The sequence below is a fragment of the uncultured Pelagibacterium sp. genome (assembly GCF_963972885.1).
Classification (GTDB): Bacteria; Pseudomonadota; Alphaproteobacteria; order Rhizobiales; family Devosiaceae; genus Pelagibacterium; species Pelagibacterium nitratireducens.
In genome coordinates this window covers 1-50,704 of the sequence record NZ_CAXAXY010000010.1, presented here as the reverse complement: position 1 = coordinate 50,704, position 50,704 = coordinate 1, and the positions used below count along the sequence as shown (strand labels likewise).

General features: G+C 62.4%; 44 protein-coding genes and 1 riboswitch. Of the genes, 21 read left to right on the top strand and 23 right to left on the bottom strand.

Annotated elements, in window-relative coordinates:
* Positions 1-335: 335 nt before the first annotated feature.
* From phoB to AACZ55_RS03510, 7 genes are all read right to left on the bottom strand, one after another.
* Entirely contained in the window at positions 336-1,034 is a 699-nt protein-coding gene (gene phoB / locus AACZ55_RS03540) for a phosphate regulon transcriptional regulator PhoB (RefSeq protein WP_338607725.1), read from the bottom strand.
* Positions 1,035-1,037: 3 nt separating this feature from the next.
* Complete coding sequence (phoU, locus tag AACZ55_RS03535) at positions 1,038-1,745, bottom strand: phosphate signaling complex protein PhoU (protein WP_339643121.1); 708 nt, start codon at positions 1,743-1,745, stop codon at positions 1,038-1,040.
* A gap of 12 nt (positions 1,746-1,757) precedes the next feature.
* The gene (gene pstB / locus AACZ55_RS03530) at positions 1,758-2,627 is read right to left on the bottom strand and encodes a phosphate ABC transporter ATP-binding protein PstB (protein WP_338607727.1); all 870 of its coding nucleotides are present in this window, start codon (positions 2,625-2,627) and stop codon (positions 1,758-1,760) included.
* Positions 2,624-3,985 carry a phosphate ABC transporter permease PstA gene (pstA, locus tag AACZ55_RS03525; protein ID WP_339643118.1) on the bottom strand — a complete coding sequence of 454 codons (1,362 nt, stop codon included), beginning with the start codon at positions 3,983-3,985 and terminating at the stop codon, positions 2,624-2,626. The genes pstB and pstA overlap by 4 nt, the downstream gene beginning before the upstream one ends.
* A gap of 2 nt (positions 3,986-3,987) precedes the next feature.
* Positions 3,988-5,364 carry a phosphate ABC transporter permease subunit PstC gene (gene pstC, locus AACZ55_RS03520; protein ID WP_339643115.1) on the bottom strand — a complete coding sequence of 459 codons (1,377 nt, stop codon included), beginning with the start codon at positions 5,362-5,364 and terminating at the stop codon, positions 3,988-3,990.
* 107 nt (positions 5,365-5,471) lie between these two features.
* Positions 5,472-6,506, bottom strand: coding sequence for a substrate-binding domain-containing protein (locus AACZ55_RS03515; protein ID WP_339643112.1), 1,035 nt, complete (start codon positions 6,504-6,506; stop codon positions 5,472-5,474).
* Positions 6,507-6,748: 242 nt separating this feature from the next.
* Positions 6,749-8,014: an ATP-binding protein gene (locus AACZ55_RS03510; RefSeq protein ID WP_339643109.1), complete on the bottom strand. Its 1,266-nt coding sequence runs from the start codon at positions 8,012-8,014 to the stop codon at positions 6,749-6,751.
* A 79-nt stretch (positions 8,015-8,093) separates the two neighbouring features.
* On the opposite strand from AACZ55_RS03510, the gene ppk2 reads away from it, so the two are divergent.
* A complete protein-coding gene (ppk2, locus tag AACZ55_RS03505) occupies positions 8,094-8,975 on the top strand; it encodes a polyphosphate kinase 2 (protein WP_339643106.1) in 882 nt (293 codons plus the stop codon).
* A gap of 33 nt (positions 8,976-9,008) precedes the next feature.
* Positions 9,009-9,926, top strand: a complete 918-nt coding sequence (locus tag AACZ55_RS03500) for a sugar kinase (RefSeq protein ID WP_339643103.1) — start codon at positions 9,009-9,011, stop codon at positions 9,924-9,926.
* On the opposite strand, the gene AACZ55_RS03495 is transcribed toward AACZ55_RS03500, so the two are convergent.
* On the bottom strand, positions 9,923-11,194 hold the full coding sequence (locus AACZ55_RS03495; RefSeq protein WP_339643100.1) for a DUF3422 domain-containing protein: 1,272 nt from the start codon (positions 11,192-11,194) through the stop codon (positions 9,923-9,925). The two genes, AACZ55_RS03500 and AACZ55_RS03495, sit on opposite strands and share 4 nt — an antisense overlap.
* Before the next feature lie 90 nt (positions 11,195-11,284).
* Positions 11,285-11,827, bottom strand: a complete 543-nt coding sequence (locus AACZ55_RS03490) for a DUF924 family protein (protein ID WP_339643097.1) — start codon at positions 11,825-11,827, stop codon at positions 11,285-11,287.
* Positions 11,828-11,937: 110 nt separating this feature from the next.
* Between AACZ55_RS03490 and AACZ55_RS03485 the strand changes: the two genes are divergently transcribed.
* Positions 11,938-13,035 (top strand): AAA family ATPase, encoded by a 1,098-nt coding sequence (locus tag AACZ55_RS03485; RefSeq protein WP_339643095.1) that lies wholly within the window; start codon positions 11,938-11,940, stop codon positions 13,033-13,035.
* 73 nt (positions 13,036-13,108) lie between these two features.
* On the opposite strand, the gene AACZ55_RS03480 is transcribed toward AACZ55_RS03485, so the two are convergent.
* Positions 13,109-14,953: a monovalent cation:proton antiporter-2 (CPA2) family protein gene (locus tag AACZ55_RS03480; protein ID WP_339643092.1), complete on the bottom strand. Its 1,845-nt coding sequence runs from the start codon at positions 14,951-14,953 to the stop codon at positions 13,109-13,111.
* Positions 14,954-15,071: 118 nt separating this feature from the next.
* On the opposite strand from AACZ55_RS03480, the gene AACZ55_RS03475 reads away from it, so the two are divergent.
* From AACZ55_RS03475 to AACZ55_RS03465, 3 genes are read left to right on the top strand one after another with little or no spacing between them, the layout of a single operon-like run.
* A complete protein-coding gene (locus tag AACZ55_RS03475; RefSeq protein ID WP_338607738.1) occupies positions 15,072-15,428 on the top strand; it encodes a GntR family transcriptional regulator in 357 nt (118 codons plus the stop codon).
* Positions 15,425-16,309 carry an ABC transporter ATP-binding protein gene (locus AACZ55_RS03470; RefSeq protein ID WP_338607739.1) on the top strand — a complete coding sequence of 295 codons (885 nt, stop codon included), beginning with the start codon at positions 15,425-15,427 and terminating at the stop codon, positions 16,307-16,309. The genes AACZ55_RS03475 and AACZ55_RS03470 overlap by 4 nt, the downstream gene beginning before the upstream one ends.
* A complete protein-coding gene (locus AACZ55_RS03465; RefSeq protein ID WP_338607740.1) occupies positions 16,309-17,190 on the top strand; it encodes a hypothetical protein in 882 nt (293 codons plus the stop codon). Before AACZ55_RS03470 ends, AACZ55_RS03465 begins: the two co-directional genes overlap by 1 nt.
* A gap of 92 nt (positions 17,191-17,282) precedes the next feature.
* On the opposite strand, the gene AACZ55_RS03460 is transcribed toward AACZ55_RS03465, so the two are convergent.
* Positions 17,283-18,779, bottom strand: coding sequence for a CoA-acylating methylmalonate-semialdehyde dehydrogenase (locus tag AACZ55_RS03460; RefSeq protein WP_339643087.1), 1,497 nt, complete (start codon positions 18,777-18,779; stop codon positions 17,283-17,285).
* Between the two features lie 98 nt (positions 18,780-18,877).
* On the opposite strand from AACZ55_RS03460, the gene AACZ55_RS03455 reads away from it, so the two are divergent.
* Positions 18,878-19,774 (top strand): LysR family transcriptional regulator, encoded by an 897-nt coding sequence (locus AACZ55_RS03455; RefSeq protein WP_339643084.1) that lies wholly within the window; start codon positions 18,878-18,880, stop codon positions 19,772-19,774.
* A gap of 429 nt (positions 19,775-20,203) precedes the next feature.
* A riboswitch (FMN riboswitch) is annotated at positions 20,204-20,352 on the top strand.
* Positions 20,353-20,451: 99 nt separating this feature from the next.
* Positions 20,452-21,417, top strand: coding sequence for a DMT family transporter (locus AACZ55_RS03450; RefSeq protein WP_338607743.1), 966 nt, complete (start codon positions 20,452-20,454; stop codon positions 21,415-21,417).
* A gap of 82 nt (positions 21,418-21,499) precedes the next feature.
* Here the strand turns inward: AACZ55_RS03450 and AACZ55_RS03445 are convergent, their stop codons facing one another.
* The 4 genes from AACZ55_RS03445 to AACZ55_RS03430 form a co-directional block, all read right to left on the bottom strand.
* Positions 21,500-22,612 (bottom strand): Gfo/Idh/MocA family oxidoreductase, encoded by a 1,113-nt coding sequence (locus tag AACZ55_RS03445; protein ID WP_339643080.1) that lies wholly within the window; start codon positions 22,610-22,612, stop codon positions 21,500-21,502.
* A 203-nt stretch (positions 22,613-22,815) separates the two neighbouring features.
* Entirely contained in the window at positions 22,816-23,718 is a 903-nt protein-coding gene (locus AACZ55_RS03440) for a sugar ABC transporter substrate-binding protein (RefSeq protein WP_339643077.1), read from the bottom strand.
* 79 nt (positions 23,719-23,797) lie between these two features.
* A complete protein-coding gene (locus AACZ55_RS03435) occupies positions 23,798-24,781 on the bottom strand; it encodes an ABC transporter permease (RefSeq protein ID WP_339643074.1) in 984 nt (327 codons plus the stop codon).
* Between the two features lie 15 nt (positions 24,782-24,796).
* On the bottom strand, positions 24,797-25,582 hold the full coding sequence (locus AACZ55_RS03430; protein ID WP_338607747.1) for an ATP-binding cassette domain-containing protein: 786 nt from the start codon (positions 25,580-25,582) through the stop codon (positions 24,797-24,799).
* A gap of 262 nt (positions 25,583-25,844) precedes the next feature.
* Here AACZ55_RS03430 and AACZ55_RS03425 point away from each other — a divergent pair, with 262 nt between their 5' ends.
* The gene (locus AACZ55_RS03425; RefSeq protein WP_339643070.1) at positions 25,845-26,708 is read left to right on the top strand and encodes a MurR/RpiR family transcriptional regulator; all 864 of its coding nucleotides are present in this window, start codon (positions 25,845-25,847) and stop codon (positions 26,706-26,708) included.
* Between the two features lie 96 nt (positions 26,709-26,804).
* On the opposite strand, the gene AACZ55_RS03420 is transcribed toward AACZ55_RS03425, so the two are convergent.
* On the bottom strand, positions 26,805-27,236 hold the full coding sequence (locus AACZ55_RS03420) for an Rrf2 family transcriptional regulator (protein WP_339643067.1): 432 nt from the start codon (positions 27,234-27,236) through the stop codon (positions 26,805-26,807).
* A 112-nt stretch (positions 27,237-27,348) separates the two neighbouring features.
* Here AACZ55_RS03420 and AACZ55_RS03415 point away from each other — a divergent pair, with 112 nt between their 5' ends.
* Both AACZ55_RS03415 and AACZ55_RS03410 read left to right on the top strand, forming a co-directional pair.
* Entirely contained in the window at positions 27,349-27,762 is a 414-nt protein-coding gene (locus AACZ55_RS03415; RefSeq protein ID WP_339643064.1) for a class I SAM-dependent methyltransferase, read from the top strand.
* A 195-nt stretch (positions 27,763-27,957) separates the two neighbouring features.
* Positions 27,958-28,620, top strand: a complete 663-nt coding sequence (locus tag AACZ55_RS03410) for a DUF1236 domain-containing protein (RefSeq protein ID WP_339643061.1) — start codon at positions 27,958-27,960, stop codon at positions 28,618-28,620.
* Between the two features lie 110 nt (positions 28,621-28,730).
* Here AACZ55_RS03410 and iolG read toward each other — a convergent pair whose 3' ends face one another.
* Positions 28,731-29,744 (bottom strand): inositol 2-dehydrogenase, encoded by a 1,014-nt coding sequence (iolG, locus tag AACZ55_RS03405; protein WP_339643058.1) that lies wholly within the window; start codon positions 29,742-29,744, stop codon positions 28,731-28,733.
* A gap of 245 nt (positions 29,745-29,989) precedes the next feature.
* Between iolG and iolC the strand changes: the two genes are divergently transcribed.
* From iolC to AACZ55_RS03375, 6 genes are all read left to right on the top strand, one after another.
* Positions 29,990-31,903, top strand: coding sequence for a 5-dehydro-2-deoxygluconokinase (iolC, locus tag AACZ55_RS03400; protein ID WP_339643056.1), 1,914 nt, complete (start codon positions 29,990-29,992; stop codon positions 31,901-31,903).
* Entirely contained in the window at positions 31,900-33,744 is a 1,845-nt protein-coding gene (gene iolD / locus AACZ55_RS03395; protein ID WP_339643053.1) for a 3D-(3,5/4)-trihydroxycyclohexane-1,2-dione acylhydrolase (decyclizing), read from the top strand. Before iolC ends, iolD begins: the two co-directional genes overlap by 4 nt.
* A gap of 190 nt (positions 33,745-33,934) precedes the next feature.
* Positions 33,935-34,234, top strand: coding sequence for a GIY-YIG nuclease family protein (locus tag AACZ55_RS03390; RefSeq protein WP_339643050.1), 300 nt, complete (start codon positions 33,935-33,937; stop codon positions 34,232-34,234).
* 333 nt (positions 34,235-34,567) lie between these two features.
* Positions 34,568-35,461 (top strand): myo-inosose-2 dehydratase, encoded by an 894-nt coding sequence (iolE, locus tag AACZ55_RS03385; protein WP_339643047.1) that lies wholly within the window; start codon positions 34,568-34,570, stop codon positions 35,459-35,461.
* Between the two features lie 221 nt (positions 35,462-35,682).
* Complete coding sequence (iolB, locus tag AACZ55_RS03380) at positions 35,683-36,480, top strand: 5-deoxy-glucuronate isomerase (protein WP_339643044.1); 798 nt, start codon at positions 35,683-35,685, stop codon at positions 36,478-36,480.
* A gap of 342 nt (positions 36,481-36,822) precedes the next feature.
* A complete protein-coding gene (locus AACZ55_RS03375) occupies positions 36,823-39,459 on the top strand; it encodes an EAL domain-containing protein (protein WP_339643123.1) in 2,637 nt (878 codons plus the stop codon).
* Positions 39,460-39,600: 141 nt separating this feature from the next.
* Here AACZ55_RS03375 and hrpB read toward each other — a convergent pair whose 3' ends face one another.
* The 4 genes from hrpB to AACZ55_RS03355 form a co-directional block, all read right to left on the bottom strand.
* Positions 39,601-42,051, bottom strand: a complete 2,451-nt coding sequence (gene hrpB, locus AACZ55_RS03370; RefSeq protein WP_339643042.1) for an ATP-dependent helicase HrpB — start codon at positions 42,049-42,051, stop codon at positions 39,601-39,603.
* Positions 42,052-42,099: 48 nt separating this feature from the next.
* A complete protein-coding gene (locus AACZ55_RS03365) occupies positions 42,100-42,819 on the bottom strand; it encodes a copper homeostasis protein CutC (RefSeq protein ID WP_339643039.1) in 720 nt (239 codons plus the stop codon).
* Complete coding sequence (locus AACZ55_RS03360) at positions 42,812-43,726, bottom strand: ROK family protein (protein ID WP_338607761.1); 915 nt, start codon at positions 43,724-43,726, stop codon at positions 42,812-42,814. Before AACZ55_RS03360 ends, AACZ55_RS03365 begins: the two co-directional genes overlap by 8 nt.
* A gap of 199 nt (positions 43,727-43,925) precedes the next feature.
* Positions 43,926-45,437 (bottom strand): ATP-binding protein, encoded by a 1,512-nt coding sequence (locus tag AACZ55_RS03355; protein WP_339643035.1) that lies wholly within the window; start codon positions 45,435-45,437, stop codon positions 43,926-43,928.
* 194 nt (positions 45,438-45,631) lie between these two features.
* On the opposite strand from AACZ55_RS03355, the gene AACZ55_RS03350 reads away from it, so the two are divergent.
* Positions 45,632-46,123: an NUDIX hydrolase gene (locus tag AACZ55_RS03350; RefSeq protein ID WP_339643032.1), complete on the top strand. Its 492-nt coding sequence runs from the start codon at positions 45,632-45,634 to the stop codon at positions 46,121-46,123.
* A 157-nt stretch (positions 46,124-46,280) separates the two neighbouring features.
* Here the strand turns inward: AACZ55_RS03350 and AACZ55_RS03345 are convergent, their stop codons facing one another.
* Positions 46,281-47,786, bottom strand: coding sequence for an inorganic phosphate transporter (locus AACZ55_RS03345; RefSeq protein WP_339643029.1), 1,506 nt, complete (start codon positions 47,784-47,786; stop codon positions 46,281-46,283).
* Positions 47,787-47,998: 212 nt separating this feature from the next.
* Here AACZ55_RS03345 and AACZ55_RS03340 point away from each other — a divergent pair, with 212 nt between their 5' ends.
* Entirely contained in the window at positions 47,999-48,598 is a 600-nt protein-coding gene (locus AACZ55_RS03340) for a DUF2062 domain-containing protein (protein ID WP_339643026.1), read from the top strand.
* Between the two features lie 26 nt (positions 48,599-48,624).
* Complete coding sequence (locus AACZ55_RS03335) at positions 48,625-49,041, top strand: VOC family protein (protein WP_339643023.1); 417 nt, start codon at positions 48,625-48,627, stop codon at positions 49,039-49,041.
* 2 nt (positions 49,042-49,043) lie between these two features.
* On the opposite strand, the gene pcaQ is transcribed toward AACZ55_RS03335, so the two are convergent.
* Entirely contained in the window at positions 49,044-49,961 is a 918-nt protein-coding gene (pcaQ, locus tag AACZ55_RS03330) for a pca operon transcription factor PcaQ (RefSeq protein ID WP_339643020.1), read from the bottom strand.
* 113 nt (positions 49,962-50,074) lie between these two features.
* Here pcaQ and AACZ55_RS03325 point away from each other — a divergent pair.
* On the top strand, positions 50,075-50,704 hold a 630-nt coding region (locus AACZ55_RS03325), incomplete at its 3' end, for a CoA-transferase (protein ID WP_339643017.1).

Sequence of the window (50,704 nt, the reverse complement as noted above, 5' to 3'; positions counted from 1 at the left end):
TGCTTGAGATAGGCGAAAACCGTCTCGTGCAGCAGATCGGTGCGGATCAGGGTGTCGTCGAGATCGAGAACGAGCGGGAGAAGGCCCGATCGGGGTTTCCGGTCGGCACGGGTCTGTTTGACCGCAACAGCTGATTTGGGCATCGCACCTGCTCACTTTGCAAATTTCGCCCCGTTATCGCGGGCGCGAAGCTGTGGTGCAAAGAAAACAGCAAATAAGCGTTAATCAGGCGCGACGCGCAAATCAGTCAAATGCACGACAAAATTTACGCTTTATCGATCTGGCTTAATATGGTGCAAACAGGATCGATAAAATCGTACCTGTTTATCAAGCATCTAGTTCGCCACGAATTTTTCGTCGAAGGCATAGCCCGCGCCGCGGACGGTGCGGATGGGGTCCTTGACCCGCCCCCGATTGATGGCCTTGCGCAGCCGGCCGACATGGACGTCCACGGTGCGCTCGTCGACATAGACATCGGTGCCCCAGACGCCATCGAGCAATTGCTCGCGCGAATAGACGCGGCCGGGATTGCCCATGAGATATTCGAGCAGGCGGTACTCGGTGGGGCCGAGATGGACTTCCTTGCCCGAGCGGCGGACGCGATGGGTGGTGCGGTCGAGTTCGATATCGCCCGCCTTGAGGATAGCGGCGATCAACTGCGGGTTCGACCGGCGCAAAAGGGCGTTGATGCGGGCCATCAGCTCGGGAAGCGAAAAGGGTTTGACGACATAGTCGTCGGCCCCGGTCGCCAGACCGCGCACCCGCTCTTCTTCCTCGCCGCGTGCGGTGAGCATGATGATCGGGATGCGGGCGGTATCGGTGCGGGCGCGGATGCGGCGGCAGATCTCGATGCCCGAAGTGCCCGGCAGCATCCAGTCGAGCAGGATGATATCGGGCGTGTTTTCGGCGATGCGCAGCATGGCCTCTTCGGCATCTTCGGCGGTTGCGACGGAAAAATCTTCCGCCTCGAGATTGTATCGCAGAAGTTCGACGAGATCGGCCTCGTCTTCGACAACAAGAACCTGAGGGATCATCGACTAGCCCTTGATCTGCTCACGCTTGAAATCCTCGACGTCCGACGTCAGTGACTGGCCGGTCGCAAGGAAATAGGCCTGCTCTGCTATGTTGGTCGAGTGATCGCCCACCCGCTCAAGATTTTTGCCGCAGAACAGAAGGTGCGTACACATGGTGATATTACGCGGATCTTCCATCATGTAGGTGAGGAGTTCGCGGAACAGGGAAACATAGAGCGCATCGACGTCGGTATCGCGCTCGACCACATCGACCGCCATGTCCTTGTCGCGCGCCGCAAAGGCATCGAGGGCCAGCTTGACCTGGCGCTGGACGAGTTCGCCCATGTGGCGCAGCCCGTTCTTGAACTGGCTCGACATGCCGATGCCTTCGAACTGGGTGGAGCGACGGGCCGTCGACTTGGCCATGTCGCCGATGCGTTCGAGATCGTTGGCGACGTGAATGGAAGCGATGACAAGGCGCAGGTCCTGCGCCATGGGCTGGCGCCGGGCGATGATCGAGACCGCCATCTCATCGATCTGGGCCTGCATGGCGTCGACCTTCTTGTCGGCGGCCACAGTGGCCAGCGCAAGGTCGGCATCGGAGCGGATCAGGGCGTCGGTGGCGTTGGAAATCGCCTTTTCGACAAGCCCGCCCATTTCCGAGATCGAACGGGCCAACTCGATCAGTTCATCTTCGTAGGAGCTAACGATATGTTCGCTTGAATTGGGCATGACGTGGGTCTCCTACCCGATGCGGCCGGTGATGTAATCCTGGGTGCGCTTTTCCCTGGGATTGGTGAAGATGGATTCGGTCGGACCTTCCTCGATCAGCTTGCCCAGGTGGAAGAACGCGGTCTTTTGCGAGACGCGCGCGGCCTGCTGCATGGAGTGGGTGACGATAACGATGGTGTAATTGGCACGCAATTCGTCGATCAGCTCCTCAATGATCGCGGTTGCGATCGGATCGAGTGCCGAGCAGGGCTCGTCCATGAGGATGACTTCGGGACCGACCGCTATGGCGCGCGCGATGCACAGGCGCTGCTGCTGGCCACCCGACAGGCCGGTGCCGGGCGAATGCAGCCGGTCCTTGACCTCTTCGAACAGCCCCGCCTTTTGCAGCGAAGTCACGACGATTTCTTCAAGATCGGACTTGTTGCGGGCCAGTCCGTGGATCTTGGGGCCATAGGCAACGTTTTCAAATATCGATTTGGGGAACGGATTGGGCTTTTGGAACACCATACCGATCCGGGCGCGCAGTTCGACCACGTCGAGGCTGGCGTCGTAAAGATTGTCGCCGTCGAGGGCGACGGTGCCGGTGACCCGGCAGCCCTCGATGGTATCGTTCATACGATTGATGCAGCGCAGGAATGTGGATTTGCCGCATCCCGAAGGGCCGATAAAGGCGCTGACAGCCTTTTCGGGAATGTCGATCGAAACGTCGAACAGCGCCTGTTTTTCATTGTAGAAGACCGAAACGTCTTCCGCCTTGAGGCGCGCGGGGTGCCCGGTATCGTCGGGCGTGCGGACTGTCTGGAAGCCGGCCTCGCCAGCTGTCGTGTTGCTCTGGTTCATCGGAGGCATTGCACTCCTGTCCATTGTGGTTCCGATTGTCATTTGCGGCGCTCCAATCGTGTGCGCAGGAAGATGGCGATGGCATTCAACAGGATCATCATGCCCAAAAGGACCATAATGGCAGCCGATGTCCGCGCCTCAAAGAAGTTCCGGTTTTCGTTGCCCTGCCAGAGATAGATCTGAACCGGCAGAGCCGTCGCCGAATCCAGCGGATTGGCGGGAATGTTGGCGATGAACGCGCTCATGCCGATCAGCAGCAGAGGTGCCGTCTCGCCAAGGGCCTGGGCCACACCGATGATGGTGGCGGTCAGAATGCCGGGGAACGTCAGCGGCAGAACATGGTGGAACACGGTCTGGTTGCGCGAGGCACCAAGCCCGAGCGCCGCCTGACGGAGCGAGGGCGAAACAGCGCGCAATGACGAGCGGGTCGCAATGATGATGGTGGGCAGGGTCATCAGGGTCAGCACAAGGCCGCCAACCAGCGGTGCCGAGCGCGGCAGGCCAAGATAGTTGATGAACACAGCCGCGCCGAGCAAACCGAAGACGATGGAGGGCACGGCCGCGAGATTGTTGATGTTGACTTCGATGAGGTCGGTCCAGCGGTTCTTGGGCGCGAACTCCTCAAGATAGACCGCGCTGGCAACGCCGAGCGGAACGGCCAGCACGATCACCACCATCATCATGTAGAGTGAACCCATGAACGCGCCGGCCAGACCAGCCGAAGCAGGAGCGGAGCGGCTATCGACATTGGTAAAGATGTGCCAGGCGAAATCGAAGCTTATGGCACCCTCCTCCAAGAGCCGATCGGCAAGCTGGCGTGTCTGGGGAGAAAGCTGCTGGCGCTCGTCAGCCAGCGAACGGTCGATGGTGCCCTTGAGCCAGTTGTCGGTGTTGGCGGAGGCCAGTATTGTCACCGGCACGGTCTGCCCGAGCACGTCGGGATTGGCGAAATAGCGATCGCGCAGCTGGAAGCGGGCGGCCGATGTTACGAGCTCGAGAACATCGCGGCTTTCGATTTCCAGATCGGGCACGGCGGTGCGAACAGCGGTTTCGACGATGGCGTTCCAGTTGGACAAAGTAACGTCGCGCTGCCACTGAACCATCGCCGCTTGATAATCGGCATCGGACGCGCTGTCCGAACGGTCTGGCTGGGGACCGCCTTCAACCAGTTCGGGATCGAAATAGGCTTCGACATGGAGCGTCGACTGCCAGAAGGACGGCAGGCCCTTGGAGATAATCATCCCGAACAGGATGGCAACGAAGCCCAGCGCAGCGGCAATCGACAGGATGCCGGCCCAGCGAAACATGGTTTCATTGCGATGGCGCCGCGCAAGACTCTTGCGAACGCGTTCGCGCTTGGCATCGCTGGATTCGGGGCTGGAGAGCAATGTGTCGACCATGGCTATTCGTATTGCTCCCTGAACTTGCGGACGATGTAGAGTGCCAGGACGTTCAGCAGCAGGGTCATGACAAAGAGTGTCAGGCCAAGCGCGAAGGCCACGAGAGATTGAGGGCTGGTGAAATCGGCATCGCCGGTGAGCTGATTGACGATGCTCACGGTCACGGTGGAGGTGGGCTCGGCCGGATTGAAGCGCAGCACGGGGCTGTTGCCGGCGGCCAGCACCACGATCATGGTCTCGCCGATTGCCCGGCTGACGGCGAGCAGGATGGCGCCCACAACGCCGGGCAAAGCAGCCGGCAGCAGAACCTTGCGGATGGTTTCCGATTGCGTCGCGCCCAGCCCGAGCGAACCGTCGCGCATGGTGCGGGGAACCTGGGCGATGATGTCGTCACTGAGCGAAGAGATGAAGGGGATGATCATGATCCCCATGACCACGCCTGCCGTCAGCGCACTTGTCGCCCTGATGTCCACACCGATCATGTTGCCCAGGCCGGCAAAGAACGGCCCCACGGTAACCAGGGCGAAAAAGCCGTAAACGATGGTGGGAATGCCGGCCAGCACCTCGATGATGGGCTTGACCACGTTGCGCACATTGGGGGGCGCGTACTGGGAGAGATAGATGGCCGACATCAAGCCAATCGGCACGGCAACCAGCATGGCGATGAGGCTGATCATGACAGTGCCCCAGAGCAGCGGCAGCAGGCCATATTCGCCAGCCGACCCGGTGCCCGAGCTCTGGAACCGGGGGTTCCAGGTGGTGCCGAAGAAGAAGTCGAGCGGGTTGATGAAGGAGAAAAACCGCAGGGCGTCGGCAAGCAGCGAAAGCACGATACCGAGCGTGGTCAGCACCGCGACGGTGGAGCAGGCAATAAGGCCGATACGGACGGCGATTTCGACTTCGGTTCGGGCCCGCAGCCGCAAGCCGATGCGCCGCTGAGCAAAAAAGAGCCCGCCGGCGCCAAGCGCCGCGGCGGCGCCGATCACGGCAAGGAACGAAACGAGCTGGAAGGTCTCAAAGGCCTGGGCGGCAGCCAATTCCTCGGGCGCGGGCTCACCGACCACGCCAAATCCGTTGGCGATGGCCTGGACACGGTTGATGACGGCCTGCACCTGGACCTGGGTAAGCTGCGCCGTTTCAGGCGGCAGTTGTGCGAGAATGAAGCTGCGCGTGACCGTTTCGCTGAACAGCGCCCACAGGCCGAGCACGATGATTGCCGGAAGCAGCGCGAAAAGGGCGGCGAGAACGCCGTGATAGATGGGGCGCGAATGCAGGCGCTCGGTGCCACCGCTGGCAAGCCTGCGGCTGCGCGACCAGCCTATCTGATAAGAGAGCGTGAGAAGAACCAACAAAAGTGCGGCGATAACGAGAGCGTTCACGGCGAACTGGTCCTTCCAGATGGGCCGGGGCCTGGGACCCGGCGCGGACTGTAATTTATATGGAGGACCCCGGGATGGCCGGGATCCTCCGATCTTGCAAGTGCCGATTACTGCGGCTGATACTGGTCGCCATTGTTGAAGGCATCGAGCTGTTCTGCAAGGAACTCGCTCGAAGCAGGAACCAGACCAGCGCCTTCAAGCGTGCCACCGGAACCGGCCATCTGGTCGGACAGGAAGAAGGCAACGTAGTCTTCGATGCCAGGGATCACGCCGACATGAGCGCCCTTGACGTAGAACTGCAGCGGGCGGGAGATCGGGTATTCGCCCGAAGCGATGGTCTCGAGCGTGGGCTCCACGCCGGAAACGGTTGCGACCTTGAGGGTGTCGCGGTTCTGGTCGTAGAAGGAGAGACCGAAGACGCCGATTGCTTCGGGGTTCGACTGCAGGCGAGCCAGAGTTTCGGTGTAGTCACCGGCGATCTCGACCACCACGTCCTGACGCGGGGTCAGGCAAGCGGCTTCCATGGCTTCCTCGTCCATTTCGGGCAGGCCGGCTTCTTCGCAACCAAGCGCCAGAACGCGCTCGTCGAAGACTTCACGGGTGCCGTGATTGGTGCCGGGGATGGCAACGAAGATGTCCTGGTCGGGAAGCGAAGAGTCGATTTCGGACCAGTTGGTGTAGGGGTTGTCGACCAGTTCGCCGTCGACGGGAACCTGAGCGGCGATGGCGTTGTAGAGGTGAACGGGTTCGAGAGCGAAATCGCCCTGGTCGATACCGGTGGCGAACACGATGCCGTCAAAGCCGAAGATCACTTCGCGAACATCTTCGACGCCGTTGGCCACGCAGCCTTCAAGCTCGCTGGCGCTCATCTTGGACGAGGAGTTGGCGATGTCGAGGGTCGCTTCACCGACGCCTTCGCAAAGCTGACGCTTGCCGCCGCCCGAGCCGCCGCCGGCAACGTTGGGCGTGTTGTAATCGGGGAATGCGTTACCGAATTCCTCGGCAACGATCGAGGAGAACGGCAGAACGGTCGACGAGCCGGCGATCTGGATGGTGTCGCGGCTCTGAGCCTGGGCAGCGGTTGCGCCAAGAGCGGCAACGACGGCCACCGCGGCGGCGCTGGCGTAAAGTGCGGTTTTCATGATTCTGATCTTCCTTTGTGTCAGAAGCGTCCGGGCATTTTTGCCCCTTGGGTTTGATGAAGCCGGACATGTGTCCTTGCGGCTCCATCTCGAAAACAGGGGCAACCTAGGACCGGCAGCTAAAGGTTCTATGTCTTTTTCGTGACACTTGGATGACAATATAAGATGCTGATATTGCAAAGAAAAATTCGCAGCGCCTTGTGGGAAACTGCGCATTGGCAACGTTTGTGACAAAGAGGCGGTCAGCGGGGCAGGAGGATTTCCACGCGTGTGCCCTCGCCCAGTTTCGAGCGTATGGAGAGCAGGCCGTGATGGCGGGCGACGATGTGTTTGACGATGGCCAGGCCCAGGCCCGTGCCCTTTTTCTTGCGGTTGGCTTCCGCATCGCCGCGATAGAAACGCTCGGTGAGGCGCGGTACGTGTTCTTCGGCGATTCCCGCGCCGAAATCGGTCACGGTGATGGCGTGGTGGGCACCTGAGCGGCTGGCGCCGGCGACCAATGCGATCTCCACCCTGCCCCCGTCGCCGCCATATTTGATGGCGTTGTCGGCAAGGTTTTCGAGGACCTCGAACAATTCCTGGCGGTCGCCGATGATGGTCACGGGCTCGTCGGGCAATTTGAGATCGAGAACAAGTTGGGCGGCGGTGACCTTGGGTTCGAGGGTTTCTGCAACCTCGCGCAGCAGCAGGTTGAGATTGACCTCGGTGGTCGGCTTGACGTGCTGGCGCAATTCGATGCGCGAGAGCGAGAGCAGATCATCGATCAGGCTCGACATGCGCTCGGACTGGCTGCGCATGATGCCCAGAAACCGGCCACGCGCCGCCTCGTCCTTTGCGGCCGGGCCCTGCAGTGTGTCGATGAAGCCCATGAGCGAGGTCAGTGGGGTGCGCAATTCGTGGCTGGCATTGGCGATGAAATCGCCGCGCATGCGGTCGGTGCGCTTCTGCTCGGTGAAATCGTAAAGGGTGATCGCAACGAAACTGCGCTCCTCGCTGGGCCGATAGGGGACGACGGACGCGCGGTACCAGGTTTCGTTGGGCACCGGGATGTGCAGTTCGCTGCCTTGGGCGGTCCCGGTCTCGATGGCCTTGTCGATGGCTTCGACGAGATCGGGATCACGCAGGGTGAAGGCCAGAGGATCGCCGGTTCGGGCACGGGGAAAGCGTTTGAGCGCCGCCGGGTTGCGATAGATGAGCACGGCGCGTTCATTGATGATGAGGCAGGGTTCGGTCAGAATATCGGAGAACTGCTCGACGGCCCCGTCGATACCGACCAGCGCGCCGGCCTGTTTGGTTTCGACATCGGAATTGAGTGAAGCGCGCGTTGCGATGGCGGTTATGGCGGCGATTGCAAGAATCACCACGCCCGAATCGAGGAGAGCGAGCCTGCCCAATACCGCCAATGCCAGAACAATAAGCACGGCAGCGCCGCCGACCAGCAGCGGTGAAACCATGACGATCGGCCGGCCCACCTCGGGTCGCGTCCTCACCCTCTGTCCTGTGCTCATTGCAAATGAATCATCAATCATGACAATGGCCATATAGCGCGTGCATGACAATGGCATGATGCAACGGGCGCATCCGATTATGACAGCTGCGACACAAAACGCCGAAGAGGACTTGATCTATATGGACGGCTTCGACCTCGAAAATCCCGAACTCGACGAAACGATCAAGGATCGGGCGCTGACCAGCGGCGGCTATCCTTACACCGAAAAGATGAAGACCAAGGATTACGAAAAGCATCTGCGCGCTCTGCAGATCGAACTGGTCAAGCTTCAGCGTCATCTGGCCGAGAGCGGGGAACGTGTGCTGGCGCTGTTCGAGGGGCGTGACTCGGCCGGAAAGGGCGGCACGATCAAGCGCTTTCTGGAAAACCTCAATCCGCGCAACGCGCGCACCGTTGCTTTGCCCGTCCCCTCGGATCGGGAACGGACGCAATGGTATTTCCAGCGTTATGTGACGCATCTGCCATCTGGCGGCGAGATCGTGCTGTTCGACCGCTCATGGTACAATCGCGCAGTGGTCGAGCCCGTCATGGGCTTTTGCACGCCGAGCCAGACCGAAAATTTCCTGCATGAGGCGCCGCCTTTCGAGCGGATGATCGCCGAGGAAGGCATCCATCTGTTCAAGTTCTGGCTCGAGATCGGGCGGGAAATGCAGCTCAAGCGTTTCCACGACCGCCAGCACGACCCGCTCAAGATCTGGAAGCTGTCGCCGGTCGATCTCAAGGCTCTGGAAAAGTGGGACGAATACACCAAGGCGCGCAACAAGATGTTTGTGGCGACCGATACGCCGGACACGCCCTGGACGCTGATCCGGGCCAATGACAAGAAGCGCGCCCGGATCGCCGCGATCCAGTCGGTTTTGTGGCCCATCGATTATGCCGACAAGGATTTTTCGGCCATCGGGGAAATCGACCACAAGATCGTCATGTCGCCCGAAGGCTTCCTCGCCAAGACCGGATAGGCTATGGCGGGACGCAAAACGGGGAGGATACGCGTGAGCCGGACAGCAGTTTCCATCGGGGAAGCGATGATCGAAATGAGCGGGGGCGAGGATCGCACCTACAGGCAGGGCTTTGCCGGGGACACGCTCAACACCGCCTATTACCTCAACGCGCTTCTCGATGCGGACTGGCGGGTGCGCTATGCGACCGCCGTGGGCGACGACCTTTATTCGCGCCAGATGGTTGAGTTTATCGGGCAGACCGGGATCGATACAGGCGCGATCCGCACCATCAAGGGCAAGCGCGCCGGGCTTTACATGATCCATCAGGCCGATGGAGACCGCCACTTCACCTATTGGCGCGATACTTCGGCCGCAAAGCTGCTGGCGGACGATGCGACGGCGCTCGAGGCCGCGCTGGAGGATGCCGAGCTGATCTATTTTTCAGGCATCACGCTGGCCATTCTTGCACCCGAAGCCCGCGAGCGGCTGGTTGCGGCGGTTGGCGCGCGGCGGACAGCCGGGGCCATGGTGGCTTTCGACCCCAATGTCAGGCCTGCTCTGTGGGCCGACAACCAGAGCGTTGTTCATGCGCTGACGGAAGCGGCAAAGGTTTCGAGCATCGTCTTGCCCACCCACGCCGACGAGGTTCCCTATTTCGGCGATGCGGACGATGAGGCGACCGCGCGGCGCTATCTGGCGGCGGGCTGTGAGGAAGTCGTTGTCAAGAACGGCGCCGATCCGGCGCTTGTGGTCACAGGTGAGGGGGAGTGGCGTGTTGGCGCAAGAAAAGTCGCCAGCGTGGTCGATGCGACCGGAGCCGGCGACAGTTTCAATGGCGGATATCTGGCCGCGCGTCTGGGTGGCGCCAGCCCCGAACATGCTGCCAGGGCCGGGCACGCCACCGCCTCGGTGGTCATCGGCCATCATGGGGCATTGATCCCCAAGGAAGCACTCGGGAAAGCCGGCTAGTGCTTTGAACCTTTGTCGAAGCCGCGCCGGATGGTTCGAAGGCCGAGGAATACGGCGATCAGCGCGACGGGCGAGAGGATAGAGATGGCAAGCGTCTTGTCCCAGCCTGTCGCCTCCAGCGGTCCTGCCAGCGCGTAGCCCAATATGCCGATCAGATAATAGGTGATGGCGATGGTCGAAAGGCCCTCGACGGTGTGCTGGAGCCGGAACTGGCTGCGGGCCGTTTCGGCGATGGTTTCGAGCACCGATTTGTTCTGGATCTGCATATCGAGGCTGATGCGCACATTGAGCAATTCGACGGCCCGCTCGAGCTTATCGAGCAGGACGGCGAGCCGCTTGTCCATGGCCTCGCAGGTGGCCAACGCCGGCTCGACCCGGTTGCCGATAAAGCTCGAAAGCGAGGAGCCCTGCCCCAGGGTCGTTTCGCGCAGCTTTTCGAGCCGGTTGCGCAGGATCGCGCCATAGGCATAGGCCGCGGCGAAGCGATAATTGAGCTGCTCGGAAATCTGCCCCGAGCGCACGGCAAGCGCGTGCAGGCTCTTAAGCCGATCCTGCACCGCATCGGTGGTTTCGACCGCCGAAAGGTCGGTCATCACATCGGTCAGGCCCATTTCAACGGCCCTTAGATCGGGGCCGGTCCGGCGGGCCAGCGGCAGGGCCAGAAGCGCCATGTTGCGGTAGGTCTCGATTTCGAGAATGCGGCGCAGGGTGATGGCGCGGCGCAGCGGCGAGAGCTTTCCGGCGGCAAATTCGAAGCGGATGAACTTGTCCTTGTCGGGCACGAAATCGGTGGCCAATTGGGCGTTGGCATGCTCGACGGCGACAAGACACAAGCTGGTGGGATTGAACGAGGGAAACACCCGCTCGGGCAATTCGGGCTCGTCCATCAGATCGACGCGCATGGCGCCCACCAGTTCGGCCTCGCCCAGAACGTCGAGCCCGATATCGGTGGGCCAGCTCTCGGCATCGGTCAGCGGGGTATACCACGTTATGGTGATGAATTCGGTGTGAAACTCCCAACTCGCGACCCGTTCGGGGGTGGTGAACTGGTACTGCCGGCTGGCATCGTCCTTGACCGCATGACCGTTGTCAGCCGCGAACTGGCGGAATTCTTCCATGGCCTTTCGCATGCCGCCCGAGCGATTGGGCACGGTCAGCACAAGACGGCGCACGCGCATACTGGGTGCAACGAGTTCGACAGGTCGCGCGTGCAGTTCGGCCAGAACCGCTTCGCGGTAGGGATGGTCAGCTATTGGTGCCGCGCACATTGTTTCCGAGCCTTTAAAACAATATCGCTCTACCCTACGCCCTCTGAAAAGCCATACCCATCCATCTTTGGTGTGATGCGCGCTTTTGACCTAGTAAGCCTTGCCTTCGCGCTCTTTCATATAGGCCAGTTCCTCGGGTGTGGATGGGCGCCCCAAAGCCGCGTTGCGAAGCGGAAACCGGCCAAACCGGGCGATGATGTCGTGATGCTCGAGGGCATAGGTGAGATAATCATCATGGCCCAGGGCTTTGAACAGCCTCACGGACTCTTGCTGAATTACAGCCGATTCCGAGTGCTGGTAAGGGGTGTAGGCAAAGAGCCTTTCATCGACCGAAAGCTCTGCGTCGAGGCCGCGCGAAACGATCTCCTGGGCCAGCGCCAGCGCCATGGTGTCGGATGCAAACGCCCTGGCGCTGTCGCGATTGAACTGTCGCGAGAGCTGGTCGAGCAGAATGATCTCTGCCAGCCGGCCCCTGGCCGTTTCGCGCCAGGTCCAAAGTTCGGAGCGAATGGCTTTTTCATGAGCATCGCCCAGGCGCGCCGCGCAGCGGGCATCGAATTCAGGGTCGTTGGCATACCAGTCTTCGAGCCCGTGTTCGACAAACCAGAAGTCGATTACATCATCAGGCTGCATGACCCTGTCTCCAATCTTGTTTTGTTCGCATTGTGGGTTTCGCCGCGGCCTTTGCCCGGCAATACTGGCGGGGAACTGATTCCCCTCGTTTGTCGGAGTGTGTTTCACAAATGGTTGCTTGGTCCAGCCAGCAGGATGAGGCCCTCAAAGCCGTGGCAGCGTGGCTCAAGGACGAGAACGGGCCGCAGGTGTTCCGGCTGTTCGGCTGGGCGGGCACGGGGAAATCGACGCTGGCCCGGCATCTGGCCCAGGACGTCAAGACGGTCAAATATGCAGCGTTTACCGGCAAGGCGGCGCTGGTGATGCGCAAGCGCGGGTGCAAGGGGGCCTCGACCATCCACTCGCTTATCTATACGCGAATTTCCGAAAAGGAAGGCGAGCCGCGCTTTGTGCTCGACCCTGAATCGGCGGCGGCGGATGCCGATCTGATCGTCATCGATGAGGTTTCGATGGTCGATGAGGTGCTGGGCACCGACCTGCTTTCATTCGGCACCAAGGTTCTGGTGCTGGGCGATCCGTTCCAGCTTCCGCCGGTGCAGGGCGAAGGTTTTTTCACGGCGCAGGATCCCGACGTGATGCTGACGGAAATTCACCGGCAGGCGGCGGACAATCCGATCGTCAGACTTTCGCTCGATATCCGCGAGGGCCGCGGGCTCGATTATGGCACCTATGGCGAAAGCAAGGTTGTCTCGCGCCGCGAGGTCGACCAATCCGAAGTGCTCAACGCTGGTCAGGTGCTGGTGGGGCGCAACAAGACGCGGCTCGATTACAACAACCGGATACGGGAATTGAAGGGCCTGCCCACCGACATTCCGGTCAAGGGCGACCGGTTGGTGTGCCTGCGGAACAACCCGCAGAAAAAGCTGCTGAACGGGCAGATCTGGACGCTCAATTCGATCAAGAAGCGCGCCGGCGGCACCTTGGAAATGACCATCGATCCCGAAGAGGCCGACCGGACGTCAGTGCAGACCAAGGTGCGCGCGCATCAGAGCTTTTTTACCGGCGAGGATGCGGAAATGAGCTGGCAGCTGCGCCGGCAATACGATGAATTCACCTATGGCTATTGCCTGACCGTTCACAAATCGCAGGGCAGCCAGTGGGACAGCGTGTATCTGTTCGACGAGAGTTTCGTGTTTCGCGACGAGGCGCAGCGCTGGCTCTATACGGGCATCACCCGGGCGGCGGAGCGCATAACCGTCGTGCGCTAGACGCCCTGCAGCACCAATATCCCGACACGCTGCCGGTGCGCCGGATCGCCCAAACAGAAGAACGCGCGGCGGGTCAGGCGTCTTCGACAGGCTGAGCCTTTTGCAGGATTTCGGCGGCCTCGGGGTTGAGGGCCGTGCTTTTTTGCCGGGGCTTGAACGAAGGGGTTGGCCGGGGGCCCGTGACATTGCCGAACATGAGCGTGGCACCCTCGCTCAGCCCACCGGCGATATCGAGTTCGAACCGCGCCTTGTCGCGCTCGCGGACCTGCTGGAGAATGTCGGCGGCCTCTTCTTCATCGACGCCCAGACCGACCAGGGTCTCGTAGCCGAAGACAAACGCCGATTCGAGCATCTCGCGGATCTGATAGTCCACGCCCAGGTGAACCAGTTCGACAGCGTGCTCGCGGTCGAAGGCACGGACATAGAGCTGTGCGAGCGGGTATTCGGATTTGACGCGCTCGGCGATCCGGGTCGCGTCGGCGGGTCTGTCGATACAGACCAGAATTGCCGTGGCGGTCGATGCACCGGCGGCGTGGAGGATTTCGGGGCGTGTGCCGTCGCCGTAATAGATCTTGAACCCGAAATTGGCTGCCGCCTGGATCATTTCGACGTCGTTGTCGATGATGGTGACATCGACGCCCTTGGCCAGAAGTGGCTGGCTGACGATCTGGGAAAAGCGGCCAAAGCCGATGATGAGAACCGTGCCAGCCAGGCCGTCGGCAATTTCAACGCCGTCGAGATTTGGTGCCTGGCGCGGCATCATGCGGTTCATCGCTATGATGGCGATGGGGGTGAGAACCATCGAGACAATGACGGTGCTGGTGAGAATGGCATTCATTTCCGCATCGAGGATGCCCACGCCAAGGGCCGCAGAAAACAGGACGAAAGCGAACTCGCCGCCTTGCGCCATGAGCACCGAACGCTCGAGCGCCTCGCCATGGCTGGAGCGTAGCAGGCGGGCGATGGCGTAGATGCCGGCGAATTTGACGGCCATATAGACGATGACGGCCACGATGATGAAGGGGTAGTTCTGGGCGATGACGCCCAGATCGAGCGACATGCCAACGGCAATGAAAAACAGCCCGAGCAGTATGCCGCGAAACGGCTCGATATCGGCTTCGAGCTGGTGGCGGAAGGTCGATTCGGAGAGAAGGACACCGGCAAGGAAGGCGCCCATGGCCATGGAAAGCCCACTCATGTTCATGGCCAGCGCGGCGCCGAGCACGACCAGCAGGGCGGCGGCGGTCATCACTTCACGGGCATGGGCATTGGCGAGAATGCGGAACAGGGGATTGAGCAGGAAGCGCCCGACCAGCACAAGGCCGACCAGCGCACCGACGGCGATTGCGATATCGATCAGGCGCTGGCTCATGGTTACGGTTTCGGCCTGCGGGGCAATGAACGCCACAAGGGCCAGAAGGGGCACGATGGCGAGGTCCTCGAGCAGGAGGACCGAGACCATTTTCTGGCCGGCCGCGGTCGAGATTTCCCCGCGCTCCTCAAGCACCTGAAAGACGATGGCCGTCGAGGTCAGCACAAAGCCGAGCCCGGCGATCAGGGCAATTGTCGGCGACAGGCCCATCAATATTCCGGCCCCCGTCATCAGTGCGGCGCAGGTTGCAACCTGCAGGACGCCGAGCCCGAAAATCTGTTTGCGCAGGCTCCAGAGGCGCTGGGGCTGCATTTCGAGCCCGATGATAAACAGGAACATGACGACGCCGAGTTCGGCGGTGTGCAGGATGGTGTCGGGGTGGGTTATGACGGCAAGGCCGAACGGGCCGATGGCGAGACCGGCGGCCAGATAGCCGAGCACGGAACCGAGACCGATTCGCTTGAAAATGGGAACGGCAACGACACCGGCCGCCAGAATCCCGACGACTGGAAGAAGATCAAAACCATGTGCCGCTTCACCAGCCATCCTGTTCCCCGATGTATCGATTGTCCCGCTACGCTAAGCCAGACCGAAGCGTGCGACAAGGTGCTTGACAGTGGTGTGCCGGTGTTTTAGTTATATAGCACACTACACGGAAGCACACATGACCCAGTGGCGCGACGACCAACCGATATTTCTGCAAATCCGGCAAAGGATGATCGAGATGATCCTCAACGGGGCGATCAATGAGGGCGACCCCCTGCCCTCTGTCCGACAAGTGGCGACCGATCTTTCGGTCAACCCATTGACGGTAACCAAATCATACCAGTCACTGGTGGATATGGGCACCGTGGAAAAACGCCGGGGGCTCGGCATGTATGTGACCGAGGGGGCGCGGGCTGCCCTTCTGGCCCATGAAAGAGACAAATTTCTCAAAGAGGACTGGCCGGCGATTGCGGCGCGGATTTCAGCGCTCGGGCTTTCCACCGGTGATCTGCTCAAAGATGGAGACGAGAAATGACCGCTGAAAACCCGATCGTTTCCGCGCGCGGTCTGCGCAAGCAGTTCGGCAAGAACGAGATATTGCACGGGCTCGATTTCGACATTCCGGCCGGCCGCATCTACGGGCTGGTCGGGCACAATGGCGCGGGCAAGACCACGACGCTCAATGCGCTGCTGGGCCTGACCCAGTGCGAGGGCAAGATCGAGGTTTTAGGGCTCGACCCCTTCGCCAACCGCGCCACGCTGATGAACGATGTGGCGTTCATATCCGACGTCGCATCCCTGCCCCGGTTCCTTCGGGTGCGGGAGTTGTTTGCTCTCCTAAGCAACATCCATCCCAATTTTTCCCAGGACAAGGCACGCGATTTTCTTTCGGGCACCGACATCAAGCCCGAAGCCAAGATCAAGAACCTTTCCAAGGGGATGATCGCCCAGCTTCATCTTGCCGTGGTCATGGCGATCGACGCCAAGCTTCTGGTGCTGGACGAACCCACGCTGGGACTCGACATCACCTATCGCAAGCGGTTTTACCGGCGGCTGCTCGAAGACTACATGACCGAGGAGCGCACGCTCTTGATCACCACCCATCAGGTGGACGAAATCGAGTTCATGCTCTCGGACATCATGTTCATCCGCGATGGTGAGCTGATCGTCCATATGCAGATGGAAACGGTCAACACGCGCTATTGCCAGTTGGTGATTGCCGACCCCACCCATCTCGATGCCGCCAGGGCACTAAATCCAGTCTATATCGAAAGCCGGTTCGGCCAGACGGTCATGATCTTTGACGGTGTGGACCGCGAAACACTGGCACCGCTGGGCCAGATTTCCACCCCGAGCCTTTCGGACCTTTTCGTCGCGCTCATGCAGCGTGAAACTCATAATGCGGGAGCTGCCTGATGCAGGCCTTCATTGCGCTTATCAAACGCGAATATCTCGAGCATCGCGGCGCGTTCATCTACGGCCCGATCCTGTTGCTGGCACTGGGATCTCTGGCGGCGATCTATGCCGTGTTCGGGACCGATTTCCGCGGCGAGTTCAGCGGAACCCTGCCCACGGTGCTGCGCTTTTACGAAACGGCCTTTGCACTGGGGGCGGCAGGGTGGCTGGTTTATCTGATCATCATGCTGTTCTTTTACTACGGTGATGCCTTTTCGGCCGACAGCCGCAACAATTCGATGCTGTTCTGGAAATCGATGCCCCAGAGCGATCTGAAAATCTTCGGGTCCAAGGTGGCCGCATCGCTCACGGTGTTTCCCACGGCGATCCTGCTTGCGCTGGCCATCACCGGGGTGATCGCCTATCTGCCGACAGTGGTCGCCAGCAATTTCCTTGGCGGGTTCGCACCGCCAACCATAGGGGAAACGCTGGGCGCCTGGGTCAACATCATGGCCTCGGCCATCGTGCTGTTTGCGATCGCCCTGCTCTGGTACCTGCCGTTCCTGGCGTGGGTGGGGCTGCTGGGCACCATATTCAAACGCTGGGCCATTCCGCTGGCCTTCCTGATACCGGCGGTGATCGGGCTGTTCGAACGGGTCGTGATGCGCAACATATTGCAGGAGGGCGCCTTTTGGGCCTTCATCACGCAGCGGTTCGAACTGAGTTTCGAGGGCCTCGATTTCGAGGGCTACTGGCTGGCCGGGCAGCCCTGGAACGGATTGGAACTGGCTACACTGATGCTATCAGGAGTCGATTGGATCCAGCTTGTCGGCGGGGTCGCGGTTGCCGTGGTTCTTATCTATGCAGCCAGCGAGTATCGCAGGCGATATATCCTGACCTGAACCATTCCTAGTCGTGCGGTTGAACCGGAAAAGTCTCCAACTTTTCCTGACCACACTCAAAAAAGGCCGCCCTCCGGGGCGGCCTTTTTCGTTTAAGCCATTGTCGGCATTGAGAACTGCGCGCCTTCCTTGAGCCCCGAGGGCCAACGGGCGGTGACGGTCTTGGTGCGGGTCCAGAACTTTATCGAATCGGTGCCGTGCTGGTTGAGATCGCCGAAGGCCGAGGCCTTCCAGCCGCCGAAGGAATGGTAAGCCAGCGGGGTGGGAATGGGCACGTTGATGCCCACCATGCCGATATTGATGCGCGAGGCGAAATCGCGAGCCGTATCGCCATCGCGGGTAAAGATGGCGACGCCATTGCCATAGGGGTGCCTGAGCGGCAGCGAAAGGGCCTCCTCATAGGTGGGGGCACGAACGACCGAAAGCACCGGGCCGAAAATCTCCTCGCGGTAGATGTCCATGTCGGGGGTGACGCGGTCGAACAGCGTGCCGCCGACGAAATAGCCGTTTTCATATCCCTGCAAGGAGAAGCCGCGACCATCGACGACGAGATCGGCGCCCTGCGCTTTGCCGCTGTCGATGAGCGAGAGGATGCGCTGCTGCGCCGCGCTGGTGATCACCGGGCCAAGGTCGGTTGCGGGATCGGTGTAAGGACCGATTTTCAGGCCTTCGACGCGTGGCGTGAGCGCGGCGACCAGACGGTCGGCGGTTTCCTCGCCGACCGGGACGGCGACCGAGATTGCCATGCAGCGTTCGCCCGCCGAGCCATAGCCGGCACCGATCAGCGCATCGGCGGCCTTTTCGATATCGGCGTCGGGCATGATGATCATGTGATTCTTGGCGCCGCCGAAGGCCTGCACACGCTTGCCGTGGGCAGCGGAGGTCGCATAGATGTGCCGAGCGACGGGCGTGGAGCCGACAAAACTCACGCCGCCAATTTCATCGTGGGCGAGGATGGCATCGACGGCGGTCCTGTCGCCATTGACGACGTTGAGAATACCGGCGGGGAGGCCCGCCTCGATCATCAGTTCGGCCAGCCGCATGGGGACCGAGGGGGCGCGTTCGGAGGGCTTGAGAATGAAGGCGTTGCCCGCCGCAATGGCGGGGGCGAACATCCACATGGGGATCATGGCCGGGAAATTGAACGGGGTTATGCCCGCGCCTATGCCGAGCGGCTGACGCATTGAATACATATCGATCCCCGGACCGGCCCCTTCGGTGAACTCGCCCTTTTGCAGATGGGGGATGCCGCAGACAAATTCGGCGACCTCCATGCCACGCACGATATCGCCTTTGGAATCCTCGATGGTCTTGCCGTGCTCGGCCGAGAGCAGTTCGGCCAGTTCGTCCATGTGCTGGTTGACCAGAGCGACGAAGCGGAAAAACACCCGCGCCCGGCGCTGGGGATTGGTGGCGGCCCAAGCCGGCTGGGCTGCGGCTGCGGAGCTGATGGCGGCGTCGAGGTCCGTCTTATCGGCAAGGGCGAGTTTGGCCGAGACCTCTCCGGTTGCGGGGTTGAAGATTTCTGCCGTCCGGTCCGAATGGCCCGCAAATTGGGTGCCGTCGATGAAATGCCTGATGGTCTTCATTGCTCGCTCCGTGAAAAATCCCCGCGAGAATGAACGTCTATTATTATAGCATCAACGTGATAGATTTCACATTCGATGTGCAAAAACCGTAGAGCCAAATGAACTGGGACGATATTCGAATATTCCTGGCGATCGCGCGCGCGGGGCAGATTCTGGCCGCGGCGCGGGGACTGGGCGTCAATCATGCGACGGTGGCGCGGCGGTTGGGTGCGCTTGAAGACTCCATGGGCGCGCGGCTTTTCGTGCGGCGCACCAATGGGTGCGATCTGACCGCGGAGGGTGAAGCCCTGCTCGAGCGCGCCGAGCTCATGGAAACCGCTGCACTCAGCGCGCAATCGGTGATCGGGGGCACCGATGCGGCGATTTCGGGCACCGTCAGGGTTGGGGCGCCGGACGGGTTCGGGGTGGGGTTTCTGGCATCGAGGCTGGGCCAGTTGCGCGCCCGGCATCCGGGCCTGACGGTGCAACTGGTGCCCGTGCCGCGCAGCTTTTCACTATCGCGCCGTGAAGCCGATATCGCGATTACCGTGGCGCGGCCGACCGAGGGGCGGCTGGTGTGTCGCAAGCTTGTCGATTACCGGCTCGGGCTCTACGCATCGTCCGACTATGTCAAACAGCGCGGCCTGCCCAAAACGGTGGCCGATCTGAAAGATCATAGTCTTGTGGGCTACGTGGAGGATTTGATTTTCACGCCCTCGCTCGATTATGCCCGCGACATCTGGAAAGGCTGGCGCTCCGATATCGAGGTGTCGAGCGCACTCGGTCAGACCGAGGCGGTCCGGGGCGGCGCCGGCATCGGCATCCTGCACGATTTCCTGGCGCACAGACATGGCGAACTGGTGCCGGTCTTGCCCGAACTGGGACTGGTGCGGAACTACTGGACGGTGATGCACGAGGATGTGCGAGCGATCAAACGGGTTTCGGTGGTGGCCGATTTCATCGCCGAAACCGTGTCGCTGGCACGCGAGGACTTCTCCCGGACAGGGCGCGCCTGATTCGAGACGGGGAAGTATGGAACAGCAGCAAGCCTTTGAGAATCCCTCTTATTCTTAAACCCACTCAAACATTCGTGCAGAACCGGTGAAGCAAAACAGGGTTGCCAGAGTTATGAAATCAGGCCAACATGATCATGGTCTTAACCAAGCGAAAGGAGGTGATCCAATGTCTAGTGAGATCCGCGCAGGCGGGAGCGACTTTGGGTATGAGGTGATTTCGACGAGGCAGCCCTCGGCGAAGTAAACCCTTCTCTCCGAACCGCTTGGTGCAAACGGTTCCAACGGTTCAAGTCACCCCGTGTGACGGTATCATGGAAGGACTGTTCGAGTTATCGGACAGTCCTTTTTCTTTTGGCCGCTTGATTGGCGTGCACGACGCGCCTAAATTGTCCATCGGCGTTTCACGATGGAACGCTTCATTTTTTAGATCTACGTTCTCAGGGCGGGGTGAAAGTCCCCACCGGCGGTGACAGTCTTTGGGACTGAAGCCCGCGAGCGCCGCGCCAGATTGGCGAGGGTCAGCAGATTCGGTGCAACTCCGAAGCCGACGGTCATAGTCCGGATGAGAGAGAACGGGAATTGCGCCTTGTCGCGTGCCGATATCCTTTGAGGGTGCGGAGCGCTCGCGGTGTCGTCTCCCGTAACCCTGAGGAAACTGGTTACGGAAAGGACGACAGATGAACCAGATTTCCTCCCTGCCCCACGCACCCGTTCTGGGCGCCGCATTCATGGTCGGGGCCGGCATTACTTTTGCCATTACCAACATTTTGACGCCGATCATCACCTATCAGATGGGTGTGCCCTCCACAGCCGTGGTGTTCTGGCAATATATTATTGCAACGCTTTTTGCCCTGCCGCTGATCCTGCGGATCGGGGTTTCGAAGTTGCGCACAAAACATCCCTATTGGCACGAGATCCGCGCGTTGCTTTCGGCGCTCGGCGTGCAGTTCTTCGCCTTCGGGTTCGCGCTGGGTGTGCCGGTCTGGCAGATGGTGGCGCTGTCGATGACGGGGCCGTTCTTCATTCTGCTCGGCGCAACGCTGTTTCTGGGCGAACGCCTGACCGTGCAGCGGCTTGGCGCGACGATTACCGGTTTTGTCGGTGCCGTGATGGTCTCCCAGATCGGCACCGAGCAGTTCACTCTCGCTTCGCTTTTGCCCGTATTGGCGGCGCTGTGCTGGGGTTCGGTTTCGGTCATCACGCGTTATCTGAGCCGCGACGAAGAGCCTGAATCGCTCACGCTTTACATGCTGGTGCTGATTACGCCCAACCACTTTCTGATCGGGTTGCTGGTTGGCATAGCCGTCGCGGTGCTGCCGGTGGGCGCGTTGCCGGCAGGACTGGCGACAGGGTTCGATTTTCAACTTCCGTTGGGCGATCCGTTGATGCTGATCGTGCTCTTGGGGCTGGTGACGGCCGGGGCGCAGTATTTCCTGAGCTTTGCCTACAAGGTGGCCGACGCCACCTATCTGCAGCCTTTCGATGATCTCAAACTGCCGCTCAATACGCTTTTGGGCTGGGTCGCTCTTTCGCAGGTACCGGCCATCTGGTTCTGGCCGGGTGCGCTTTTGATCCTCGGCGCGTCGAGCTTCATCCTGTGGAGCGAGCGCCGGGCAACGCCGAGCCGGCTGCAGATGGCATAGACTTTATGTTGTCGCGCTTCCGAACCGGATAAGTGGTGCCCATCCCCGATCGGGTCGAGGACATGCTTATCCTGGAAGCACTCTAGAGCCTCACCCAGCAGCCATCGCGATGGCTGTGCGCGATGGCATGTATGGTCTTTTCGATGGCCAGCCCCTCTTGAAAATCGATGACGTGCGCCGTCTCCCCGGAGATGGCGCACATCACTTCGCGGGCTTCGATGATTTTGAGCTCGTTGAACCCCAGACCGTGGCCGGGCGCGGGAATGAATTTGTCATAGGGCGGATGGATGGGCGCTGTCAGCACGGTGCGGAACCCCTGTTCGCTGGCCCGGCCCTCGCGGGTGAAGATCTGGAGTTCGTTCATGCGCTCCTGATCGTAGGCGATGGTGCCTTCGGACCCGAAAATCTGGATCGCGATACGGCCCTTGCGGCCCCAGGCGGAGCGCGAAAGCTGGATCGCGCCCGATACGCCGCCCGCAAAGCGCAGAAGAATGTGGGCGATATCGAAGGTCTCCACCTCGCGGTCCTTGCCGTCCTGAGTGGGACGGGTGGGGAACGGTTTGGCAAGGTCGGCCATGACCTGTTCGGCGGGGCCGAGCAATTTCGAGAGGATCGAGAGCGGATGGACGCCGAAATCATCAAGCGCGCCATAGCCTGAACTCGCCTCGCTCTTCCAATAAAAGAGCGCAGCAGGGTCGGCCATGAAGTCTTCGTCCATTTCGACCCGCACCGAATGGACCCTGCCGATCGCCCCTTCGGCCAGCAATTTTCCGATGTGGCGGATGAGCGGGTTCTGGATGTAATTGTACCCCAAGACCGCCACCCGGCCCGAAGCTCGCGCCGCTTCGGCCATGCGCTCGGCATCGGCAAAGGCGGGAGCCATTGGTTTTTCGCACCAGACATGCTTGCCGGCCCCGAGCGCGGCGATGGCCATTTCGGGGTGGAAGGCATTGGGCGTGGTTATGGAAACAATATCAACATCGGGGTCGGCGATCAGCTCGCGCCAGTCGCCTGTCGATTTGGCAAAGCCCAGCGCCGCGGCCTGCTTTGCCGCCAGATCGGCATTGGCTTCGGCGAGGTGGACAAGACGGGGGCGCTCGACATCGCCGAAGACCGGCGCGACGGCGTTCCAGGCGAGCGCGTGGCACTTGCCCATATAGCCGGTTCCGATGAGGCCGACGCCGAGGGATGTCATTGAAGCGCTCCGGACAAAAAAAGACGGCGGAATATGGGAAACCCATATTGCCGCCGGAGGTTGCTCTTGCCCTTCGCGCTCTCGCGAAGGAGGCTAGAATACGCGCCTTGGCGGGAAAATTTCAAGGATAATGGCTATAAAACGGCGCGATTTGTGTCGCGCCGTTTTTCTTTTGTCACAGTCGGGCGTCTTTGATGGCCCTGTTACTGGTAGTCTGCGGCGTTGGACGCATCGACAAGAACGGTGCCGGTATCGACCCACTCCTCGATGGTTTCCCCGTTGTTCAGAGCAATCAGGGACTCGATGCCGAAGCGGCCCATATTGTCGGGCGCCTGGGCGATCGAGGCCGTCATTTCGCCGGCAATGATGGAATTGGCGGCGTCGGGATTGGCGTCAAAGCCGACGACCATGACGCTTTCGAGCATGGCGGCCTGCTTGAGCGCCTCGACGGCACCGAGCGCCATGTTGTCGTTGGACGCGAAAATGCCTTTGATGTTGGGATTGCCCGCCAGAATGGTTTCGGCAACAGACAGACCCATGGCGCGATCCCAGTTGGCAGGCTGTTCGGCAACGATGTTGAGCCCGCATTCGGTCAGGCCGTCATGGGCGCCCTGGGCGCGCTGCTGGCCCGTCGACTGGCTGATAAGCCCCTGAAGAATGGCAACGTCGGACCCGGCTTCGAGATTGTCGCACATATATTGGGCCGCAAGCGCCGCGCCGACCTGGTTGTTGGTGCCGATAAAGGACACGCCCTCATTGGTGCCGCGGGTATCGACGAACACCACCGGGATGCCCTGCGCGATGGCGGAATCGACAACCGGGGCCAGCGCATTGGGATCGGTTGGAGCCAGCGCGATGCCGTCCACGCCCTGGGCGATCAGATCCTCGATCTGGTTGATCTGGGCCTGAACGTCGGATTCCTGGGGCGGGGCCACGACGATCACGTCGACCCCATGTTCCTCGCCGGCCGCCATGGCGCCGGCCTCGACGGCGGCCCAGAACGGATTGCCCGCGCCGGGGCCCTTCATGCCCAGAACATAGGTTTGCGCCTGAGCGCCTACGGTCATGGCGCCGAGCGCCAAGCCTGCCAGAAGCACTGCTTTCATTTCGTGGTCCTCCCTTTTCGACCAGTCTCCGTTTGATCGTCGACCGTTCCGGCTGGAGCGCACCGGACGGTCGTAAACCTTATTGTCTGACCGACGCTCTGCGGCGGACCACGTCGATCCAGACCGCAAAGATGATCACGACGCCGATCAGCACCATCTGCCAGAACGAGCTGACATTGTTGATATTGAGCCCGTTCCGCAGGAGGCCCATGATGAGCACGCCGGCCAGAACCCCCAGCACGGTGCCGCGTCCGCCAAAGAACGATGCGCCGCCGATGATGACCGCCGCGATGGCGTCGAGTTCGAGCATCAGGCCCGCATTGGGGAAACCGGAATCGGTCCGGCCCGCCAAGAGCAGCCCGCCCAGACCGGCCATGAAGCCGGAGATGACGTAAACCAGAACCAGAACCTTATCGACATTGACGCCCGAGACGCGCGCCGCCTGCGGATTGCCGCCGATGGCGTAGATGTGGCGGCCGGTACTGGTTTTTTCGAGAAAGAACCACAACCCCACCGCGCAGACCGCGACAACGATCAGGCTGGCCGGAATGCCGGCCGGCGGGGCAAGAAAGCCCAGATCGTAATAGGCCTGGCCCAGATAGCGGACTTCTTCCTGGAGCCCGGAAATCGGAGCACCGTTGGTCACCAGATAGGCGATGCCGCGCACCGCGTTGAGCGTTCCCAAGGTCATGATGAAGGGGTGTGGGAGCCTGAGCCAAGTCAGCCCCACCCCGTTGACCACCCCCACGGCGATGCCGACCAGCGGGCCGACCATAAGGACGAGCGGCCAGGGCAGGCCCATGCGGCTGGCGAGCGCAAGGGTGACCATGGAAAGTGCCATTGTCGAGCCGACCGAAAGATCGATGCCGGCGGTGACGATCACCACGAACATGCCCAAGGCAACCAGCGCCAGTGTGGCGTTCTGTTTCAGGATATTGGTGAGGTTCTGGGGCGTCAAAAACACTTCGGGGCGCGAGAGGGCGATAACCACCATCATCACGATCACGACGAGGACGATGCCGTAGGATTCAAGAAATTTCGAGAGTTTGGGATTGTAAAACATTGCGCCCGCCCTGCCCTAGTGCAGCCTGTCGTGGGCCAGGGATTCGGTGTGTCCCTTGGTGCCCATGATCCAGCCGATGACCTCGTTGCGGGACGTGTCGCCGAGTTCGCTTTCGGCGAAGTTGGTGCCCTGATAGAGCGCCATGACCCGGTCGCAGCAATAGAAGATATCGTCCATGCGGTGGGAGATGACGATCACGGCAACCCCTCGGTCTTTCAGCCTTTTGATGAGGTCAAGCACCTTGCCGACTTCCTTGATGGCAAGGGCGGCGGTGGGTTCGTCCATGATGACGAGTTGGGCGTCGAACGCCGTGGCGCGCGCGATGGCGACCGCCTGGCGCTGGCCGCCCGAGAGATCCTCGGTGTTCTGGGACACCGATTTGACGTGGATGTGGAGATTATCGAGATGGGACTGGGCCATCTCGCGGGCCTTCTTGTGGTCGATGATGGTCAGAGGCCCGAGCCTTCTGCCCGGCTCGCGGCCCATATAGATGTTTTCATAGATGGGCATGTTCCCGGCCAGCGCGAAGTCCTGATAGACCATCTCGATGCCCTTGCCGCGGGCGTCCTTGGGGCTGGAAAAATGGACCGGGCGACCATCGAAAATCAGCTCGCCTTTCGAGGGCTGATAGAGCCCGGAGAGGATTTTCATCAGCGTGGATTTACCCGCGCCATTGTCACCCACAACCCCCAACACCTCGCCGTGACCGACGTGGAAATTGACGTCGTCCAGCGCGGTGATGGCGCCGAAATACTTGGCGATGCCGCGCGCTTCGAGAAGTGCCGTGCCGGTTTCGGCCATCTTCCTCTCCCTCCTCCTGCTCCCCACAAATAGAACACTTGGTGCACTATTTATATTTGTGGAATGTTTATTCCATTTCGTGCAGAATGCGTCAAGGCCCAATCGAACCGGACCGAGGAAAATTGGTGGCCAAAGAGCGGGAAAAATCAGGTTTTCAGCGCCGTTTTGCGGCGAAAAGGCGCCCGGGCAAATCCCGGGGACAATGGCTGGACGAGTATAGATGCAACGGGCCGGCTGGGGATAAGATCAGGAGAATCCGAGCATGGGGCGCAGCAAGGCGATGGACAGCGCAGAGCAGATCGATGTGCCGCGCGATTTCGCGGCTTTGCGCGAGCGCGTTCTGGCGCGCTGGGAAGAGTTGCCGCGCCGGCTGACCCAGGTGGCCGAATATGCGCTCAACAATCCCGACGAGATCGCCTTTGGCACCGCCGCGTCGATTGCCGCCAAGGCCCATGTGCAGCCCTCGACGCTTGTGCGGTTTTCCCAGGCACTGGGATATCAGGGCTTTTCGGGACTGCAGGAAGTGTTTCGTTCGCGGCTGCGCGACCAGGTGCTTGGTTATGACGAGCGCATGGCGCAATTGCGCGAGCACGGGGAAGGCTCGCCGCGCCCATCCATGATCCTTGAGGGGTTCGCCGAAGCCTCGCTGCGCTCGATCTCGGCATTGACCGCCCGGCACGATCCGGCGGTGTTCGAGCGGGCGCTCGACGTGCTCGAGGCGGCCCAGACCGTTTACCTGATCGGGCTGCGGCGCTCGTTTCCGGTGACTTCATATATGGCCTATGCCATGGGCAAGCTGGGCATTCGCACCATCCTGATCGATGCGGTGGCCGGGCTGGCGGCCGAGCAGGCCAATTTCGCCAACGGCAAGGATGCCGCCATCGCCATCAGCTTTACACCCTATGCCAGCGAAACGCTGGCGCTGACCACCCAGGTGCGCGAGGCGGGCGCCAAGGTGGTGGCGATCACCGACTCGATCTTTTCGCCGCTGGCCTCGCAGGCCGAGGCGTGGTTCGAGGTGGCCGAAGCCGATTTCGAGGGGTTCCGGTCGATGAGCGCGACCATGACGCTGGCCATGGCGCTGACCGTGGCGCTGGCCGACAGGCGCAAGGAAAAAGGGGTGTAGTGGCAACGCGGAGAGAACCGCGATCGCTCAAGGCCCTCTCAGCGGTCTGCCGACCACCCTCTACCCGGAGGGGCGAGGGTTAGGACCAATCGACATTCAGCTGATGGCGGCCATGCCTTTTTCGAAATCGTCGCGGATTTCAGCCAGGGTCATCGATCCGAACCGGTCGACAATCATGGCCTCAGCGGCAGCCAGAGTATCGCCGATGCGGGCATTAACGGCTTTTTCGATGAGACATTTTGGATCGTCATTGGCGAGGCCCAGCGCAAACATTTCGGGTGAACCCAACGCGCGGTAGATATCGGCCATCGTGATCTTTTCGAGCGGCGTCGCCAGTTCCCAGCCGCCATTGTGGCCCTTGGACGAGGTGACATAGCCCGCCTCGCGCAGCCCCGCCATGGTGCGGCGCACGACCACGGGATTGGTCGATAACATTCTGGCCATTGTTTCTGACGTCGCTGCTCCCTCCATCTTGCTCATGTGGATCAACACATGGAGCATGCGGGAGAGCCGGTTGTCGGTGCGCATGGGCTTTACCTCTGGTGTTGACCTAGCCCGGCGGGTGAGCCTGCGTCAATTGCCGGGCCGCTTGCGCAGCGTCGCGCCAAGCGCAATCCTTGTCCCGACACGGGGGGTGAGCATGGGGAACACCATTTCAGGACGCTTGCTGGCCATAGTTGATGCATTGCCGCTGGCGCCGGACATGCGCGTGCTGGAAATCGGCTGCGGGCCGGGCGTGATGGCGCGCGAGATGGCTCGGCGCATGGGGACGGGCAAGGTGGTGGCCATCGACCGGTCGGCCAGGGCGATCGCATTGGCGCGAACCGGATCGGTGCAGGAAATGGCGGCGGGCCTTCTCGAATTCCGGCAAATAGCAATCGAGGATCTTACGCTCGAGCGCGGAGAGGCGCCGTTCGATCTGGCCGTGGCGGTGCGCGTGGGCGCACTCGACGGGCGCCATCCTGAAACGGGCCTGAAGGCGCACGCGGTGCTTGCCAAGGTGCTCAAACCAGACGGGCAGCTGTGGGTCGACGGGCGCCCTGTCTCCCTTTGAAAGCGAGGTATGCCATCGTGTTGCATGCGCAGCACACCGAAATTTGATTGTTTTTCAATGCTATTGCTGTGTGGAACCAAGTGTTTCCTGTCCCGTTCGGTTGCCGCGGGGAAAAACAGAACAAGCCAATACCGGACCGGCCATCGCGCCGGCTTCGGAAAGAGGTTTGTTCGCCCAAGCAACGGAGTACGAACAATGAAAAACGCTCTTGCAAAAACAGTTCTGGCAACAACAGCCGGACTTTTGATGACGGGAACGGCGCTGGCGCAGACCGCCACGGCCACCGCAACGACCGACCTCAACATCCGCTCGGGCCCCGGCCCGCAGTTTGAAACCGTGGGCGTGATCGCCTCGGGCGACAGCGCCACGGTGACCGGCTGTGTGGCGGATTCGATGTGGTGCGAAATCGATTATGACGGCACCATGGGCTATGCCTATTCCGACTATCTGACCGTCGCGGCCCAGGCTCAGGGTGAGCCTATCGTTCTGACCGAACGTCCGCCCGAACTGGTGGGCGTTGCCGAACCCTCCACAACCGCCAATTCGACGGTGACCGGCGCGGCCGGTGGCGCGATTGCCGGTGCCCTGATCGGTGGGCCCGTTGGGGCCGCTATCGGTGCCGGGCTGGGCGCGACGGCCGGTGTTGTCGTCGATCCGCCGGAAAGCGCGCGCACTTATGTGACGTCCAACCCCATGGAGCCGGTCTATCTGGAAGGTGAAGTGGTGGTCGGGGCTCAGGTGCCCGAAACGGTGACGGCCGAGGCTATCCCGGACTACGAATATGACTACGTCTATATCAACGGTCAGCCGGTGCTGATCGACCCGGCCAGCCGGGAAATCGTTTATGTCTTCCGCTAAAACCGGATGACCGAGAAAGTGGGGCGGCCCGGCGGGGCCGCCCTTTTTTGTCGCGCGATCGAACCGAAAAAGTCTGCAACTTTTTCTGATCGCGCTTAAGGCCGCCCCTTTTATTTGACCGAAATCACCTGCCCGGTTTTCAGGCTCTCGCTGGCGGCTTCGGCCAGTTTCTGGGCCATCAGCCCGTCATGGCCCGAGGCACGCGGGGCTTCCCCCTGCTCGAGAAAATCGAGGAATTTGTGAATTTCGGCGGTGTAGGCGGCCTGATAACGCTCGACGAAGGAAAAAGGGATCTTGTCCTGGATCCAGCCGGCGTCATTGGCGAGCTCGACCGTGGTGTCGTGGATATTGGCGGCGCGTAAAAGCCCTTTTGAACCATGGACTTCAATGCGCTGATCGTGGCCATAGGTGGCACGGCGGGAATTGGTGATGACGACGATCTTGCCCGAAGCGGTCTGCATCTGGACGCTGGCGGTGTCGATATCGCCGGCCTTACCGATTTCGGGGTCGGTGAGGACGCCACCAAGGGCGTGGACGGCGACCGGCTCTTCATCGCCCAAAAGAAAGCGGGCCATGTCGAAATCGTGGATCATCATGTCGCGGTAGAGCCCACCCGAGCGCTCGATATAGGAGACGGGGGGTGCAGACGGATCGCGGCAGGTGATGGTGATGATTTCAGGATCGCCGATTTCGCCCGAGCGCAGGCGCTTTTCGAGGGCAGCGAAGTTGGGATCGTAGCGCCGGTGAAAGCCGATCATCAAGGGAACGCCTGCTTTTTCAACGACTTGCAGGCAAGCCTCGATCCGCTCGACCGAAAGGGATACCGGCTTTTCGCACAGGATGGCCTTGCCGGCGCGGGCGGCCTGTTCGATCAGGTCAGCATGGGTGTCGGTGGGGGTGGCGATGAGGATGGCATCGATGTCGGAGGACGCGATGATGTCCTCGACGGATGCGGTCTTTGCGCCGACGACAGCGGCCAGTTTTTCTGCCGCGTCGGGCATGGCGTCGGCGATATAGCCGACGGTGGCGCGGCCCGAGGACGCGATGGCGCGGCCCGAGGACGCGATGGCGCGGGCGTGGACATTGCCGATGCGGCCCGCCCCCAGAATTCCGAAACGCAGCATGAAACCCTCCCGAAATGCGCAGCCAACAAACGCAACATTGGCTGTAAAATCTATGGACTTGTGCGATGTTGACCGCGTTGTTGGCCAACATTTGCACAATTGCCTTTTTGCTTCACCCGCCGGTGGAATGCAATCGGAAAAATGGAACATATATTCCGAATTGACAGATTTTCGGAATTGATGTTTCAATCGAGGCTATCTAGAAAGGCGACGACTAATCGTCTGGATTGCGGGAGGCCAGCGCCATGGAAGAGCGGGAGAAGACGCTCGACGTCATCACCATCGGGCGCGCCTCGGTCGACCTTTACGGCCAGCAGATCGGCGCGCGGCTCGAGGACGTTGCAAGCTTTGCCAAATCGGTGGGCGGGTGCCCGGCCAATATCGCCATCGGCACGGCGCGGCTGGGGCTCAAATCGGCCTGGCTGGGACGGGTGGGCGATGAAGCCTTCGGGCGGTTCATCACCGAACAGATGGCCCGCGAGGGCGCTTCGACCGAGGGGATCGTCACCGACAAGGATCGGCTGACGGCGCTGGCCATTCTGGGCGTCGAGGACGACGCGCGTTTTCCGCTGATCTTTTATCGCGAGGATTGCGCCGACATGGCGCTGACCGAGGGTGATATTTCCGAGGACTTCATCGCGCGGGCCCGGTCGGTGCTGGTGACGGGCACCCATTTTTCCCGGCCGCACACCTCGGCGGCGCAAAAGATCGCCATGACTTTTGCCAAGGGCTATGGCGCCAAGGTGATCTTCGACATCGATTTTCGTCCCAATCTTTGGGGGCTGGCCGGGCACGGTGCGGGCGAGGAGCGCTATATCCGTTCGCACACGGTGTCCGAGCGGCTCAAATCGGTGCTGCCCCATTGCGACCTCATCGTGGGAACCGAGGAGGAAATCCTGATCGGCTCAGGAGAGACCGATCTGGATGCCGCGCTCAGGGCGATCAGACAGGTCTCCTCCGCCCTGATCGTCCTGAAGCGCGGCCCGATGGGGTGCATCGTTTATGATGGCGCGATCCCGGACAATATCGAAGATGGCATCGTGGGCAAAGGGTTCCCCATTGAAGTCTATAACACGCTGGGGGCCGGGGACGCCTTCATGAGCGGGTTTTTGCGCGGCTGGCTGCGCGGGGAGACGCTGGAGACCTGTGCGACCTGGGCCAATGCCTGCGGGGCGTTTGCGGTGTCGCGGCTGTTGTGTTCGCCGGAAATCCCCAGTTTCGAGGAGTTGAGCTTTTTCCTCGAACAGGGCAGCGAATACACCGCGCTGCGCAAGGATCGGGTGCTCAACCACATTCACTGGGCAACGACCGGGCGGCGCAGGGCGTATGCGAGCCTCAAGGCGCTGGCCATCGACCATCGGAGCCAGTTCGAGGAGATGGCGGAGCGGGCCGGAGCCGACCGGGACCGGATTGCCGGCTTCAAGCTTTTGGCCGTCGAGGCGGCGGCCAAGGTGGCCGACGGGCGCGACGGGTTCGGGATGCTGCTCGATGAAAAATACGGGCGCGCGGCGCTGTTCGCGGCGGCCAAAGTGCCCGACTTCTGGATCGGGCGGCCGGTGGAACTGCCCGGGTCGCGGCCGCTCAAGTTCGAATTTTCACAAGACATGGGCAGCCGGCTGGTCGAATGGCCGGTGGACCATACCATCAAATGCCTGGCGTTTTTCCATCCCGACGATCCCGACGATATGCGGCTTGAACAGACCGAAAAGCTGGGTGCGCTTTACGATGCGGCGCGCAGCGTGGGGCGCGAGGTGCTGATCGAAATCATAGCGGGCAAGAACGGGCCAATGGAGGCCGATACGGTGCCGCGGGTTCTGACCGAGCTTTATTCGGCGGGGATCAAGCCCGACTGGTGGAAGCTCGAACCACAGGCCGATGCGGGCGCCTGGGCGCTGATCGATGAGACAATCAAGGTCAACGATCCCTGGTGCCGCGGGGTGGTGCTTTTGGGGCTCGATGCGCCGGCCGACGCGTTGGAAGCGGCGTTCAAGGCAACGGCGGGATCGGCAAGTGTCAAAGGATTTGCCGTGGGGCGGACGATCTTTGCCGGTGCCGCCGAAAAATGGTTGGCTGGGGAGATGGACGATAGCGAAGCGGTTGCCGATATGGCCGAGCGGTTCGGGGCGCTGGTGGATGCATGGGAGGCGCGGGAGCAATGACCGAAACGATCAGACTGACCATGGCGCAGGCCGTCGCGCGGTTTCTGGCGGCGCAGATGACCGAGATCGAAGGCGAACGAGTGCCGCTGTTTGGCGGGGTGTGGGCGATTTTCGGGCATGGCAATGTCGCGGCCATGGGCGAGGCGCTCTATGGCGTGCGCGAGAAACTGCCGACCTATCGCGCCCATAACGAGCAGGGCATGGCCCATGCGGCGATTGCGTTTGCCAAGGCCAGTTTCCGGCGGCGGATGATGGCGTGCACAAGCTCGATCGGGCCGGGGGCGACCAACATGGTGACCGCGGCGGCAATGGCGCATGTCAACCGGCTGCCGGTCTTGTTTTTGCCCGGCGACGTGTTTGCCAACCGGCGGCCCGATCCTGTGCTGCAGCAGGTCGAGGATTTTGCCGACGGGACGGTTTCGGCAAACGATTGTTTCAGGCCCGTGTCGCGATATTTCGACCGCATCACGCGGCCCGAGCAGATCATGCCGGCGCTGCGGCGGGCCCTGCAGGTTCTGACCGATCCGGCCGAGTGCGGGCCGGTGACGCTGGCGCTGTGTCAGGATACGCAAGCGGAAGCCTATGATTATCCAGTCTCGTTTTTTGCAGAGACGGTGCACACCCAACGCCGGGTGCGGCCCGATGCCGATGAGTTGGCGCGGGCGGTTGCGGCCATCGAGGGCGCGAAACAGCCGGTGCTGATCGCCGGTGGCGGGGTGCTCTATTCGGGGGCCAGCGATGTGTTGGTACGATTTGCCGAGGCGCACGATATTCCGGTGATGGAAACGCAGGCGGGGAAATCGGCCCTGCCCCATTCCCATCCACTCAATATGGGATCGGTGGGCGTGACCGGGACGAGCGCGGCCAATCAATTGGCGGAACAGGCCGATGTGGTTTTGGCCGTGGGAACGCGGCTGGCCGATTTCACAACGGGATCGTGGGCGCTGTTCAAGAATCCGGGTGTGAAATTTGTGGCGCTCAACGTTGCGGCGATCGATGCGGGCAAGCATGGGGCGATGCCCCTTCTGGCCGATGCGCGGGTGGGGCTCGAGGCGCTCGGGGACGGGCTGGGGCCATGGCGGGCGCCACAAAGCTGGCGCGATGCGGCCAACGAGGGCAAACGCGGATGGCTGGACGCGGCCGATGCCGTGACGGCGGCGACCAATGTGCCCCTGCCCTCGGATGCCCAAGTGATCGGGGCGACCCAGCGGACGATGGGGGACGCAATCGTCGTGTGCGCGGCGGGGGGATTGCCCGGGGAGTTGCACAAGTTGTGGAAGGCGGAAAGCCCGGGGCGCTATCACCTCGAATACGGGTTTTCAACGATGGGCTACGAGATTGCCGGGGGGCTGGGGGTGAGGCTGGCGCGGCCCAATGACGAGGTTGTCGTCATGGTGGGCGATGGCAGCTACATGATGGCCAATTCCGAGCTTTCGACCGCCGTGATGATGGGGCTGGCGCTGACCATCGTCCTGCTCGACAATCGCGGGTTCGGCTGCATCAACCGGCTGCAAATGGCGACCGGGGGCAAAAATTTCAACAATCTGTTCGAGGATGTGCGCAGAGAGGCGATGCCCGATATCGACTTTGTGGGGCATGCAGGCGCGATGGGGGCCCATGCGCAAAAGGTTGGAGGGATTTCCGAGCTGGAAACCGCACTGGCCGAGGCGCGGGCGCGCGGCGGGGTCAATGTGGTGGTGATCGATACCGACCCGCTGGTCGCGACCGAGGCCGGCGGGCATTGGTGGGACGTTGCGGTGCCCGAGGTGTCCGAGCGGGCGGATGTGCGTGCGAAGCGGGCGGAGTATGAGGACAAGATCAAGGGGCAGCGGATCGGGTGATATGTCTGGCGCTGCCGTGTACTGGATCCCGGGTCTTCGCCCGGGATGACGGAGGTGGGGAGGCACGCTTGGGGAAAAGAGGGTCGACCGGTTTGCGAAGGCCGCAGCTATTTTTCCAAAGCTCGTTTCTCCTCCGCGGTCATCCCGGACTTGATCCGGGATCCAGTATGCTCGGCGATTGAGGGAAACGATGATCGATGAGCGGCACTATTACGTCTATATCCTCGCCAGCGGGATCGGCGGAACACTCTATGTCGGGGTCACCAACAATCTGTTCCGGCGGATTCCCGAACACAAGGAGCGGAAAGCAGATCGGTTCACCGCCCGCTATGGTGTCGACCGGCTGGTCTATTTCGAGGCGCATGACACGATCGATGCGGCGATCGCGCAGGAAAAGCGGATCAAACGCTGGCGGCGAAGCTGGAAGGTGCAACTGATCGAAAAAGACAATCCCAACTGGGATGACCGGTTTGCTGCCCTCCAGCCGTAAGGCCGGGAGATGCACGGTTTAAACCACCGGCGCTGGGGGTACTGGGTCCCGGGTCTTCGCCCGGGATGACGGGGGTGGGGAGGATGGGTTGGGGAAGACAGAAACGGGTGAAAAGCGACGGAAGCCGAGTTGGGCGTACACGCTTGCCTCGCCTCCACGGTCATCCCGGACTTGATCCGGGATCCAGTACACTCGGTGACGTTGCAGTCGCAGGGGGTTACGAACGAGGTACATATTGCCGGCGCTGCCAGGTACCGGGTCCCGGGTCTTCGCCCGGGATGACGGAGATGGGGAGGAGAGGTTTGTGAACACAATGAGAAAGACGACAGAAAAATGATCCGGATCGGTGCGAATCCTATCGGGTGGTCCAATGACGACATGATCGAGATTGGCGGGGAGACGCCGTTGGAGGTGTGTCTGGCCGAGGCCAGGGAGGCCGGGTTTACGGGGATGGAGCTGGGCAACAAGTTTCCGCGTGAGGCCGAAGCGCTTCGGCCGGTGCTCGATGCCCATGGGCATTCTCTGGTTTCGGGGTGGTACTCGACCGCGCTTTTGGTTCGCGACGAGAACGCCGAGATCGAGGCGGCTGCGGCTCATGCGACGCTATTGCGCGACATGGGGTCCACGGTGATGATCGTGTGCGAGACATCGAATGCCATCCATGGGCAGATGGAGACGCCGCTGTCGGAGCGGCCGATCTTGCCCCATGACACCTGGCCCCGGTTCGGGATGCGGTTGACCGCGTTTGCGCTCAAGCTCAAGCAGGCCTACGGGCTCGATCTTGTCTATCACCATCACATGGGGACGATCGTTCAGACCGAAGCGGAGATCGACCGGCTGATGGCCTCGACCGGAGATGCCGTGCATCTGCTGCTCGACACCGGGCACGTCACATGGGGCGGGGGCGATCCGGCGCGGGTGGCGCGCAATCATTTCTCCCGCATCGCGCATGTGCACACAAAGGATGTGCGCGCCGAAATCATGCTCAAATCGAACTCGGAGGACTGGAGCTTTCTCAAATCGGTGCTGGCCGGGGTCTATACGGTGCCCGGTGATGGGCTGATCGACTTTTCCTCGGTGTTTGCCGAACTCAAGGGCTATGAGGGCTGGGTTGTGGTCGAGGCCGAACAGGATCCCGAAAAAGCCCATCCGCTGACGTATGCGAAGATGGGGTATGGGCATTTGCGCGCGGTGCTGGAGCGGGCCGGGTTCGCGGTGGCCGCGTAAGGCGTTCCGGGCCGGGAAAGGCGGCCGTGGATTGGAGAGGCACTGGGGGGCGTAGCGGCGCACATGGGCCCCGGGTCAAGCCCGGGGCAGCGAGGGGGAGGATGGGCCGTGGCAGGAGCCGCCAGCGCTGCCGGTTACTGGGTCCCGGAACAGGTCCGGGATGACAGCGGTGGCGAGGTAAAGGCCGAGGCCGGGACCGCAAGAGAGAAGGAAGCAAGGCAATGTCCGAACTGCTCGTCAAACCGTCGGGGAATACCGGCAAGGTGATCGATGTGACGCCTCAAAGTGCCGGGTGGCGGTATGTGGGGTTTGCGCTGCATAAGCTGACCGCCGGGCAAAGCGTTTCGGCGGCGACGGGGGATCGGGAGGTCTGCCTGGTTTTCGTGTCCGGCACGGGGAGCGTGACGGCAGGAGGCGAGACGCTGGGCAAAATGGGCGAACGCAAGAGCCCATTCGACGGCAAGCCGGCGGCTGTCTATGTGCCGGGGCATTCGGACTGGTCGGTGACGGCGGAAACCGAGGTCGAACTGGCCGTCTGTTCGGCCCCTGCCCTTTCGCACCGCGCGGTGAACGTCATCGGTCCCGACGCGATGAGCCAGGAGGTGCGCGGCAAGGGCACCAATGTGCGCCATGTCACCAATATCCTGCCCGAAACCGATGGGGTGGCGGACAGTCTTTTGGTGGTCGAGGTGATAACGCCGGGCGGGCACACATCGTCCTATCCGCCGCACAAGCACGATAGAGACGCATTGCCCGAGGAGTCGTACCTCGAGGAAACCTATTATCACCGTCTCAACCCGCATCAGGGCTTTGCCTTCCAGCGTGTCTATACCGACGATCGCTCGCTCGATGAAACATTGCTGATCGAAGACGGGGTGACCACGCTGGTGCCCAGGGGGTATCACCCCTGCGCGGCGATCCACGGGTATGATCTTTACTACCTCAACGTGATGGCGGGGCCGCACAGGCGTTGGAAATTTCACAATCAGCCCGAGCATGAATGGCTTCTGGGAGGCTGAGTTTTAACCGGCACTTATGCGGGAGGCTCCGACCCGCCACCCCCCATTTGTCAACCCGGCCTTTGGGCCGGGGGCTTGTACAATCAGCGTCCCGGATGGAGCCGTCGACGCTGAGTGTACTGGATCCCGGCTCAAGGCCGGGATGACGTCGGGTGAGGTGTTGGGGGTTGTTACAGTCTTGCTGGCCTTGCCCGCCGATCGCCTGGAAAGTCAGCAAACGATGGCCCTTAAAGGGCGTGTTAAGTCCTTGGCCGTAACACTTTCCTTTGACCGAAAGACCGGTGCAGGGGGCAAGGCATTTTGGCAGGCACGATTCAAAGCAGGATCAGGCAATTGGGGCGCGTGCTCGCGCGCGCCAGCAACATACCTGCTTTGATGGCCGTGGTGGTGATCGCGGTGGCGGCCGGCTTTGCCGACTACCAGAACCGGGAAATCCACGCGCAATCGCAGCGCGCCGCGGTGCTCGACAAGCTCGGGCTGGTGCGGGCCCAGCTCGAGGGCAACGTCTATTCCAACCTGCAACTGATCCACGGGCTGGTCGGGGTCATCGCCACCGAACCCTATATGGGCCAGGCGCGGTTTTCCGCGCTTTCCGCCTATCTGTTCAACCAGAGCAGCCAGATCATCAACATTGCGGGGGCGCCCGACTTCGTGGTGCGCATGGTCTATCCGCTGTCCGACAACGAGGCGGCACTGGGGCTCAATTACCGGGACAACGCCGAACAGCGCGATGCGGCGATGCAGGCCCGCGACAGCCGCGAAATCGTGCTGGCCGGGCCAGTGCATCTGGTGCAGGGCGGACGCGGCTTTATCGGACGCTACCCGGTCTATTATCGCAACGGGACGGGCGAGGAGCGCTTCTGGGGCATTGTTTCGGCGGTGATCGACGCCGACAGGCTCTACCAGGAGAGCGGTCTGGACGCCATGGAAGCCGATCTCTCAATAGCCATTTCCGGCCGTGACGGGCACGCGGACAACGGAGCGGTGTTTTATGGCGACGCGGCGGTTCTGGACAGCGATCCGGTGCGGGCCGAGGTGTTGCTGCCATCGGGCAACTGGATCATATCGGCCATCCCCAACGGGGGCTGGAGCGTCAATCCGCCCAACACAGTGGTGCTGCGGGTCGGGATGGGGCTGGCCGCGGCGCTGATCCTTGTGCCGCTGGTTCTGTTGGGCCGGCTCAACGAGGAACGCCGGCGGCGGATGATCGAGCAGCGGCGGCGCGAAAGCGAGTTGTCACGGCTGTCGCGCCGGCTGGAGCTGGCATTGGCCACCTCGCAGGTCGGGGTGTGGGAAATGAACATCGCCACCGGCCACCTGTCCTGGGACGACCGTATGAACGAGCTTTACGCCCATCCGTGCGACGGCGGCGAGCGCGACTACACCCATTGGCGCGACAGGCTGCATCCGGACGATCTTGAACGCGCCGAGCGTGACTTCAATGAATCCATCCGCTCGGGCGCCCAGTACCTGTCCAATTACCGCATCGTGACCCCCGAGGGCGAAACGCGCCACATCAGGGCGATCGGCTCGGTCTATCAGGATCAGGGAACCGCTCCACGCATCGTGGGGGTCAATTGGGACGCAACGCCCGACGCCAAATTGTCAGAGGCGCTGCTGCGGGCCAAGACGCAGGCCGAGGCGAAAAATTTCGAGCTGGAGACCGCCAAGGCGCGCATCGAGCACAACGCCATGCACGACCCGCTGACCGGGCTGCCCAACCGGCGCTATCTTGACGAAATTCTCGACATGCACACCAAGCGCAGCGCGCACGACGGGGGCTATGTCTCGATCCAGCATATCGATCTGGATCGCTTCAAGCAGATCAACGATACGCTGGGCCATGCCGCGGGCGACGCCATGCTGATCCATGCGGCCGAAGTGCTCAGGGGCTCGGTGCGGCCATCGGACTTCGTGGCGCGGATCGGGGGCGATGAATTCGTGATCCTGTGCATCGGGGAGAAATCGGATGCCGAATTGCGCGCCATGGCCGAGCGGATCATCGCCGCCATGCGCAAGCCGGTCTCCTACCAGGGCCATGAATGCCGGTTCGGCGTTTCGATCGGCATTGCGGGCGGTGATGTTTCGACAACGCCGGCCAAACAGGTGCTGGTCAATGCCGATATCGCGCTTTATCGCGCCAAGGAGCGTGGCCGGAACCGGGCCGAATTTTTCTCGGAAGAATTGCAGGCCGAAATCATCACCGCCAAGCGTGTGGCCGACGATATCCTGTCGGGGCTGGAGAACAACGAATTCGTCGCGTTCTACCAGCCTCAGGTGGACGCAAAGACCCTCGACATCGTTGGCATGGAAGCGCTGGCGCGCTGGAACCATCCCATAAGGGGCATGCTGACGCCCGATGCGTTCATGGCGATTGCCGAGGACCTCAACGTGGTTGCGGCCATCGACAAGCTGATCCTCGAGCAGGCGCTGGCCCAGCACAGGAAATGGAAGGCGGCAGGGCTAAGCGTGCCGCGGGTTTCGGTCAATGTTTCGGCGCGGCGGCTCAATGACGAGGGGCTGATCGATACGCTCAAGGCGCTGGAGATCGAACCGGGCACGGTGTCGTTCGAATTGATCGAATCGATCTATCTCGACGAGCGCGACACGCTGGTCTCGTTCAATATCGACCAGATCAGGGATCTGGGCATCGACATCGAGATCGACGATTTCGGCACAGGATACGCTTCGATCGTCTCGCTTCTGCAATTGCGCCCGACGCGGCTCAAGATCGACCGGCAGCTCGTGATGCCGATCACCAGTTCGGCCGGTCAGCGCCGGCTGGTCGGCTCGATCATCGAAATCGGCACGTCGCTGGGAATCGAGGCGATTGCCGAGGGTGTGGAGAGCTTCGAGCACGCCACAATTCTCGCCGATATGGGCTGTTCGGCGCTGCAGGGCTATGCCATTGCCCGACCCATGGATGGGGACGCGATAACCCAGTTCGTGACCAGCCAGAGCTGGCGCAAGGCGAGCTAGGGTGCGGGGGTTCAGGTGATGGCCGGCTGCAAGCGGCACTTTCCTGCGCTCCGGTACTCACGTACTGGAAGTACGCTCCGTTCCGGTGCTCGAAAAGCGTCGCTTTCGCTCAGCCCTGACCTGTCCCCCGCACCCTAGCCCCTAGCTTTTCGGCTTGGCGCGGTTAGTGGCCTGGGCGGCGAGGGGGTCGTCGGGCCAGTAGTGGCGGGGGTAGCGGCCCTTCAGATCCTTTGCCACATCGGACCATGAACCCCGCCAGAAGCCGGGGAGATCGCGCGTGGTCTGGATGGGGCGATGGGCCGGGGAGAGCAGCGAGAGCAAGAGGGGCACCTTGCCCCCGGCGATGGCGGGGTGGGTGTCGAGCCCGAACAGCTCCTGGACGCGCACGGCAAGCACAGGGCCGTTCTCGGCGGCGTAATCGATAGGGATGGAACTCCCCGAGGGGACGGCGAAATGGGAGGGCAGAAGCGTTTCCATTTGCGCGCGCCTGTCCCAGGGCAAGAGATCGAACAGGGCGGCAGAGAGGTGGTCGGCAGTGATGGCGTCGAGGCGCGACAGGCCGGCGATGTGGGGGACGAGCCAGGCGGCATCGTTTTCAGCCAACGCCGCGTCGGAAAGGTCGGGCCAATCGGCGCCCATGGTGCGATGGAGGAAGCCGGCGCGCTCGCGCAGGGTACGCTGGTCGCGGGTCCAGGGAAGCTTTTCAACGCCGATCTGCGCGATGCCTTTGGCCAGCATGGGCGCGGCGGCGGCGGGATCGTCGATGGCGGCGGTACCATCTTCAAGGCGCAGGGCGCCAAGGCGGCGCTGGCGGCGGGCACGGACGGCGCGGGCTGTGGGATCGAAGGCCAGTTCGGTTGCGGTTTGGATATGGCTTGAGAAGATATCCTCAATGTCGTTTCGATCGATGGCGATGGCGGTGCGGATATGCGCGCTGGCGGCGGCGCCGGTCATTTCGGTTATGACGAGGAATTTTTCGCGCGCCAGACGCTCGGTCTCATCGATGCGGGCCTGACGGCCATTGGCAAGGCGGAAGCGGCCGGGGCCGGTCTGTTGGGCGACGCGGTCGGGATAGGCGCGGGCGAGGTGGCGGGCCAGATCGGCGCCGGAAAGCTGGCTCGCCCCGCCAGCGGCTTTGGACCAGCGGGTGGCGAGCGCTTTGGCTTCAGCAGCGCGTTTGGAATTGTCGCGGCGCAGGCGCTCGAAGCGGTCGGCGAGATCGATGGCGTTGCCGCCAAGGCCGGGTTCGCCGGCGAGCACTCCGAGCAGGGCCGCATCCATGGCCGTGCCTTCGGTCGCGGCGCGCACGATCATGTGGCCGAGGCGCGGGTGGAGGGGCAGTTTGGCCAGCAAAGTGCCGTGGGGCGTAATGCGGCCGGCGGCGTCAAGCGCGTCGAGATTTTGCAAAAGATCGACAGCCTCGGACCATGCGGGGGCCGGTGGGGAATCGAGGAAGGCAAGGGTAGTTGGATCGGTGACACCCCAGCTTGCGAGATCGAGAACCAGATTTGTCAGATCGGCCTGCAGGATTTCGGGCGGATCGAAGGGCGGAAGGCTTTGGGTCTGACCCTCGTGCCAGAGCCGGTAGCACACGCCCGGTTCGGTGCGCCCTGCCCGGCCACGGCGCTGATCGGCACTGGCGCGGGAAACGCGGCGGGTTTCGAGCCGGGTCAGGCCCGTATTGGGCTCATAGACCGGCAGGCGGGAGAGGCCGGAATCGATAACGATCCGCACGCCTTCTATGGTCAGCGAAGTCTGGGCGATGGCGGTGGCAAGCACGATCTTGCGGCGGCCGGGCGCGGCGGGCTGGATGGCGCGATCCTGTTCGGCGGGGGTGAGTTGGCCGTAAAGGGGAGCGATGTCGGTGTCGGGGCCAATGATCGGTGACAGCGCTTCGGCGGTGCGGCGAATTTCGGCCTGGCCGGGGAGGAAAACGAGGATCGAGCCGGTCTCCTCGGCCAGCGCGCGGCGGGTGGCGGCGGTGACCGCGTGTTCGATGCGCGCATTGGCGTCGGGGACGATATGGCGGGTATCGACGGGGAAGGCGCGGCCCTGGCTTTCGATGACAGGGGCATCGCCGAGCAGGGTTGCCACCGCCGCGCCATCGAGCGTTGCCGACATGACGAGGATGCGCAAATCCTCGCGCAGGGCCGTGGCATCGAGGGTGAGGGCGAGGCCGAGATCGCCATCGAGGCTGCGTTCGTGAAATTCGTCGAACAGGATGGCGGCGATGCCGGTCAGTTCGGGATCGTCAAGCACCATGGAGGTAAAGACGCCCTCGGTGACCACTTCGATGCGGGTTCTTGCCGAGATTTTCGTATCGAGCCGGACGCGGTAGCCCACGGTTTCACCGACCTGTTCGCCCAGCGTCTGGGCCATGCGGCGCGCGGCGGCACGGGCGGCAAGGCGGCGCGGTTCGAGCATGATGATCTTGCCCTCGGCGCGCCATGGGGCATTGAGCAGGGCCAAAGGCACGCGGGTCGTCTTGCCCGCGCCGGGTGGGGCGACAAGGACGGCGCGCCCATTGTCCTCAAGCGCGGATACGAGCGCGGGGAGGACGGTGTCGATGGGCAAGGGATCGGTCGGGTGCATGCCAGCTTATGTCGCTGGAAATGCGGCCGGGCGCAAGGCGGACCGCCCCTATGCCGTCATCGCCCGCTTGAGCGCGGCCACCAGTTCGACATCGGTGCGCTTCATGCCCGGTGCGACATAGCCCAGATCGGCGGCGCGGCCGGTGGGCGTTTCGATTGGGCGGCTGGCCGAGGCGTGGAGGTCGGTGAGGCCGAGCGCGAGGAAGATTTCGGCGTTGTCTGCGGTAATGCCGGAGCCGGCCATGATGGCGATGCGGCCGGCGGCGTGGGCGATGATGGTGCGCAGGGCGTCGCGCCCGTCGATGGCGCGGGGGGCGCCGCCGGAGGTGAGGATGCGCTCAAACCCCAGATCGATGGCGGTATCGATGGCGGCGGGGAAATCGGGAGCCAGATCGAAGGCGCGGTGCAAAGTGAGACCAAGGTCGCTGGCGCGGGTGACAAGGCGCTCAAGGATTGCGGTATCGAGCCTGCCATCGGGATGGGTGGCGCCGAGGACCACGCCGGAGAGACCGGCTGAGCGGGCAGCGTCGATATCGGTTTCCATGGTCGCCACATCGTCCCGGGAAAAGACGAAATCGCCGGCGCGTGGGCGGATCATGGCGTAGACGGGAATGGGGGACGTGGCAGCGAGAGCCATCAGGCCGGGGGTGGGCGTGAGGCCACCGAGGGCAAGGGAGGAGCAGAGTTCGATGCGGTCGGCGCCGCCGGATATTGCGGCGGCGAGGCCGGCGGCGTCATCGACGCAGATTTCAAGAATGGGTTCAGGCATAGGCGAACCTGTCCAGCCCCAAAAGCGCGGCGCCGACAAGGCCGGGTTCGGTGGCGCATTGGGCGGGGACGATCAGCGGGCGGTCGAGCTTGCGCAGGATGGACGCGCGCACGGCGGCGTCGAGTGCGGGGATCAGGCCGGGCGCTCCGGCCATGCCGCCACCGACGGGCACGATGGACGCGCCGGTGATGTTGACCGCAAGAGCCAGCGGGGCGGCGACCAGATCGACATAGACGTCCATGGTGCGGCTGGCCGCTTCGTCGCGTCCGGCCCAGCCGACGACGATTTCGCGGCTGTCACGGGCCTGGCCGGTCAAATGCATGTGCAGCTTTTCCAGCCCGCGCGCCCCGCCCACGGTATCGACACACCCCATGCGGCCACAGCCGCACTGGAAATGGGGGATGGCGAGCGGCGGATCGCCGGCGGTCGTGGCGAGAATGGTTGCGTGGCCCCATTCGCCGGCATAGCCGCCGCGACGGTTGGCGAGACGGCCTTCGACGACGAGGCCGCCACCGACACCGGTGCCCAGGATGATGCCGAACACGACGTCATGCCCCTGCCCTGCCCCAAGCCCGGCTTCGGCCAGGGCAAAACAATCGGCATCGTTGGCGATGGAAACGGGAAGTTCGAGCGCTTCTGACAGATCGGCGTCGAGAACGCGGCCATCGATACAGGGCACGTTGGCGCAGATCATTTTGCCAGTCTCGATATCGACGACCCCGCAGATGGAAATCGAGATGGCATCGGGGCGCTCGGGCGCCCCGGCCAGAATGCCGCGCAGGGTTTCAACAAAGGCCGCGAAATCGTTGCGCGGGGTTTCGATGCGGCCCATCGGCACGATGGAGCGGGCATCGTGCGCAAAAGCTGCCTTGATGGCGCTGCCGCCGATGTCGAGTGCAAGGATCATGGGGCGAACCTAGCGGGGGATGGCGCATGAGCAAGGGGAGATTTCGTCAAAAGCGGAGATTTGGCGATTTTGGCGGGTGCGAACGGGCGAGGTTGGCACAACAGTCATGGACGCTGGGGGTACTGGATCCCGGGTCTTCGCCCGGGATGACAGAGGGGGAAGCGTGGAGCAAAAAGGCGGGGCGTTGGGAAAGGCCGGACTATTCCGCAGCGGCCCTGCCGTCGGGGCTTTCGGCCGGGGCGTTGGCGTCGCCGGGGGCGGTTTCACAGGCGAGGTCGGGGAAGGCGGCGATGCGGCGGTTGGAAAAATCCTCGCGCAGAACGATCAGGCCGCGATCCTCGAAATAGGTCAGGAGCCGCCGGGCGCGGGAGGCCGAGTGCGAGCCATAGGCGCGGGCCAGCGTCGCGTCGGATGGACAGGGCAATTTTTCAACAGCGGCGCGGGCAACCATGAGGAACACGCCCTGCAGATCTTCGGGCAGGGTGCGGGCCAGATCGAGGGCTGTTTTCCAGACGTCGGACTCGGCGGCGGCTGTATCGACACCGGCGCGGGCGACGGCAAAGCGGCGTTTGAAGTCATTGAGATCGGGCGGCGTGCCCGGCACGCGGCGGATGCGGCAACGGACCAGGAAATCCTGATAAAGCACGGCGACCGAGCGGAAGCTAGCGTCCGGGTCTTCGAGGATTTCGACCAGTACCGCATCGATCAGGGCGGCGCGCTCGGCCTCGTCGATCTCGGGGAAGAGGCTTGCCGGCTCGGGGTCCGCCTTGGGGGCGGGTTGGCTCAGTTGAGCCAGAATATCGGCCGTGGGGCGCGGCGCGGGCTGGACGGTGCGGCGCGGAAGGGGGCGGGTTTCTTCCTCGGCGCCGGGGGTGAAAATGAGATCGGCGGCGTCGGCACCGGTATCAGGCAGAGGCATCAGCTTGGGCGATGTGGAGCGGGCATTGGTTTCGACCGCACCGATACGGATGGGCAGCGGGCGGCGGGCGAGCGCGGGGCCAAGCGCAACGAAATTGCCCTTTTCGAGATCGCGGAACATTTCAGTGCCGCGCCGGTCCATGCCGAGCAGATCGCCAGCGCGGGCCATGTCGATATCGAGGAAGGTGCGGCCCATGAGAAAGTTGGACGCTTCGGCGGCGACGTTCTTGGCAAGCTTGGCAAGGCGCTGGGTGGCGATGACGCCGGCCAGGCCACGCTTTCTGCCACGGCACATGAGGTTGGTCATGGCGCCGAGCGAAAGTTTTCGCGCCTCGTCGGAAACTTCGCCGCCCGAGGAGGGGGCAAAGAGTTGGGCTTCATCGACAACGACCAGCATGGGATACCAGAAATCGCGATCGGCATCGAAAAGCCCGCCCAAAAAAGCGGCTGCGGCGCGCATCTGGGCTTCGGCCTCCAGCCCTTCGAGCGAAAGGACGACCGAAACGCGATGCTGGCGGATGCGGCCGGCGATGCGGGTCAATTCATGTTCGGAGCGGTCGGCCTCGACGACCACATGGCCGAACCTCTCGGCCAGGGTCACAAAATCGCCCTCGGGGTCGATGACGCATTGCTGCACCCAGGGGGCGCTCTGTTCGAGGAGGCGCCGCAAAAGGTGGGATTTGCCCGAGCCGGAATTGCCCTGCACAAGCAGGCGGGTGGCCAGCAATTCCTCGAGATCGAGCTTTGCGGGCGTCGCCGTTTTTGTCGTGCCCATGTCGATTTCGACGGTCATCGCCTTTTGCCTGCTCCGGGGTTTGGTTGGTGATTCGCGGTGGGACTCGGGAGAGCCGAACGCAGTTATCTTAGCATTGGGGAAAGCGGGCTGCACAACCCCCTTGCATCGATTCACAGCCATTCGCGTTCCGCTTTGACCGACTCGGCCAAATCGGCCTAGGCTTTGCTTTGTTCCGGATGGAGTCGTCCCCGATGCCCATGCGCCTTTGGTCCCGCTTTTTCTCCAGGCCCCCTTTCGAGCCGGTTGGGCCGCAATTTGGTGCGTTGCCCTACAAGATCGTAGACGGGCAGGTCGTGGTGCTGCTCATCACCTCGCGCGGACGGGGAAAGTGGATTTTCCCCAAGGGCCGGCAGATGGAGGGCAAGACGCCATGGGAAAGCGCCGAACTTGAAGCCTTTGAGGAAGCGGGCGTGGTGGGCGAGATCGAAACGAACCCCATTGGCTCATATTTCCTGCCGGTAACCGAAGAGCGGCCCCAACCCATCGAGGTCAAGATGTTTGCGCTGCTGGTCACCGACCAGCGCGAGGACTGGAAGGAAATGGGCCAGCGCTATCGCCATTGGGCGGTTCTGCCCGAAGCCAAGCGACTGATCACCCATGACGGGCTGGCCGATGTGGCCCTGGCGCTGGCGCAGAGGGAGAATTCTCGTTCTGTCTCACGGCGCGCACCGCAGAATGCATGACGGGCTAAGACCGCCCTATGCCTTCCGCTGCGCCTGCGACGGCGCGGCCAAAAAATTGGCCGGGGTCCTCAGCTTCGCTTCGTCCGGTTCTGTCTCACGGCGCGCACCGCAGAAGGCATGACGGGCCAGGCTTTTTGCCTCGCGCCGGCGGGCTGGACTAAAGCCCGAAGAGAAGAACCATGCCCCAGAATATGCCCGCGGCGAGCAGCGCGGCGGCGGGGACGGTGATGACCCAGGCGGCGCCGATGGAGAAGGCGTGCTGGCGGCGGACCAGGTAGCGCCGCTGGCGTTTCTGGTAATTGGCGACGGCCTCTTCGGCGGTTCTGTTGAGATGGTCGGTGCGCAGGAAGACACCTTCAGGGCTGACGGCCTTGTTGCGGATGTTCTGGTTGGAAAACCCTTCGCGCAGAAAGCCCACGCCGAATACGGCGCCCACCGCGATATGGGTCGAGGAGACCGGCAGGCCGAGCGCCGAGGCAACCAGCACAGTGGACGCGGCCGAGAGCGCGACGCAATAGCCGCGGATTTCGTTGAGCTTGGTGATCTTTTCGCCCACGGTGCGGATGAGGCGTGGCCCGAACAGCGCCAGCCCCAGGGCCAGACCCAGCGCGCCGATGGCCAGCACCCAGATCGGCAGGGAAACCGAACCGCCAACCTCTCCGCCCTGCTGCACGGCCGAAACGATGGCGGCGAGTGGGCCGACGGCGTTGGCCACATCGTTGGCCCCATGGGCGAAGGACAGCAGAGCGGTCGCAAAGATCAGGGGCAGGCGAAAGAGCGTTCCGACCTGCTTGTTGGAATTGTCCATACCCGCGGTGCGCGCCCGCACCCAGGGCTGGGCGGCGAACCAGCCGATACCCCCGGCCAGGAGCCCGATCAGCAGCACGATATGGCCCTCAGGCTTCCAGACGCGCGAAAGGCCCTTCATGGACATATACATGGCGAAAACGCCGATCATCACCCCCACCAGAACCGGCACCCAGACCCGGGCGGCAACGATTTTTTCCTTTTCGCGCAGGATGGTGAAGTTGACGATGGTGAGCAGGACCGCAGCCAGCAATCCGCCCATGAGCGGGGAAATCACCCAGCTTGCGGCGATCTTGGCGATGGTGGGCCAGACGATGGCAGAAAAGCCGGCGGCAGCGACCCCTGCCCCGACGACGCCGCCAACCACCGCATGGGTGGTGGACACCGGAGCGCCGATGATGGTGGCAAGATTGACCCAGAGCGCCGAGGACAAAAGTGCAGCCATCATGACCATGATGAAAGCGGTGCCGTCGATATGAGCGCCGGGCACGATGATGTCGCGCGAGATGGTACTGACCACGTCGCCACCGGCCAGAAGCGCGCCTGCGGCCTCGCAGATGGCCGCGATGGCCAGTGCGCCGGTCATGGTGAGCGCCTTGGACCCGACAGCCGGCCCCATGTTGTTGGCCACGTCATTGGCCCCGATATTGAGCGCCATATAGGCGGCGATGACCGTGGCGATGATGACCAGATAGCTCAGGGGACCCGAGGAAACGGCAAAACTGGCCCAGACGAGGGCGGCGAGCAAAAAGACCAGCGCAATGCCCGGCGCGGCCATGGCGCGTGAGCTGTCGTGGGTCGCCTCACGCAACTGCCTGACGCGCTTTAAGTCCTTGTCGATGGCTGGCTTGGCCATGGGGCTCCTGGAAGGCTTGTCGGTCTGTTCTGGCCATATCGAACATGGATCGGCTTGGCCACAGCGATTGTGACGTTTTCGTCACAAAAGGCGCCCGTTGAGGTCTGTTTTACCGCGTCTGCGCAAAACCGCCACACCCGTTAGCAATTGTCTGGTCGTAAGCCCTCAATTGGGTTTACCATTTGGCCCGAAACGGAGGGCGCCGAGCCTTAATGGACACCAGACGCAAGAAGGACTGGCAGACGCGGCTGCGGAATGCGGTCTGGCCCCGCATGGGGATCAGGCGGTATCTGACCTATCTGCAAAAGCGCGTGCTGCGGCTGACGGCGAGCCCGCACGCCATCGCGGCCGGCGTTGCCTCGGGCGCGGCGGTGTCGGTGTTTCCGCTGATCGGGGTGCATTTCTTTCTGGGCTTCATTCTGGCGTTCGTGACGCGCGGCAACATGCTGGCTGCGGCGATCGGCACCGCCTGGGGCAATCCCATCACCTTCCCGCTGTTTTTTTCGCTCAGCTTTCAATTCGGTTCCGCGATCCGGGCAGCGCTGTTTCCCGACGATCCGGCCACCGTGATGCGTCACGCGGACACCACGGCGCTTTCGGGCGGGCTGTTCTCGCTCGATCTGGGGGCCATTCTACCGCTGTTCCAAACCATGATGATCGGCGCGCTGCCGATTGCGCTATTTTGCTGGGTGTTCTTTTACGTGATCGTGCGCGGGCTGGTGAGCGGGTTCCAGCGGGCGCGCAAAGCCCGGCTGGAGCGGCGGCGGGCACGGCAGGGCCAGACCTCGCCGCGCAACGCGGTGCGGGGCTGATTTTCAAGACATGGAGAGAAGATAGAGTGACTCAATCGGTTTTTCACCTCGCCTATCACGTGACCGACCTGGACGCGGCGCGGCGATTTTACGGCGGCGTGCTGGGATGCGCCGAGGGGCGCTCAACCGAAACCTGGGTCGATTTCGATTTTTTCGGGCATCAGATTTCGCTGCATCTGGGCGAGCCGTTCAAAACGACCCGCACCGGCAAGGTGGGCGATCATATGGTGATGATGCCGCATCTGGGCGTGGTCCTTCCGCTCGAAGACTGGAAGGCACTGGCCAATCGCCTCGAGGGCGCGGGGATTGCGTTCGACATTCCCCCGGTTGTGCGGTTCGAGGGTGAACCGGGCGAACAGCGGACCATGTTTTTTACCGACCCGTCGGGCAATCCGATCGAGGTAAAGGGCTTTGCAGACTTTGCCGGGGTGTTTGCCAAATAGTTCTATCGTCGGCTGACCACCTCGCGAACCGCGGCAATGAAGGCAGTTGTGGGCAGGTCGAGATCGGCGCCGGCGCGGGTGGTGATGCCGATGGCGCCGTAGCTGGCGGACATATCGACATCAAGGGCGGCCAGCGCGCCGCTTTGCAGATCGGCGGCGACCACCGATCGGGAGATGAACCAGACCGCATCACCAAGGAGCGCATAGGCGCGGCCGAACGAATTGGACACGGTTTCGATTTCGCGCGGCAGGCGCGCGATGCCGGCGGCGAGGAGTACTGTTTCGACGGTCTGGCGAATGATGGCGCCGCGCGGGGGGACGAGCGCGGGGAAGGGTTCGACCATGCGCAGGGACGGCTCGGGCGCGGCGAGCAGCGGATGGTCGGGACGGACGGCGATAACCAGGGGTTCTGAATAGAGGTGCTCGAAGGTGAGGCCCGCCATGACGTCCGGCGCGGGCATGCGACCAACCACCAGATCGATGGCGCCGGTGCGCAGCAGACCGAGAAGATGCGGGCTGGGCCCGCTTTCCACATGCAGGCGGGCGGCGAGCGGACCCAGGGCAAAGCGCGCCACGGCGCGCGGCATCACTTCGACCTCGACGGTCGGCAGCGCGCCGAGCCGCACCACGGCATCGGCATGGCTGGCGAGCGATACCGATTCAACGCCTTGGCGCAGGGCAGCGAGGGCAGCATTGGCGTAGCGCAGGAACAGCGCGCCGTACTCGGTGAGCGCCAGCTTGCGGCGGGAGCGGTCGAACAGGGCGACGCCGAGAATATCCTCGAGTTCGGCCAGCGATTTGGAAATGGCGGGCTGGGACAGGCCCAGAGCCTCGGCGGCGGGTACGACGCCGCCATGCCTATCGGTTTCGACAAAGCAGGAGAGATGGCGGAGTTTTATGCGGGGGTCGAGGTTCGGCATACCGATATATTCTATATGGTTATATATTTCCCCATATTTATCATTTTACCGCGCCTCTCTGCCAGTGTTTATTGCGCTTTCGGTTATAGAACTGTTTTCCGGGGTGGAGACCAATGAGCAAAATCATGCCGCTCGAACAGGCGGTGCGCGAGAACCTTAGCGATGGCGATACGGTCGCGTTTGAAGGGTTTACGCATCTGATCCCGCATGCGGCGGGTCATGAAGCGATCCGGCAGGGGTTCAAGGACCTCACCCTGATCCGCATGACGCCCGATATCGTCTATGACCAGATGATCGGCATGGGCATGGCGAAAAAGGTGATCTTTTCTTATGCTGGCAATCCGGGCGTGGGGCTGTTGCGCCGCATGCGCGATGCCATCGAGAACCAGTATCCACGCGCCATCGAAACCGTCGAGCACTCGCATGCGGCCATGGCCAACGCCTATGCGGCGGGCGCCGCCGGCCTGCCTTGCGCGGTGTTTCGCGGCTACAAGGGCGCCGACCTGCCAAAGGTCAATCCCGACATCAAATCGATCACCTGCCCCTATACCGGGGAAGAGTTGGCGACGGTGCCGGCGCACAACCCGGACGTCGCCTTCATCCATGCCCAAAAGGCCAATGAAAAGGGCGATGTTTTGATCGAGGGCATTGTGGGGGTGCAAAAGGAAGTGGCGCTGGCGGCGAAAAGGGTCGTGGTGACGGTGGAAGAGATCGTGCCCGATTTTGCCGGCATGCACCCCAAC

Bases quoted from the DNA above. Each gene is read 5' to 3' on its own strand.
- AACZ55_RS03365 (WP_339643039.1), bottom strand. From the start codon at position 42,819: ATGCCTGAACCCATTCTTGAAATCTGCGTCGATGACGCCGCCGGCCTC.
- AACZ55_RS03470 (WP_338607739.1), top strand. From the start codon at position 15,425: ATGACCGCTGAAAACCCGATCGTTTCCGCGCGCGGTCTGCGCAAGCAG.
- AACZ55_RS03410 (WP_339643061.1), top strand. From the start codon at position 27,958: ATGAAAAACGCTCTTGCAAAAACAGTTCTGGCAACAACAGCCGGACTT.
- AACZ55_RS03435 (WP_339643074.1), bottom strand. From the start codon at position 24,781: ATGTTTTACAATCCCAAACTCTCGAAATTTCTTGAATCCTACGGCATC.
- AACZ55_RS03445 (WP_339643080.1), bottom strand. From the start codon at position 22,612: ATGACATCCCTCGGCGTCGGCCTCATCGGAACCGGCTATATGGGCAAG.
- AACZ55_RS03455 (WP_339643084.1), top strand. From the start codon at position 18,878: ATGAACTGGGACGATATTCGAATATTCCTGGCGATCGCGCGCGCGGGG.
- AACZ55_RS03340 (WP_339643026.1), top strand. From the start codon at position 47,999: ATGGACACCAGACGCAAGAAGGACTGGCAGACGCGGCTGCGGAATGCG.
- AACZ55_RS03415 (WP_339643064.1), top strand. From the start codon at position 27,349: ATGGGGAACACCATTTCAGGACGCTTGCTGGCCATAGTTGATGCATTG.
- phoB (WP_338607725.1), bottom strand. From the start codon at position 1,034: ATGATCCCTCAGGTTCTTGTTGTCGAAGACGAGGCCGATCTCGTCGAA.
- AACZ55_RS03350 (WP_339643032.1), top strand. From the start codon at position 45,632: ATGCCCATGCGCCTTTGGTCCCGCTTTTTCTCCAGGCCCCCTTTCGAG.
- iolD (WP_339643053.1), top strand. From the start codon at position 31,900: ATGACCGAAACGATCAGACTGACCATGGCGCAGGCCGTCGCGCGGTTT.
- iolC (WP_339643056.1), top strand. From the start codon at position 29,990: ATGGAAGAGCGGGAGAAGACGCTCGACGTCATCACCATCGGGCGCGCC.
- AACZ55_RS03355 (WP_339643035.1), bottom strand. From the start codon at position 45,437: ATGACCGTCGAAATCGACATGGGCACGACAAAAACGGCGACGCCCGCA.
- AACZ55_RS03430 (WP_338607747.1), bottom strand. From the start codon at position 25,582: ATGGCCGAAACCGGCACGGCACTTCTCGAAGCGCGCGGCATCGCCAAG.
- AACZ55_RS03425 (WP_339643070.1), top strand. From the start codon at position 25,845: ATGGGGCGCAGCAAGGCGATGGACAGCGCAGAGCAGATCGATGTGCCG.
- iolG (WP_339643058.1), bottom strand. From the start codon at position 29,744: ATGCTGCGTTTCGGAATTCTGGGGGCGGGCCGCATCGGCAATGTCCAC.
- AACZ55_RS03460 (WP_339643087.1), bottom strand. From the start codon at position 18,779: ATGAAGACCATCAGGCATTTCATCGACGGCACCCAATTTGCGGGCCAT.
- hrpB (WP_339643042.1), bottom strand. From the start codon at position 42,051: ATGCACCCGACCGATCCCTTGCCCATCGACACCGTCCTCCCCGCGCTC.
- AACZ55_RS03440 (WP_339643077.1), bottom strand. From the start codon at position 23,718: ATGAAAGCAGTGCTTCTGGCAGGCTTGGCGCTCGGCGCCATGACCGTA.
- iolE (WP_339643047.1), top strand. From the start codon at position 34,568: ATGATCCGGATCGGTGCGAATCCTATCGGGTGGTCCAATGACGACATG.
- AACZ55_RS03490 (WP_339643097.1), bottom strand. From the start codon at position 11,827: ATGCAGCCTGATGATGTAATCGACTTCTGGTTTGTCGAACACGGGCTC.
- AACZ55_RS03515 (WP_339643112.1), bottom strand. From the start codon at position 6,506: ATGAAAACCGCACTTTACGCCAGCGCCGCCGCGGTGGCCGTCGTTGCC.
- AACZ55_RS03390 (WP_339643050.1), top strand. From the start codon at position 33,935: ATGATCGATGAGCGGCACTATTACGTCTATATCCTCGCCAGCGGGATC.
- pstA (WP_339643118.1), bottom strand. From the start codon at position 3,985: ATGGTCGACACATTGCTCTCCAGCCCCGAATCCAGCGATGCCAAGCGC.
- pcaQ (WP_339643020.1), bottom strand. From the start codon at position 49,961: ATGCCGAACCTCGACCCCCGCATAAAACTCCGCCATCTCTCCTGCTTT.
- AACZ55_RS03360 (WP_338607761.1), bottom strand. From the start codon at position 43,726: ATGATCCTTGCACTCGACATCGGCGGCAGCGCCATCAAGGCAGCTTTT.
- AACZ55_RS03475 (WP_338607738.1), top strand. From the start codon at position 15,072: ATGACCCAGTGGCGCGACGACCAACCGATATTTCTGCAAATCCGGCAA.
- AACZ55_RS03450 (WP_338607743.1), top strand. From the start codon at position 20,452: ATGAACCAGATTTCCTCCCTGCCCCACGCACCCGTTCTGGGCGCCGCA.
- AACZ55_RS03345 (WP_339643029.1), bottom strand. From the start codon at position 47,786: ATGGCCAAGCCAGCCATCGACAAGGACTTAAAGCGCGTCAGGCAGTTG.
- AACZ55_RS03420 (WP_339643067.1), bottom strand. From the start codon at position 27,236: ATGCGCACCGACAACCGGCTCTCCCGCATGCTCCATGTGTTGATCCAC.
- ppk2 (WP_339643106.1), top strand. From the start codon at position 8,094: ATGACAGCTGCGACACAAAACGCCGAAGAGGACTTGATCTATATGGAC.
- AACZ55_RS03485 (WP_339643095.1), top strand. From the start codon at position 11,938: ATGGTTGCTTGGTCCAGCCAGCAGGATGAGGCCCTCAAAGCCGTGGCA.
- pstB (WP_338607727.1), bottom strand. From the start codon at position 2,627: ATGACAATCGGAACCACAATGGACAGGAGTGCAATGCCTCCGATGAAC.
- iolB (WP_339643044.1), top strand. From the start codon at position 35,683: ATGTCCGAACTGCTCGTCAAACCGTCGGGGAATACCGGCAAGGTGATC.
- AACZ55_RS03480 (WP_339643092.1), bottom strand. From the start codon at position 14,953: ATGGCTGGTGAAGCGGCACATGGTTTTGATCTTCTTCCAGTCGTCGGG.
- AACZ55_RS03465 (WP_338607740.1), top strand. From the start codon at position 16,309: ATGCAGGCCTTCATTGCGCTTATCAAACGCGAATATCTCGAGCATCGC.
- phoU (WP_339643121.1), bottom strand. From the start codon at position 1,745: ATGCCCAATTCAAGCGAACATATCGTTAGCTCCTACGAAGATGAACTG.
- AACZ55_RS03495 (WP_339643100.1), bottom strand. From the start codon at position 11,194: ATGTGCGCGGCACCAATAGCTGACCATCCCTACCGCGAAGCGGTTCTG.
- AACZ55_RS03510 (WP_339643109.1), bottom strand. From the start codon at position 8,014: ATGAGCACAGGACAGAGGGTGAGGACGCGACCCGAGGTGGGCCGGCCG.